This window comes from Stenotrophomonas sp. Br8 (assembly GCF_014763005.1).
GTDB classification, from domain to species: domain Bacteria; phylum Pseudomonadota; class Gammaproteobacteria; order Xanthomonadales; family Xanthomonadaceae; genus Stenotrophomonas; species Stenotrophomonas lactitubi.
The window spans coordinates 1-57,671 of record NZ_JACGTN010000019.1 but is presented as its reverse complement, the minus strand read 5'-3'; the positions used below and the strand labels follow the sequence as shown (position 1 = coordinate 57,671).

The following is a 57,671-nucleotide window of genomic DNA, read 5'->3' as shown; positions in this document are numbered from 1 at the left end:
ATTGTAGCGTGCACTCTGTTTATTGCAATACCGTTTCGGCGCTGCCGACGCGGTTGAATCAGTGGGGTGGCTGAGGGGATTCGAACCCCCGACCACCGGAATCACAATCCGGTACTCTAACCAACTGAGCTACAGCCACCACTGAAACTTTCGCTTCACCGTCGATGCTGCCGACGTTGACGCTTGATACGTTGCCCGAGGACTGTCACCGAAGTTCCGGTCCGCCGAAGCGAGTCCGACATTCTGGTGGAGTCGCCAGGGTTTTGCAAGCACTTCTTCACATCCGCCAGCTACGTTCCGGTGCCGCACCAATGGCGCGCCCGACAGGAATCGAACCTGTAACCGCCGGCTTAGAAGGCCGGTGCTCTATCCAGTTGAGCTACGGGCGCCCGAACCGGAACGGCGTCCAATCCGACGTGATGTGGATTGGTCGGGGTAGAGGGATTCGAACCCCCGACATCCTGCTCCCAAAGCAGGCGCGCTACCAGACTGCGCTATACCCCGGTGTTGCAATCCCCTCGGGCGTGGACCCGGGGAGCTGACCATTGTGGCCAAGCGCCGTGCGAACTGTCAACGCGCAATCCCTGCCCCGCCCCGCCATGACCACAGCTTACGCAGCCATCGGCTATGCTCGCAGCCATCGGCCGGATGGCCGAATCGCCCCCCTTTTCGCACGGAGACCTCGCATGCGCAGCGGCAACCCGGCTCTTTCCGAGTCGACCTTCCTCGATCTGGCCAGTGGCTCGGTGGTGACCAGCCCCGACCAGGCCATGACCATCAACGGCACCGTCAACAAGACCGGCCTCCTGCTGCTGTTGACCGTGCTGACCGCCGCCTTCGCCTGGAACCAGAGCGTGGACGACTATGGCCAGGTGATGGCCGGCGCCAAGCTGTACGCCATGGGCGGCGCGATCGGCGGCCTGGTCCTGGCCCTGATCACCATCTTCAAGAAGGAGTGGTCGCCAGTCACCGCGCCGATGTATGCGCTGATCGAAGGCCTGTTCCTGGGTGCGATTTCCGCGCTGTTCGAACTGCGCTTCCCGGGTATCGTTTTCCAGGCTGTGCTGCTGACCTTCGGCACCCTGTTCGCATTGCTGATTGCCTACCGCAGCGGCGTGATCAAGGCCACCGAGAACTTCAAGCTCGGCGTGGTCGCTGCCACAGGCGGCATCGCCCTGCTGTACCTGGCTTCGTTCGTGTTGTCGTTCTTCAACATCCAGGTGCCGCTGATCCATTCCTCAAGCGGCTGGGGCATCGCCTTCAGCCTGTTCGTGGTGGTGGTTGCTGCGCTGAACCTTGTGCTGGACTTCGATTTCATCGAAACCGGCGCAGCCCAGCGCGCACCGAAGTACATGGAATGGTATGGCGCATTCGGCCTGATGGTGACCCTGGTCTGGCTGTATGTGGAGTTCCTGCGCCTGCTGTCGAAGATCCAGCAACGCTGATCCTGGTCATGCCGTAAACGACAAGGCCGCGATCCGTCGGGATCGCGGCCTTTTTTGTAGCGTCGAGCACGCTCGACTCCCCCGGAAACACACCCATGGCAGACACCCTCCCTCCCCGCTTCCACAGCTATCGCCCGGCCGACGGCCATCGCCTGCCGCACGATCCGTTCAACGCCATCATCGGCCCGCGCCCCATCGGCTGGATCTCCAGTCGTGATGCCGACAGCAATGTGAACCTGGCGCCCTACAGCTTCTTCAACGCCTTCAACTACACGCCGCCGATCATTGGTTTCAGCAGCCAGGGGCGCAAGGATTCGCTGCGCAACATCGAAGCCACCGGCGAGTTTGTCTGGAACCTCGCCACATTCGATCTGGCCCAGGCAATGAACGAAAGCTGCCGCGCAGTCGCGCCCGAAGTGGACGAGTTCGCATTGGCGGGGCTGACACCACTGCCATCGGAGCAGGTTGCACCGCCGCGCGTGGCGCAGAGCCCGGTAAGCATGGAGTGCCGCTGCACGCAGATCGTGCGCCTGCGTGATGCGGCCGGTAACGACACCAATGGCTGGCTGGTACTGGGAGAAGTGGTCGCCGTGCATATCGATACGCGGTTGCTCGTCGACGGCATCTACGACACTGCAGCAAGCGACACCATCCTGCGCGGCGGCGGACCGGCCGACTATTTCCGGATCACTGCCGAGCAACGCTTCCGCATGCTGCGGCCCGCCTGAGGCCTCATCCCGCCGCCCCACGGGACAGCAGCAACGGCAACGACGAGGCCAGCATGGCAACGCCGGAGGCCGTCAACAGCCCCAGCACGATCTGCCGGAAACGCGCTTCACTGATACCGACATACAGCCTCGCCCCCAGCAGCGTTGGCACCAGCATCGCCGGCGCGACGATGGCGAAGTACGGCAGCATCTGCCGGGTGACCATGCCGGTACCGACATAGGTGGCCATGGTCACCGCCAGCATCGCCAGGTTGAAGTTCTGGATGACCGCGCGCTGCTCGTCCTTGCCGAAGCCACGCAGCGTGCTCCACAGCGTCGGCACCGGCCCGGCGAAGCCGCCGATGCCACTGAGCACGCCGCCAGCCATGCCGGCCAATGCGTCGCCAACCCGGCCGCCCACGGTGACCGGCGGCAGGGAACGCGCCATCAGCATTACCGGGCACCACAGCGCGAGGAATCCTCCCAGCAGCGCCTTGAACCAGACCATGTCCAGCTGTGGCAGCACCAGCACGCCCAGCGGAATGCCCGCCAATCCGCCGAGCACAAACGGCAGCAGCAGGCGCAGATTGAAGCCACGGCGCACGGTGAACACCGCCAGCAACTGGCCGACCAGCGCGCCGAACACCGACAGCGTCGCCGCAAGCCGGGGATCCAGCCCCCACGCCCAGAACGACATCGCGACCATGCCGAACGCGAAACCCGACAGGCCCTGTACGAACCCCGCGACGATCGCACCCAGCGCGACCAGCAGATACACCGACTCCATCCCCACTCCTCACCGCTGCCGTGCGACTACCCTGCCGCACCCGACGCTGCAGCGTAATGCGCGGCCAGGTGATCGACCAGCGCGCGCACCTTCGGCGCCAGCGCACGCGCATGGGGATACAGCGCGAAATAGCAGCGCGTGCCACCGTGCCAGCTGGGCAGCACGCGGATCAACCGGCCAGCGCGCAGGTCTTCCTGCACGGTGAGCGCGGTGAACAGACTGATGCCCATGCCGGCCAGCACGGCCGCATACAGTGCCGGCGTAGCGTCCACGCGCAGTCGTTGACCGGCTTCCACGCTGACCATGGCACCGCGCGGCCCGTGCAGCTGCCACGGCGTGATCGCAGCAACCGGGTTGAATGCCAACAACGTGTGGTTCTGCAGATCGGCCACCTGTCGAGGCAGCCCATGCCGGGCCAGATAGGCTGGCGCCGCAACCAGGATGCGTGGGCAGCGCGCGAGTTCACGGGCGACCAGTTGGCTGTCAGGCAAGGACGGCGCGATGCGCAGGGCGAGATCGAAGCCACCGCCGACCACATCGACCAGCTGATCGTCGGCCGACAGTTCCAGCGCCACCTGCGGATAGCGCGCCAGGAAGCCAGGCAGCCAATGCGGCAATTCCTGGCTGGCGACCACCTGCGGCACGCTGACCCGCACGCGCCCGCTGGGCTGGGCCTGGCCGGCCCGCGCGCGGTCATCGGCAGCCTCCAGCCGGTCAAGCAGCGCCACCGCCTCGCGGTAGTAGTCGCGCCCGGCCTCGGTCAGCGACAACCGCCGGCTGTTGCGATCCAGCAGCCGCACCTGCAGGTGCTCTTCAAGTTGACGCAACTGCCGCGACATCGCCGAATGAGTAGTATCCAGCCGCTCGGCGGCGGCAGTGAAACTGCCTGCATCGACGATCGCGCGCAAAGCTCGCAGGGCGGCGAAATGATCCATCGGGAGGTGACTCCAGTCGGCGGGGCCCGCTGGCTGCGGACCCCGCCAGCTTATCAAGCGTCGCCGCCGGCCTTGCGCACCGGCAGGGCCAGGATCGCCGAGGTGCTCATGACATCGCCAAAGGCATCCTCGATCTGCGCCAGCGACGCTTCATGCAATGCGCGATGGCCGATGCTCCCGCCATTGGCCAGATCCAGATCACGGCTGGCAGAGGCATCGGAGGCCACGATCACCCGATAGCCGCGCGGCGCCGCAGCGGCATCACGTGCAGCACCGGCAACGCAGGCATGGGTCTGCAGGCCGGTGACGATCAGGGTGTCGATACCGGCGTCCTTCAGCGCCTTGTCCAGCACCGCTGCCGAGGCACCGGCGAACACGCTGACGTTGTCCTTCTGCACCACGGTCTCGCCCTTGCGCGGCTGCATGTCACGATGGAACGCCGCGTTGACGCTGCCCTCGGCGAACAGCGGCGCGCCAGCCGGCAGCACGTGCTGCACATGGATCACGCGGATGCCGTTGGCATCAGCGAAGTCGACCACGCGGCGCGTCTGCCGCAGGGCTGCCACGCCATCGGGAATGACCATGCGACCACCGGCGAAACCGGCTGCGGCGCTGGCATCGAAATACTCGTTCTGGAAGTCGATCACCAGCACGGCCGTCTTCGCTGCGTCGAGCGAGGTGGCAGCCGGGGCGCCGGCCATATGTCGGATGGTGGGATGGGACGACCCGGCGGCGGCCGCCGGAGTGGTGGCGGCCATGCCGATCAGGCTGGCCAGGCCGAAAGCAGCGAGGTTCATGGTCAAGCTCCTGTGCGAGGGAAAGTCGGCACAGGATGAGGAGCGTTGAACGCACGAACCAGCCGCATCCGAGCACACGATCTGTGCGAAACGTGCACAGATCAGTTTTTGTGGAGGTGGTGAAACGCAACGGGGCGCCCGAAGGCGCCCCGCTGTGGATCCGACCGAGGTCGAGCCGCTGCTTACAGGCGGCTGGCGATCGCCTTGGCGAAGCCCATCGTGTTGCCGGTGCCGCCGAGGTCGCCGGTCAGCGAATCCTTGGCTTCCAGCGTGGCCACGATGGCCTTGCGCAGGCGCTCGGCATTTTCCGGCTGGCCGACATGGTCCAGCATCTGTGCCGCTGCCAGCAGCAGGGCGCACGGATTGGCCTTGCCCTGGCCGGCGATGTCCGGCGCGGTGCCGTGCACGGCTTCGAAGATCGCCGCGTTCTCACCGATGTTGGCACCCGGGGCCAGGCCCAGGCCGCCGACCAGACCGGCACACAGGTCGGAAATGATGTCGCCGAACAGGTTGGTGGTGACGATGATGTCGAACTGTTCCGGACGCATCACCAGCTGCATGCAGCAGTTGTCGACGATCATTTCCTGGAACTCGATGTCCGGGTACTTGGCCGCCACTTCGCGTGCCACGGCCAGGAACAGGCCCGAGGTCGACTTGATGATGTTGGCCTTGTGCACGGCGGTGACCTTCTTGCGGCCGGTGCTGCGGGCCAGCTCGAAGGCGTAACGCACGATGCGCTCGGAGCCCTTGCGGGTGATGCGGGTGCCGGAGAAAGCGGTCTCGCCGTCGGCCGACACTTCCTGGCCTTCGGCCAGGTACGCACCTTCGGTGTTCTCACGAACGGTGATCAGGTCGACGTTGTCGAAACGCGACTTGGTGTTCGGGAAGGTGTGGGCCGGACGCACGTTGGCGTACAGGTCGAAGTGACGGCGCAGGCTGACGTTGATCGAGGTGAAGCCACCACCGACCGGCGTGGTCAGCGGGCTCTTCAGCGCGACCTTGTTGCGCGCGATCGATTCCAGGGTCACCGCCGGCATCAGATCGCCGTGCTTCTCCAGGGCCACCAGGCCGGCGTCGGCGTCTTCGTACTCCAGGCCAGTCTTGAGCTGGTCGAGCACGAACAGGGTGGCGTCCATGATTTCCGGGCCAATGCCGTCGCCGCGGATGACCGTAATTTTCTGCGTCATTGATCGATGTTCCGAACAGGGGGAAAAACGCCGTCCGGACGTGCCCGGAAACGCCGGCGCAAAGGAAGTTTCACCCGCAATTATGCCTGAGCCGGGGCCGAGGTCCCAAATAGACCATGGTCCCAGTCCCGGCTCAGGCAGAATTGCCCGCGCATCCCACCTTATCCCCACGCCTTTGGCGCGCCCCCTTGAACAACAAGGGGGCTCCTGGGCTGTTGGATCGCGGGGAAGGCCCCGATGTACGTCATCGGTAGCGCCGGGCCGTGCCCGGCGGCCTTTCGTACAGGTGCCCGCCGGGCATGGCCCGGCGCTACCTCAGTGCTCGTGCGCTTCCGGGGCGGCGGCGCCGCCTTCCAGCTGGTCGAGGAAGTCCACGGCCCGGCGCAGGTGCGGGATCACGATCGAGCCGCCGACCACGAGGCCGACCGAGAAGGTCTCGAAGAACTCTTCACGGGTCACCCCGGCGTCCTTGCACTGGGCCACGTGGTAGCTGATGCAGTCGTCGCAGCGCAGCACCATCGAGGCCACCAGGCCCAGCAGCTCCTTGGTCTTCACGTCCAGCGCACCGGCCTGGTAGGTCTGCGTGTCCAGCGCGAAGAAGCGGCGCACCACCTGGTTCGGCTCGCCCAGAATGCGTTCATTCATGCGCTTGCGGAAATCGGTGAACTCGGCGATCCGGTCCTTGCTGCCGTCGTCGGCCGCGCTCATGCCTGGCCCTGCCCGGCCAGCAGCGGCTCGAGCTTGCCTTCACGATGCAGGGCCATCATGTCGTCGTAGCCGCCAACGTGGACGTCGCCCACGAAGATCTGCGGGACGCTGGTACGGCGGGTCTTGGCCATCATCTTCTCGCGCTCGACCGGATCCAGGTCGATGCGGACCTCGGTCCATTGCTGGCCCTTGCTCTTGAGGAAGTTCTTGGCGGCCACGCAGTAAGGGCAGACGGCGGTGGAATAGATGGTGATGGCGGGGGTAGCGCCGGCGGACTGGGCTGTCACGGGAAACTCCACGATGGATCGACGGTCCATATATGGTACCGGTGCGCTGGAATTTCCACGCCACGCCCGCAACACTGTGGATTGATTAACGAATGGTTGCCCCTTGCCCTGCCACGCTGGACAGACTCTGCCCGAGGATCGACCGCTTGCGACCCCTGCTGCTCACCGCTGCCCTCACCCTGGCCCTGGCTGCCCCGCTGGCGCAGGCCCAGGAGAAGCTGCCGGACATCGGTTCCTCGGCGGGCGAACTGCTGACCCCGGCCCGCCAGGCCGAGTACGGCGCGATGATGCTGCGCGAGCTGCGCAACTACGGCTACCTGCTGGACGATCCGCTGGTCAACGACTGGCTGCAGACCATGGGCACCCGCCTCGGTTCCAACAGCGACCAGCCGCGCCAGCCCTACACGTTCTTCGTGATGAAGGACCGCCAGATCAATGCCTTCGCCACCCTCGGCGGTTACATCGGCGTCAATGCCGGCCTGGTGCTGACGGCCGAACGCGAGGATGAGGTGGCGGCGGTGCTGTCGCACGAAATCGCCCACGTCACCCAGCAGCACGTGCTGCGCGGGGTGGAGCGTGCCCAGCGCGACCAGATTCCGATCCTGCTGGGCATGCTGGCGGCGGTGGTTGCCGCCCAGGCCAGCAACAGCTCCTCCTCGGGCAACGCCACCATGGCTGCGATCAGCTCGGGCATGGGCCTGATGCAGCAACGGCAGATCGACTACACCCGCTCCAATGAATCCGAGGCCGACCGGCTGGGCATTCGCACGCTGTCGCGCAGCGGCTACGACGTGGATGCGATGGCCGGCTTCTTCGAGCGCATGTCCTCGGCGATGCGCGGCAACGACGGCGGTTACAGCGTTCCTGACTTCCTGCGCACCCACCCGGTCAACACCACCCGCATCAGCGAGGCCAAGGCCCGCGCCGAACAGATGAAGAAGGACACGGTGCTGCTGACCACGCGCACGCCCAGCGGCGAGCGCAGGGAACGGGTGGATCCGGCCGACCCGACCCTGGGCGATCCACTGCTGCGTGGCATCAACCCGCTGCTGCCCAGCAGCGTGCTGCGGGTTCCGATCGGGCAGCTCAGCCGCGGCGCCAGTGGCGATTTCAACTGGGCCCGTGAACGCCTGCGCGTACTCAGCGCCGACAGCCCGGCCGAACTGCAACGCGAGTACGCCGATCTTGCGCGGCGGCAGAAGGATGGCCTGGACGATGCCCAGCGTTACGGCCAGGCACTGGCCACGATGCGCGGTGGCCGCAGCGGTGCCAGCGAGGCCCGACAGACGTTGACCGACCTGCTGAAGACCCACCCGGACAGCCTGTGGGTCGCCCTGGCCCTGGCCGAGGCGGAATCGCGCACCGGCCAATCCACCCAGGCCAATGCACGCTTCGAGCAGCTGCTGCATGAGCACCCCAACAGCCGGCCGGTGGCCTTGACCTATGCCGAAATCCTGAACGAGCAGGGCGGCCAGGCCGCGGGACAGCGCGCGCAGGCGATGCTGCGTCCGCTGCTGTCGCAAAGCGGTAACGATCCGGTCTTCCAGCAGCGCTACGCCCGCGCCAGTGAACTGGCCGGTGACAGTGTCCGCGCCAGCGAGGCCTATGCCGAGGCGGCGTTCCTGGGCGGGCGCCCGGAACAGGCCCTGATGCAGCTGCAGGCACTCAAGCGCAACCCCGCCCTGGATTACGTCGGTCGGGCCCGGGTGGATGCGCGGATCGAGTCGATCACGCCCACCGTGCTCGAGCTGCGCCGGCAGGGTGTACAGGACCCGGACCTGGACCGCCGCTGAGTACGGCATGACCGGCAGATGGCAGGAATGCCAGATGCCGGCCAGGTAGTCACAAACATGTCATCAAACCGTAGTCTACTGGCACCACTCCAGTAACTGAGCCCTACGGTGCCCTCGTGCAGAAACGCATCCTGATCGTCGATGACGAGCCCGCGATCCGCGAAATGGTCGCCTTCGCCCTTCGCAAGGGCGATTACGAACCTGTCCACGCCGGTGACGCCCGCGAGGCCCAGACCGCCATCGCCGACCGCGTCCCCGACCTGATCCTGCTGGACTGGATGCTGCCCGGCACCAGCGGCCTGGACCTGGCACGGCGCTGGCGCAAGGAAACCCTGACCCGCGAAGTGCCGATCATCATGCTGACCGCGCGCGGCGAAGAGAACGACCGTGTCGGCGGCCTCGAAGCCGGTGTGGACGACTACGTGGTCAAGCCGTTCTCGGCGCGCGAACTGCTGGCCCGGATCCGCGCGGTCATGCGCCGCGCCCGCGACGATGACGAGGACGGCAGCGTGGCCGTGGGCTCGATCCGCATCGACGGCGCCGCCCATCGCGTGTTCGCCAACGACCAGCCGGTGCCGATCGGCCCGACCGAATACCGCCTGCTGCACTTCTTCATGACCCATCCTGAGCGCGTGTACACCCGTGCGCAGCTGCTGGACCACGTGTGGGGCGGCAGCGTGTATGTGGAAGAACGCACCATCGACGTGCACATCCGACGACTGCGCAAGACGCTGGAACCGTTCAACGCCGAGAACATGGTGCAGACCGTGCGCGGTGCCGGTTACCGCTTCTCCACCGCAACCTGAGCCTCGTCGTGCCGGCGCCGTGCACCCCACGGTGCCGGCGTCGGCAACTCTGCTATAACCCTCGGTTCACCTGCGTGAACCGCCGCAACCCACGACGAGACCGCAATGCCCCGCCACATCCGCTCTGCCTGGTTGAAGACACTGGCCACCGTGGCCATCGTGTTGCTGTTGGCCGGTGTGGTCGGATGGTTCACTGGCCACCTGTGGCTGTGCATCGCGCTGGCGGCACTGGCGACGCTGGTCTGGCATTACTGGCGGCTGCGCCGCGTGCTGCGCCGGCTGACCGCGCGCCAGCGCTGGGACACCGCCGCCGAAGGCAGCGGCGTCTGGAACGAGCTGGACCGCCTGCTGTACCGCAACCAGGTGGAGATGCGCGTGCGCAAGCGACGCCTGCTGGACATGCTGCGCAGCTATCGCGCTGCAGCGGCCGCGCTGCCCGACGCCGTGGTGGTGCTGGACCGCAACAGCCAGCGCGTACAGTGGTTCAACGAAGCGGCCACGGCGCTGCTCGGCCTGCACCATCCTGGCGATCTGGGTGAAGCCCTGGTCGAACGCCTGCAGCCGATGCCGCTTGCCCACTGGCTGGCCGGTGGCCGCAATGCCGAACCGATCCTGGACGTGCCCTCGCCGGTCGATCCTGCGATCCGCCTGAACCTGCGCCTGATTCCCTATTCGTCCGACTACTGGCTGCTGATCGCCCGCGACGTCAGCAAGCTGCTGCGCCTGGAACAGGTACGCCGCGACTTCGTGGCCAACGTTTCACACGAACTGCGCACCCCGCTCACCGTGGTCCACGGCTACCTGGACATGATGGACCCGGAGGATTTCCCGGGAACCGGACCGATGCTGGAAGAGATGCGCAAGCAGAGCCAGCGCATGGCCCAGCTGGTGGAGGACCTGTTGACCCTGTCGCGGCTGGAATCGCAGGAACACAGCGAAGCCGAGACGGTGGCCATGCAGCCCATGCTGGCCACGCTGCGCCGCGAAGCCGAGGCGCACAGCCAGGGCCGCCACCAGATCAGCATCGACGACCTGGCCGGCGTGGACCTGCAGGGTTCGACCAAGGAACTGCACAGCGCCTTCTCCAACCTGGTCACCAACGCGGTGCGCTACACCCCGGCCGGTGGCCGCATCGCGGTGGAGTTCCGCCGCGAGGGCGACGGCGTGGTGCTGGCGGTGCGTGACACCGGCTACGGCATTCCTGCCACCCACCTGCCGCGCCTGACCGAACGTTTCTACCGTGTCTCCAGCAGCCGCTCACGCGAAAGCGGCGGCACCGGCCTGGGCTTGTCGATCGTCAAGCACATCCTCGGTCTGCACCACGCACGCCTGGAAATCGACAGCGAGGTCGGCAAGGGCTCGGTGTTCGCCTGCCATTTCGATGCCGACCACGTGCGACCGCGTGAGTCCGCCCCCCTGACCTCCTTCGAAGAATGACGCCATGAGCAGCCTCGGATCCCTCCCCCTCCCCGTGAGCACGGACAGCGATCCGTTGCGCGACCCGGCGCTGTACATCAACCGCGAACTGTCGCAGCTGGATTTCAACTTCCGCGTGCTGGCGCAGGCGATGGACCCACAGGTGCCGCTGCTGGAGCGCCTGCGCTTCATGTGCATCTCCTGCACCAACCTGGACGAATTCTTCGAGATCCGTGCCGCTGCGGTCCGTCATGCGCAGGAGTTCGGCCTGCCGCCGGCACCGGACGGCATGAGCCCGCAGGCCATTCTCAATGCCATCCACGAGCGCGCCGCCGAGCTGGTGGACCAGCAGTACCGCTGCTGGAACCAGACGCTGCGTCCGGCGCTGATGGAGGCCGGCATCGGTGTGCTCGGCCGCAATTCCTGGACCCACCGCCAGAAGCGCTGGCTGCGTGCCTACTTCCGCAACGAGATCATGCCGGTGCTGTCGCCGCTCGGCCTGGATCCGGTGCATCCGTTCCCGAAGATCCTCAACAAATCGCTGAACATCGTGGTGGTGCTGAAGGGCACCGACGCGTTCGGCCGCACCGGCCACCTGGCCATCGTGCGCGCACCGCGTTCGCTGCCGCGGATCATCCAGCTGCCGGAAAAACTCGGCGGCCCGCAGAACTTCGTGTTCCTGTCCTCGGTGCTGTCCACCTTCGTGGACGAGTTGTTCCCGGGCCTGGAAGTGCTGGGCGCCTATCAGTTCCGTGTCACCCGCAACTCCGAGCTGGTGGTGGACGAGGAGGAAGTGGAAAACCTGGCGCTGGCGCTGCGCGACGAGCTGGTGGACCGTGGCTATCGTCCTGCGGTGCGCCTGGAAATCGCCCACGACATGCCGCGCGACATCGTCCGCACCCTGCTGCAGAACTTCGGCCTGACCGAGAACGCGGTGTACCGCATCGATGGACCGGTCAACCTCAACCGCATCATCCAGCTGTACGACCTGATCGCGCAGCCGGACCTCAAGTATCCGCCGATGACCCCGCGCACCCTGCGCGACAGCGACGGCATCTTCGAGACCACCGCACGCAAGGACCTGCTGCTGCACCACCCTTTCGACGCGTTCGCTGCAGTGCTCGACCTGATCCGCCAGGCCGCGCTCGATCCAAACGTGCTGGCGATCAAGCAGACCCTGTACCGCACCGGCAAGGACTCGTTGATCGTCGATGCGTTGATCCAGGCCGCACGTGCCGGCAAGGACGTGACCGTGGTGGTCGAGCTGCGCGCGCGGTTCGATGAAGAAGCCAACCTGGGCCTGGCCGATCGGCTGCAGGAAGCCGGCGTGCAGGTGGTGTACGGCGTGGTCGGCTACAAGACCCACGCCAAGATGCTGCTGATCGTGCGCCGCGAAGGCCGCAAGCTGCGCCGCTACGTGCACCTGGGCACGGGCAATTACCACAGTGGTACCGCACGCGCGTACACCGACCTGAGCCTGATCACCGCCGATGCCGACATCGGCAACGACGTGCACCTGCTGTTCCAGCAGTTGTCCGGGCTGGCCTCGAAGATGAAGCTCAAGCGCCTGCTGCAGTCTCCCTTCACCCTGCATACCGGGATCCTGGCGAGGATCGAGCGCGAGACACGCGTCGCTGCCGCCGGGCGACCAGCGCGGATCATCGCCAAGATGAACGCACTCAACGAAGCGCAGGTGATCCGTGCGCTGTACGCCGCCTCGCAGGCGGGGGTGCAGATCGACCTGATCATCCGCGGCGCCTGCACCCTGCGCCCGGGCGTACCCGGCGTGTCGGACAACATCCGCGTGCGCTCGATCGTCGGCCGCTTCCTGGAACACAGCCGGGTCTACTGGTTCGGCAACGACGGCGCACCGGAGCTGTACTGCGCCAGCGCCGACTGGCTGGAACGCAACCTGCTGCGCCGGGTGGAGACCTGCTTCCCGATCCTCGACCCGGCACTGGCCAAGCGGGTCTATCGCGAAGTGCTGCAGAACTATCTGGACGACAACCTCAACGCCTGGGAGCTGGATGCCGAGGGCATCTACCACAAGCGCGCCCCGGCCCACGACGAAGCCCCGCATTCGGCACAGATGGCGTTGATGCAGGGACTCTGACCGGTAGGTGCCGACCTTGGTCGGCACGTTTGGATGCATCCACGCATGGCGTGGATCTACCGTGTCGCCCAAGGTCGACACCTACCAACAGCCGCGGCGATCTGTCGAAGGTCGACACATGCAGGGTCTTTGATCCGGTAGATGCCAACCTTGGTCGGCACGTTTGGATGCATCCACGCGTGGCGTGGATCTACCGTGTCGACCAAGGTCGACACCTACCAAGAGCAGGCAATGCCATTCCGACAGATCGCGGAAAACTGTCGAAGGCGAGGTGGGTCCGGTTGCGGGGGTGTCCGCGGCATGGATGCCGCGGCCAAGCCCCCAAGGATGGGTTCACGGCGTCCCCCGCAACCGGACCCACCCCGCCTTCCCACGGATACCCCGCTTTTGACGTTGACGTTGACTCTGCGGGTGCAGGGCGCAGCCCTGCCGCCGCCCCCCCACCACAAAATGTGAAGGCCGCGCGGTGACGAGTTCACCGCCCCTTCGGCTAACATTCGCCCATGCCGCATACCACCACGACTCCGCCCGCATTGCAGGATGGCGACCTGCTGGCCGCCATCGACCTTGGCTCCAATAGTTTCCACATGGTCATCGCGCGTTACACGCTTGGCCAGCTGCGGGTGATCGACCGCCTGCGCGAGACCGTGCGCATGGCCGACGGCCTGGACGGCAAGGGCGGACTCTCCGCAGCAGCGCGGCAGCGCGCGCTGGAGTGCCTGGCACGGTTCGGCCAGCGCATCCGCAACGTCCCGCCACATCGCGTGCGTGCACTGGCCACCAATACCGTGCGCCAGCTGCGTTCGCCGCAGGCCTTCCTGATGCCGGCCGAAACCGCGCTCGGGCATGCCATCGAAGTGGTCAGTGGCCGCGAAGAGGCGCGACTGATCTACCTGGGCGTGGCCCATGCGCAACCGCCCAAGCCCGACCAGCACCGCCTGGTCATCGACATCGGCGGCGGCTCGACCGAGTTCATCATCGGCAAGGGCATGCAGACCCTGGAACGCGAGAGCCTGCAGGCCGGCTGCATCGCCAGCACCCGTCGCTTTTTCCCGGGCGGCAAACTCAGCAAGAAGCGCTGGAAGGATGCCCTGGCCGAGATCGGCCGGGAGTTCCAGCCCTTCGCCAGCAAATACCGCGCGCTGGGCTGGCAGGAAGCCCTTGGCTCGTCCGGCACCCACAAGGCCATCAGCGAAATCTGCGCGACGATGAAGCTGAGCAAGGGTGCGATCACCGCCGAGGCGTTGCCGCAGCTCCGCGATGAGCTGCTGAAGGCCAAGAAGATCGACGACATCGTGCTGCCCGGCCTGTCCAGCGATCGCCGCCCGATCATCGCCGGCGGCATCCTGGTGCTGGAGGCCGCCTTCCAGGCACTGGGCCTGCAGAAGCTGCTGGTCAGCAAGGCCGCGATGCGCGAGGGCATCCTCTATGACATCCTCGGCCGTGCCGGTGACAACGACCCGCGCGATGAATCGGTGGCCGCCCTCACCCATCGCTATGGCATCGACACGGTGCAGGCCGGCCGCGTACAGGACACCGCACTGTCGTTGCTGGAGCAGGTGCAGGAACGCTGGAAGCTGGATGCCGATGATGCACGCATGCTCGGCTGGGCCGCGCGCCTGCATGAACTGGGCTTGATGATCGCCCACAGCGGTTACCACGTGCATGGCAGCTACGTGCTGGAGAACTCGGACATCGCCGGCTTCTCGCGGCAGGAACAGCAGATGCTGGCGACGCTGGTGCGCAATCACCGCCGCGGCATCAGCAAGACCGCCTTCGATGCCATCCCCGAACGCCTGCTGCTGACGGCACGACGCCTGGTTGCCCTGCTGCGCCTGGCGGTACTGCTCAACCGCGCGCATGAAGACGCACCGCTGCCGGTGCTGGAGCTGACCGCCGACGACAGCCGCCTGTCGCTGATCGTGCCGCAGGCCTTCATCGATGCGCGGCCGCTGCTGCGCGCCGACCTGATCGGCGAGACCGAAGGCATCGCCGGGCTGGGCATCCAGTTCCGTCCGTTCGTGGTCTGAGCAGGACGCCGAGGGCGCCCACGCATCACCCGTCGGCGCCCGATTACATTTCGTTACAGTTCGCGCAATCGACCGCCAATTCCTGCTGCAACGCAGCAGCTGGCGGCGCTTGCGCGTGCCGAGCCTTCACGTAAACCCCTGCTTTTGTTCACGTTTGGTGAAAACAGGTGATGCGTAACGACACAAACCGACATGCGCTCTTTACAGAGCATTAACCAACGAGACTACTATCGGGTCATCGGCTCGGTCTTGGACCTGCCGATTCCTTCGACGCCCGTTTTGGCGTCCTTTGCACGACCCGAGAGAGAGAGCTCGTCATGACTTCACGCACCACCGCACTGGGGCAGGCCATCCGCTACGCCCTGGCAACCACTGCGACGCTGGCTGCGCTGCCGGCGTTCGCCCAGAGCAGCAGCACCGCATCGCCGACCAACCTGGACCGCATCGAGATCACCGGTTCGCGCATCCGCCAGGTGGACGTTGAAACGGCGCAGCCGGTGCTGGCCCTGAGCCGTACCGATATCGAACGCCAGGGCTTCAGCTCCGTTGCCGACATCCTGCAGAACGTGACGGCGATGGGCAGCCCGGCGATCAGCCGCGCAAACGCGCTGAGCTCGGGCGAAAACACCGGCGGCACCTACATCGACATGCGCAACCTGGGCGCGCAGCGCACCCTGGTGCTGGTCAACGGCAAGCGCCTGGGCATCAGCACCTCGGGCCTGCAGGACGTGTCCTCGCTGCCGGTGTCGGCGGTGGAGCGTATCGAAGTGCTGAAGGATGGCGCTTCGGCCATCTACGGTTCCGATGCGATGGCCGGCGTGGTCAACATCATCACCCGTTCCAACGTCAACGGCGTGACCGCCAACGTCTACCACGGCCAGTACAGCGAAGGTGACGGCGCGCGCGACCGCTTCGACGTGGTGGGCGGCTGGAGCAACGACCGCGTGTCGCTGACGCTGGCGCTGGAACACTCCGAAGAAAAGAGCGTGTGGGCACGTGACCGCTGGTTCAGCAAGTACGGTACCAGCGACCACAACCCCAATGACCCCTCCAACTGGACCACGCTGAGCCAGTACGGCCAGATCACCGGCCTGAAGGGCCGCCCGGGCTGTACCGATACCCGCCTGGGCTGCGGCTACTCGCTCAACCGTGGTGCCGACCCGACCAACCCGGCCAATTACCACCTGACCGATGCGACGCCGTTCACCGGTGACGTCAGCAATGCCAACGACCAGATGCACGTCATGTACCCGATCAAGCGTGATTCGGTGTACTTCGATGGCCGCTTCAAGCTGACCGATGACATCAACCTGCGCACGGAGTTCGGCTACAACAAGCGTTCTTCCGAGCGCCAGATCGCCGGCTACCCGACCCAGTCCAGCTCGGTGTCCATTCCCAATGACCCGAACGCCACGGGCCAGATGTCCAGGGACAGCTACTTCAACCCGTTCGGCAGCCAGCACGGTTACGCCAACCCGACCGCAGTGTCCTGGAACCGCCGCACCTGGGAAGTGCCGCGCGTGAGCACCAGCGAACTGAAGACCTATCGTGCGGTGGTGTCGCTGGATGGTGCCTTCGAGATCGGCCAGCGCTACTTCGACTGGGACGTGGGCTACCAGTACAACCGCAACGAGCTGACCGCCACCGCCACCGGCAACCTGCACAAGAAGCGCGTGCGCGATGCCGTGGGCCCTTCGTTCCTCGACGCGGCCACCGGCAAGGTGATGTGCGGCCGCCAGGGCGCGGTCATCGATGGCTGCAAGCCGTGGAACCCGCTGGTGCCGTTTGGCAAGAATGACCCGAACGGCCTGACCGGCAACGAAGAACTGCTGTCCTGGCTGTTCCCGTCCGAAAAAACCACCGGCCGCACCACCACCAAGAATGCGTTCGCCAATCTGTCGGGCAGCATCATGACCCTGCCGGCCGGCGACCTGGGCTTTGCCTTCGGCGTCGAAAGCCGCAAGGAAGATGGCAAGTACACGCCTGACGCGCTGGCCCAGACCGGTGCCACCACCAACCTGGCCGCTGGCCCGACCGGTGGCAGCTACACGGTGAAGGAAGCGTACCTGGAGCTCAACGTGCCGATCCTGGCCGACCTGCCGGGTGCCAAGGAACTGAGCTTCAGCGCCGCAACGCGTTTCTCCGAGTACAACACCTTCGGCAACACCCTCAACAGCAAGTTCGGCTTCAAGTGGAAGCCGATCGACCAGCTGCTGGTCCGCGGCACCTGGGCCGAAGGTTTCCGTGCACCGACCATCAGTGACCTGTACGGTGGCGGTTCGGAAACCTTCGCGCAGTTCAGCGATCCCTGCGACACCGTGTTCGGCGCTTCCAAGAACAGTGCTGAAGTCCGCGGACGTTGCGCACGCGATATCGCCGATGCGGGCAGCTTCCGTCAGCTGCGCCAGGGCAATACGCCGGTGACCACCGCGCAGGACGCAACGCCGACGCCGTTCGTATCCGGTTCCAACCCGCAGCTGACCCCGGAAACCTCGACCAGCAAGACGCTGGGCCTGGTGTGGAGCCCGACCTTCGTAAGCAACCTCAACGTTGCGCTGGACTGGTGGAAGATCCGCATCGACAACACCATTGTCGATGACAGCCCGAACCAGATCCTCACCGACTGCTACGAGCAGGGTATCGAAGCGCGTTGCAGCCGCTTCACCCGTGATGCCGCCACCGGCATCGTCACCGGCCTGAAGTTCGGCAACCGTAACGCAGGCTTCGCAGAGACCGAAGGCTACGACCTGGACGTCAGCTACCGCGTGGATACCAGCTACGGCAAGCTGAGCGCTGGCTGGACCAGCACCTACGTCAGCAAGAACGTGTACCGTTCGACCAACGATGCCGGCGTGGTGCCTACCCCGATCAACGGCGTGGCCAACACCATCGGCACCAGCACCAGCCTGGCATTCCGGGTGCGTTCGAACCTGGTGCTGGGTTGGGATATCGGTGACTTCGGCGTCAGCTGGACCGCGCGTTACTACTCCGGCGTGAAGGAGCGTTGCCTCAACGCCACCCGCTACGCGGATGAGTGCTCCGATCCGGGCTTCATGGCACCGTGGATCAAGGGCACCCGCGATTACAACCAGCGTGGCGCGGTCACCTTCCACGACGTGCAGTTCCGTTACAACCTGCCGTGGGATGCCACCGTGTCGGTTGGCGCCAACAACGTGTTCGGCAAGGAAGGCCCGGTGATGTACAGCAAGCCGAATTCGTCGTTCTCCTACTACGGTGGCTACGACATCGGTCGTTTCATGTACATGAAGTACCAGCAGCGCTTCTGATCCACACGCTGGCGCAACACCACGACCACGGCCCTTCGGGGCCGTGGTTTTTTTGTCCCCCTGAATTACGCAGGCATCGCCTTGCCCGGCCGTCATCGCGCTGTCGCAAAGCGGTCATGTCCGCTACATCGCCAAGCCCGAGCATGCGTAAAACCGGAGGCCCGCCATGCGCTATGCCATCGTCACCGAAACCTACCCGCCGGAGATCAACGGCGTCGCACTGACCGTGCAGGGCCTGGAGCAGGGATTGCGCGCCGCCGGCCACGAGGTCGACCTGATCCGCCCGCGACAGGCCAGTGAAGCGCTGGAGGCGGTACCGGGCACCCTGCTGGTTCCGGGCGCGGCCTTGCCGCGCTATCCCGGCCTGCGCTTCGGCCTGCCCGCACCGATCCGGCTGGGCCGGCACTGGCGGCAGCAGCGCCCGGACGCGATCTACGTGGCGACCGAGGGCCCATTGGGCTGGTCGGCACTGCGCACCGCGCGCCGCCTGGGCATTCCGGTGGCTACCGGGTTCCACACCCGCTTCGACGAATACCTGCCCGACTACGGCGTGGCGTGGCTGCAGTCGGCGGCAATGCGCTGGATGCGCCGCTTCCACAACCAGGCCGATGCGACCCTGGTGCCCACCCGCGAACTGCAGGAATTTCTCACCGAACAGGGTTTCGAGCGTGTGCGCCTGCTCGCGCGCGCGGTCGACAACCAGCAGTTCGACCCCGCACGCCGCGACCCGGCGCTGCGCGAAGAATGGGGCATCGATGGTACGGGGCTGGCAGCGATCTACGTCGGCCGCATCGCCGCCGAAAAGAATCTCGGCCTGGCGGTGAAAGCCTTCCGCAAGCTGCAGCAGGTGCGTCCGAAAGCACGCTTCATCTGGGTCGGCGATGGCCCGGCGCGCGAAAAACTGGCCCATGAGAATCCCGATTTCATCTTCTGCGGCATCCAGCGTGGCGATGCCCTCGCCCGCCATTTCGCCAGTGGCGACCTGTTCCTGTTCCCCAGCCGCAGCGAGACATTCGGCAACGTGACCCTGGAAAGCATGGCAAGCGGCCTGGCTACTGTCGCTTTCGACTACGGCGCGGCCCGCGAGTACCTGCGCAACGGCGAGAATGGTGCGGCAGTGGATGACGACGAGCAGTTCGTGCAGGCAGCAGTTCAACTGGCTGCCGATGACGCCCTGCGCCGCGAGTTGGGCGGCAACGCGGCACGGGCGATGAAGCGGCTGCACCCACAGCAGGTAGTGGCGGAGTTCGAAAACCTGCTGGCGGAACTGGCCAATGCGCGGAGGAGCGGACATGCGCACCACGCCGCTTGAGCTGCTGGCCGGCCGCGAAGCACGGTTGTGTCGGCGCGCCAACCACTACTGCCGACGTCGCCGCGTGCGCCGCGTCTTCTCGATCATCAGCCGGCTCGGCGATGGCGTGTTCTGGTACGTGTTGATGGGCGCGCTGGTGCTCATTGATGGCTTCGATGGCCTGCGTGCATCGGTGCACATGGCCGCCACCGGGCTGGCCGCACTGCTGCTGTACAAGGGGCTGAAACGTTGGACCAGGCGACCACGACCGTACGCGGCCGACCTGCGTATCCGTGCCTGGGTGGCGCCGCTGGATGAGTTCAGCTTCCCGTCCGGGCATACCCTGCACGCGGTGTCGTTCACCATCGTCGCGCTGGCCTACTACCCCTGGCTGGCACCGCTGCTGGTGCCGTTCACCTTCGGCGTGGGCCTGTCGCGCGTAGTACTGGGCCTGCACTACCCGAGCGACGTTCTGGCGGCCACCGGCATCGCTGCACTGCTGGCCTCGGCCAGCCTGGCCTGGCTGCCGTTGCCGGTGTGATGCCCGGCGACTGCGCAGGGCCCTGCGCTACCGGCGAAGCGATGCCCTAGAATATCCGCATGACCACGCTGTTCATCTCCGATCTGCATCTGGACCCCAGCCGTCCGGCCATCACCGACCTGTTCCTGCGCTTCCTGCGCGAGGAGGCGCCCGGCGCCGACGCGCTGTACATCCTCGGCGATCTGTTCGAAGCCTGGATCGGCGATGACACCCCATCGGCCGCAGCCGATGCGGTGGCCGATGCACTGAAGGTACTGTCCGACAGCGGCGTGCCGGTGTTCTTCATCCGCGGCAACCGTGACTTCCTGCTCGGCGAAGACTATGCCCGCCGCGCCGGCCTGCGCATCCTGCCGGACCCGTGCATGATCGAGCTGTACGGCCGCCCGGTGCTGCTGCAGCACGGCGATCTGCTATGCACCGATGACATCCCCTACCAGCAGTTCCGCGCCCAGACCCGCGATCCTGTCTTCCAGGCGCAGTTCCTGTCGCAGCCGCTGGAAGCGCGCATCGCCTTCGCGCAGAAAGCGCGCGATGCGAGCCAGGCGCGCCAGTCGGAAATGAAGCAGGGCGACCGTGCGCAGTTCGAAACCGTCACCGACGTGGCCCCGGCCGAAGTGGAAGCCACTTACGCGCGCCATGGCGTGGACACGATGATCCATGGCCATACCCATCGCCCGGCGATCCACACCCTGCAGGCCGGCGGACGCAGCTGCACCCGCATCGTGCTGGGCGACTGGTACGAACAGGGCTCGGTGCTGCGCGTGGATGCCAACGGCTGGACCCTGGATACGCTCGCGCGCGTCTGATGGGTCGCAGGGTGCCAACCAAGGTTGGCATCTACCAGAGCAGGTGCACGCGCTCTGGTAGACGCCGCCCCTGGTCGGCGCTTGGCCTCAGCGGAAGGCCGCGATGGTGGCCTTGGTATTGACCAGCACGCGCTGGTTGTCGGCACTGCTGGCGATGCCCATCGGCACGCCGTTGTAGCTGATGTTCGGATTGGACCAGTAGTTCAGCCGCGGACAGCCGGCCGAGCAGTCGTAGGCCATGATCGTGCGCCAGCGCGACCCGCTGGCCGGCTCATAACGATAGCCATGGCCATAGGCATACGGTGACGTGCTCGGATCACTGGCGATATCGTGCCGTGCGCTCTGCAGATGGCCGATTTCATGGGCGAACGAGTAGTAGCCGGTGGCGCAATCCCAGTACACCGCGGCAAACGCCGTCGACGCCGTGGAGCCGATGCCCGAGGCCAGCCCGCAGTAACTGGTGTTGTTGATCAGCAGAACGCCGACGTCGGCGGCCGTGTTGTTGCGGCTGGTGTGGATGCTGTCCATGTAGCCGTCGCTGGTGCCACGGAAGCGCGACAGGTCGGTGGTGAAATTGCCGGACTCGGTGTAGCTGGTGGTTTCATAACCGGCCAGCTGCAGGGTCAGGCCCACGTTGCTGTTGGTATACCCCTGGTTGGACTCGGCAACGGCCAGCTGCACCAGCGACTGCATGTTGCCGCCGTAGGCGGTCACTGCAGCGTTGGTCGCCACCACCAGCACGCGGATGGTCGCCGGGCTTCCCGACGAGGCCTGCGCGGTGCCAAGGCGATCATTGGCCGGCATGGCGATCTTCGGCAACTGGTTGTAGTCGGCCGGATGGTCGGCCGGCATCCGCGACTCATCCACCTCGACCAGCACGTGGCGATTGCCCAGCGGACGCAGGCGATACAGCTTGCCGTCCTTGCGGATCGAGCCGGTGAGGGTGTTGCCCGAGCGCACCAGGATCAGCGAGTTGCCCGGATCGTCCTGGCCATTGGACGTGGCCGCCTGCAGGCGATCGGACGGCGCGCGCAGCTGGCCATACCAGACGCTGCCACCATCCGGCAGCGCCTCGACCTTGCTGCGCACAGCCTGCACCTTCTGCCCGAGCAGCTCGAATTCCAGCTGCGGCTGCGCGGTGGCGGCAGCATCGACACGCACTTCCTGTACGGCGGCGGTGGACGGGGTGGCCAGCAATCGCCCCAGTGCCGGCTCGCTGGTGGCCGATGCACGGCTGAGCACGGTGACCGGCTCGAACAACGGCGCCGCACTCGCGGCCGCCGCTACCGACAATCCCAACAACAGACCACCTGTCGCTTTACCTATCGATCTGGACATCATCTTGTCGCTCCTTGGAGTGAAGTGGACAGCGTTGATGCAGCACGACCCGGAGTGCCGGGTTCGGCCATCAGGCCTGCGCAGGGCGTGTGAATTCAATAGATGAGGGGAATGGAAATCGCGATCTGTGATCGACCGCATCTGCGTTCAGTGAGGTCAAAAGCGTCAGTACACTTCGCCAACACACAGCTTTCGCGCTACCGTGACGTGGCCACGACGGGAAATGCACATGGCACCAGGACAGCACAGCAGTGACATGACGGCTGATCCGGGCCTGCTGCGGATCGGCCTGTTCTTCGATGGCACCCGCAACAACGCGCACAACCTGGCGCAGGGTCACCGGCAGGTGCCGCGACCGCGCCCTGCCCTGCTCCGCGCCGATGACGATTCGACCTACCAGAGCCGGCTCACCAGCAGCTACGACAACGGCGCCACCAACATCGCGCGCCTGCACCAGCTGTATCCGGACAGCCGACGCACACCGGGCAGCGCACCTTCGCTGGCGATCTATGTTGAAGGTGTCGGCACCCGCGACGATGCCGAAGACGACCTGATCGGCCTGGCCTTCGGGATTGGCGCCAGTGGCGTGCAGGCGAAGGTGCAGCGTGCATTGCAGGTGTTGCTGCCGGCCGCACTGTCGGCACTTGCCTCGCAGTGGCGCGCGCCGCTGCACAGCGTGCAGCTGGATCTGTTCGGCTATTCGCGGGGCGCGGCCGCCACACGCGATGTGGCCAACCACCTGCGCGGGTGGGATGCCGAGCGCTGGCGGCAGCTCCTGCTGCAGGCAGGGCTTTCGTGCAGCACCGGCTTCGCCCTGCCGCGGCCGACACTGCGCTTCATCGGCCTGTTCGACACGGTGGTCGCCGTCAACGGCGGTCGCGCCGACGAGCACCCCCGCATCGCCCTGCCCGCGGGCATCGCCGAGGCTGTGTTGCAGCTCAGCGCGCGCGATGAGCATCGCCAGCACTATGCGTTGACCACGGTGGCACCGACCCATCCCGAAATCGCACTGCCCGGTGTGCACGCCAACATCGGTGGAGGCTACGACCAGGTGGAGGAAGGGCCCAAGCTGCTCAGCCGGCCCCGACGGCAGCAGCTGCGCCGGCCCGGCGTGGAGGACTACCAGACACCGCCACTGGCACTGCTGCAGGCGACGACCGCCTACGCTGAAGCACAGGCCGACGCCGAGCGCTGGCGGCAGCAGCTGGGGTTGAACCCGAAGGAAGTGTGGGTCGATGTCTGGCACCAGTGGCAGCAGCAACGACGCGCCGGCAGCCGCAGCGTGCTGATGTCGCCGGTGCTGTACGTCACCGCTGCGGTGGTGCTGCACCGGCGCATCGATTGGCGCTATCAGCTGGTGGCGCTGCAGGTGATGCAGAAGCACGCCGTCGATGCCGGCGTGACCTGGACCGCCGACGCCGCCGAGGTGGCGGGTTGGGAGCTGCCTGGTGCACTGCAGCCGATCGCGCGCCGTCTGATCGCCGGCCAGTCGCTGACCCCGACGCAGGAAGCGTTGTTGCGCCGCCGTTACCTGATGCAGTCCGCACACTGGAATTTCGATGCGCTGGGCGATACCGCCCTGACCTACACCGCCGATGCCGGTGTCAGCGAGCTGCCGTACCGCCCCGGGCCGGGGTTGTTCTACATCAACCGGCCGACGGTGGATGGCAGGCGCGTGGTGTTGCCGAACGGGTGAACGAGCGAACGGCATCCACGCATGGCGTGGATCTACTGGGGTGGCGGGTGGACCTCATCCACCGGGGTACCGGCCTTGCAGTAGATCCACGCCATGCGTGGATGATGGATCAACCGACGCCGGTCAACCCGCCTGCTCGATCAGATTGGCGAGCTCATCCGCATCGAACCCCGCCAGCAGGCGCGCTTCCATATTGAACGGCCCGTGCAGGTAGCCACCGGCATACTCGACCAGCAGTTCCTTGAAACGTGCACGCGGTTCGACGCCGGCGCGATCGCAGTACCAGCGGAACCAGCGCGACCCAGCGGCAACGTGTGCAACCTCCTCGCGCAGGATCACTTCCAGCACATCAGCGGTTTCACCGTCGCCGACATTGCGCAGCTTGTCGATCATGCCAGGCGTCACGTCCAGCCCACGCGCTTCCAGCACGCGCGGCACCAGCGCCATGCGCGCGAGGCCGTCGTGCGCGGTCTTCTCGCACATTTCCCACAGGCCGTTGTGCGCAGGGAAATCGGCGTACTCATGGCCGTGTGCCAGCAGGCGCTCGCGCAGCAGCATGAAGTGGCGCGATTCGTCGTCGGCGCAGCTCACCCAGTCGGCGTGGAACGCTGCCGGCAGACCGCGGAAGCGGTATACCGCGTCCCAGGCCAGGTCGATCGCATTGAGCTCGATATGGGCGATGGCATGGATGAACGCCGCGCGCCCCTCCACCCCGCCCAGGCCGCGCCGGGGCACTTCACGCGGATGCACCATCAGCAGCTGCGGCGGTCGGCCCGGCATGCGGATCGGTTCGGCTGGCGGCGCATCGGCCGGTACGTTCAACCGGCTGGCGCGGAACGCCGCCGCGTAGGCCTGGGTCAGTGCGACCTTGTGCAGGGGATCGGCTTCGGCCAGGCACTGCTGCGCAGCGCGCAGCAGATTGCCGCCGACGTCAGGCACGTCGATCACCGCCTGGACCTCAGGCGCGGCGCTTGTGCTTGGCGTCGTCCGAACGCAGCTGCTGGATGCGCTCGAAGTAGCCCGGTTCGATGCCCGTCGGGTAATGCCCGTTGAAGCACGACGAATCGAAGTTGCGCAGCGCCGGATTGCCTTCGCTCACCGCCGCTTCCATGTCTTCGATGTCCTGGTAGATCAGCCAGTCGCAGCCCAGGTGGGCTTCGATTTCCTCGATGCTGCGGTTGTGCGCGACCAGTTCTTCAGCGGCCGGCATGTCGATGCCGTAGATGTTCGGGTAACGCACCGGCGGTGCGGCGCTGGCCAGGTAGACCTTGCGCGCGCCGGCATCTCGCGCCATCTGCACGATCTGCTGGCTGGTGGTGCCGCGCACGATCGAGTCGTCCACCAGCAGCACCACGCGGTTGCGGAACTCCAGGTGGATCGGGTTGAGCTTGCGGCGCACCGACTTCACCCGCTCGCCCTGGCCCGGCATGATGAACGTGCGGCCGATGTAACGGTTCTTGATGAAGCCTTCGCGGTATTTCACCCCGAGCACGTTGGAGATCTCCAGCGCAGCATCGCGCGAGGTGTCCGGGATCGGGATGATGGTGTCGATGTCGTGGTCCGGGCGCAGGCGCAGGATCTTCTCGCCCAGCTTGATGCCCATGCGCATGCGCGCCTTGTGCACCGACACGTTGTCGATCATCGAATCGGGGCGTGCGAAGTACACGTACTCGAAGATGCACGGGGTGTGTTCGGCCGGCTCGGCGCAGATTTCCGAGAACAGTTCACCGCGCGCGGTGATCACCAGCGCTTCGCCCGGCTGCACGTCACGCACGCGCTGGAAGCCCAGCACGTCCAGCGCGGCCGACTCGGAGGCAACGATGTACTCGTCACCCTCGGCGTGGCTGCGCTTGCCCAGCACCAGCGGGCGGATGCCATGCGGATCGCGGAAAGCGACCAGGCCCAGGCCCAGCACCACGCTGACCACCGCATAGCCGCCCTTGCAGCGACGGTGCACGCCGGCCACCGCGCGGATGGCGGCTTCCGGGCTGAGCTGGCGCTGCTGTTCCAGTTCGTAGGCGAACACGTTCAACAGCACTTCGCTGTCCGAATCGGTATTGACGTTGCGGCGGTCCTGCTCGAACACCTGCTGGCGCAGGTCCTCGGTGTTGATCAGGTTGCCGTTGTGGGCCAGCGCGATGCCGTACGGCGAATTGACGTAGAACGGCTGCGCCTCGTCCATGCCTTCGGAACCCGCGGTCGGGTAGCGCACATGGGCGATACCGACGCTGCCTTCCAGGGTGGACATGGTGCGTGCATCGAAGACATCGCGGACCAGGCCGGTGGCCTTCTGCACCCGCAGGCGGCTGCCGTTGACGGTGGCGATGCCCGCCGCGTCCTGGCCGCGATGCTGGAGGACGGTCAAGCCGTCATACAACTGCCCGGCGACGTTCTGGTTGCCGACGATTCCGACGATGCCACACATGATGCGAGGTCTCCGCTGGGCTGTGCCCAGTTACAAGGAAGGTGGCCGTACCTGGCCAGAGTTGTCGCCGCGTCTGCGGTCGACATTGGCCGGGTCGCCCGGCTCGATGCTGCCCGGTAGTGCTGGGGCGTCCGGGCGCACTTCGGCCGGATCATATGCCTCGCCCTGTTCCGCCTTCGCAGGCCGCAGCCATCCGCTGCCCGCCACTATCTGACCGAGTACGCCATTATCGCCTGTCGCCCCCGGCTTGCCCACTCCGGCGCCGGCGCTTTTGCCCAGCTCCATCAACGCAGATGGGGACAGTGCGTCCATCGGCAAGGCCTTGGGCAGCAGGTCGGCCCCCGGCACCTGCCAGTGCGGCAGCTTGCTGTTCATCCAGCCCACGGCCGGGTTCAGCACCGGACGCAGCGCCGAGCCGCGCCAGGAGGGTTCGGCGGTGAGCGGGGTGAAGCCGGCCAGCAGCAGCAGCACGGCCGCGATGAGGCCCCCACGCACGGCGCCAAGGATCCCACCCAGCAGGCGGTCCAGGCTGCCCAGCATGTTGCGGTGGACGATGGCCTTGATGACCATGCCGATCACGGCGACGACGACCATCACGCCGATGCCGACGCTGAGGTAACCGCCGATGAAATGCTCGCCGCCGGGCGCGGCCGGTGCCGCCCACCAGCGTGCGGCGTCATTGCCGAAGGCGAAAGCCGCCCAGGCAGCCACCAGCCACGATACGGTGCCGATGACGATGCCGACGAAGCCGCGCAGCAACCCGAGCAGGGTGGAGGCGGCGATCACGATCAGCAGCACCACGTCGATCATGGCGCCCCGCTCCTTCGGCGGCGCTGGCAACGGGGCTGCGTACAGGTCATGGGTGCGGTCGCACCATACCGGCCACGCCGACCTTGGCGGCGACCTGCGCCTTCAACTGTTCGGCATCGGCGCGGTTGGCGACCGGCCCGACGCGGACCCGGTGCAGGCTGCCCTTTTCGGTGCGCACCTGCTCGACGAAGGCGCTGAAGCCTGCCGCGCGGACCTTGTCGCGCAGGGCGTTGGCATCGTTGGCCTGGCCGAATGCACCGAGCTGCACGGCAAACCCCACGCCGCTCGCAGCCGGTGCGGCCGGCGTACTCGGCGGGGTGGCCGGCTTGCTGGCGGTCGCTTCCGGCTTGGGCTCGGGCTTTGGTTCCGGCTTGGCCACGGGCTTGGCCGGTTCCGGCTTGGTGGCCGGCGCTGTTGCTGCGGTTGGCGTGCTCGGCGGCAGGCTTTCACTGCGCACCGGGTTGCCGGTCGCCGACGGCGCAGTCGCCGCGACAGGGGTGCTGGCGCTCGGCGCGGGCGCCGGCGTGCTGGCCACCGGTGCGCTGGTCGAGGGCTTGGCATCGAGGGTGATGACTTCTGCCTTCACGTCGGCGCGGACCTTCACCGCCTGCAGCCGGCCCGCTTCGGCCTGCGCACGATCGGCATACGGTCCAACGCGCACGCGCCAGGCCGGGCGACCGTTGATCGATGCGGTCTCGATGAAGCCCGGAAGCTGCGAGCGCTTCAGGTAGGCGACCACCGCATCGGCATCGGCCTGGCTGCCGTAGGCGCCGAAGGTCACCGCGTAGTTGCCGGCGGCGACTGCTGGCGAGGTGTCCACGGTCGGCGGCGCAGCCGGCGCGGCGGCCTCCTCGACGGGACGGGCCTGGCCGCTCTGCAACCCGGTGGCGCCACCGGCAGGCGCGACCAGCGGCAGTTCGCGGGTTTCGAACTGGCCATCGGCCGGCGCATCGGGCGCGGCGATCGGCACATTGGCCACGCCGCTGTCCGGGGCCGGGCCCTTGACGAGCATCGGCAGGAAGATGACGGCCAAGGCCACCAGGACGATGGCACCAATCAGACGCTGTTTCAGGGGCGTATCCACGTAGGGCAGGCGGCAGGCTGGACGTTGCGGTCGATTATACGGGTGCGCGACCGGGCGGCGTCGGTAATGGCTGAACGGCGGTCAGGCAGGGGCCTGCAGCCATTGCAGCGCAGCGGCTGCGGTATGGAAGGAGCCGAACACCAGTACCCGGTCGCCGCGTTCGGCACGGGCCAGCACCTGCGCCAGCGCCTGTTCGACCGTATCGGCCAGCGCCGCAGTGGCTGCGGCGGTATCGGCCAGGCGTACCTGCAGTTGCGCCGCGCTCTGCCCACGCGGGCCATCCAGCCCGGCCAGGGTCCAGTCGCTCACCACGTCCTGCAGGGCCTGCACCACGCCCACGGCGTCCTTGTCCTGCAGCGCGGCGTACACCGCCAGGGTGCGCCCGGGGGCAGCCTCGGCCTTCAGCGCGCGCGCCAGCTGGCCGGCCGCCTGCGGGTTGTGGCCGACATCGACGCGGACCTGCACGCCATCGCGCTCGAACGCCTGCAGGCGCCCGGCGATGCGCGCCGCAGCCACGCCTGCGGCCCATGCGGCGCGCGGCACCGGCTTGTCCAGCGCACGCAGCGCAGCGATCGCCGCACCGGCGTTGGCCAGCTGGATCGGCCCGGCCAGCGCCGGGGTCGGCAGCTCCAGGCGGGTGCCCACATCGCGCCAACGCCAACGCTGCGCATCGATCGGTTCGTAGAAGTAGTCGCTGCCACCGCGGATCGCATTGGCACCTACCAGATAGGCGCGCGCCAGTACGCTCGACGGCGGATCGGTCTCGCCCAGGATCACCGGCTTCCAGCCGCGGATGATGCCGGCCTTCTCGGCACCGATGGCCTCGCGGTCCTCGCCCAGCCATTCGGCATGATCGATGTCCACGGTGGTGATCACCGACACGTCTGCGTCGACGATGTTGACCGCATCCAGGCGGCCGCCAAGGCCGACTTCCAGCACGGCCAGATCGAGATCGGCATCGGCGAACAACTGCAGCGCGGCCAGCGTTCCGTACTCGAAATAGGTCAGCGTCACATCACCGCGCGCGGCCTCGACCGTGTTGAACGCAGCGACCAGTGCGGCGTCATCGGCATCCTGGCCATCGATGCGCACGCGCTCGTTGTAGCGCAGCAGGTGCGGTGAGGTGTACGCACCGACCTTCCAGCCCGCAGCGCGCGCGATGGCTTCGATGAAGGCAACGGTGGAGCCCTTGCCGTTGGTACCACCGACCACGATGGTGTGCCTGGCCGGTGTGCCCAGGCCCATCGCGGTGGCCACTGTGCGCACGCGCTCCAGTCCCATGTCGATGGTGGCCGGGTGCTGGCGTTCAATGTAATCCAGCCAATCGGCCAGAGTGGTCGGGGTGTTCTTCACGGCAAGGCTTCCAACAGGTACAGGTGGTTCAGGACAGGAAATTCAGAGTGCGCGGTGCTTGGCTTCACCGAAGAACGGCGTGTGGTGGGCGCAGTCGTTCAGGCGCACCACTTCCAGGCTGTCCAGGTCGGGGCCTTCAAGCAGGTTGAGGGTTGTCGGTGCCTGGCGGAAGGTCCACAGCCGCGACAGCGGCAGGCCCAGCACCTTGCACAGGATCACCCGGTTGACCGCGTCGTGGGCGACCACCAGCAGCGTGTCGTGTTCGCCAAGGCCTTCAACGGCACGGGCGAGGCCGCGCCAGCTGCGCTCCAGCACCAGGCGCAGCGACTCGCCGCCCGGCATCAGCACGGTGTCGGGCTCATTGCGCCAGGCCTGCAGGCGCGACGGATCTTTTTCGTTGATTTCGCTGGCCAGCAGACCTTCCCACTCACCGTGGGCGATCTCCTGCAGTTCCGGCTCGGTCAGCAGCATGTCGGCGCGCTCAGCGCCAAGGGCCAGCTGCGCGGTGCGCTGGGCGCGCGACAGCGGCGAGGCCACCGCACGGGTGATGTCCACCGAAACCAGGCGGGCGCCAAGCGCCTGGGCCTGGGCCTCACCGATGGGCGAAAGCGGGATGTCGATCTGGCCTTGGTAGCGGCCTTCGGCGTTCCACGGCGTTTCGCCGTGACGGGCAAGCAGGATGCGCATGCGAACAAGGGGTCCTTGGGGGAGGAGTTCCGGCGCAGTGTTCACATCCTGTGAAGTACGCGGAACAGGGATGATACCTGTTCGGCGGACCGGGCCGGACGGGGCATGAAAAAACCCCGCGACAGACGTCGCGGGGTTTCAGGGGTTTCCTGGCCATTCCCGCCGAGCATGGCTCGGCGCTACAACCGGCGGTCCCCGCTCACGCGGGGACGGCGGATCTCATTTGGCCAGGTTCAGTTCCTTCAGCAGCTGCGGCGCCGGCGCCACTTCCTGCATGATCCACTGCATGTAGCGGCTGTCGACGGCGATCATGCGGGTCATCACCGGGTCGAACACCCAGTTGGAGCTGACCGATTCCCAGTTGCCGTCGAAGGCCAGGCCCACCAGCTTGCCGTTGGCATCGAGCACCGGCGAGCCGGAGTTGCCACCGGTGATGTCCAGGTTGGACAGGAAGTTCACCGGCACCGAACCAATGCGCTTGTCTTCCAGGCCACCGTAACGCTTGGCCTTGACCGCATCCAGCAGCGCCTTCGGCGAATCGAACGGATCTTCGCCGGTTTCCTTCGCCGCCACGCCTTCCAGGGTGGTGAACGGGGTGTACTTCACGCCGTCCTTGCCATAGCCCATGACGTTGCCGAAGGTGATGCGCAGCGACAGGTTGGCGTCCGGGTAGACGAACTCACCCTGGCTCTTCTTGTAGTCGGCCACGGCCTGCAGGTACAGCGGTCGGGCAGTCAGCGATTCGCCTTCGCGGATCTTCTTCTGCTCTTCCTGCTTCAGCAGCGCCGGCATGACGGCCACCGCGTACTGGATGGCCGGATCGGTGCTGGCTTCAAACGCCGCGCGATCGGCCTTGAACCACTTCAGGCGGTTGTCCAGGCTGCCCAGCTCGGTGCCGCCCAGCTTGGTCACCAGCGACTTCACCGCAGTGGCATCGCTGCCGGCCAGCCACTTGTTCAACACTTCGTTGTCGCGCTGCGCGGCCGGCAGGGCCACGTACTGGTCGAGCCAGTAAGCCTGCAGCTGCTGGTCCATCTTCGCCACGTAGCGGCGATCCATCTGCTTCAGGCCACCTTCGATGGTGGTCAGGTCACGTTCCTGGTAGCCGGCTTCGCGCTCGGCGTCCGGCTTGCTGCGCTCGATCGACAGGCGGTACAGGGTGATCGCCGCGCCAACGGCCGAGGTGTTGTTGAACTGGCCAACGAACAGGTCGCGCTCGCGCGTCGACTTGCTGGTGTCCAGGTGCTGCAGCAGCTGCGCGTGTGCGGCCAGCGCCGGCTTGCCGGCAGCGCCCTGCTTCTTCAGCCAGGCCAGCACGGCGGCTTCTTCGGCCTGCTTCTGGCCAGCGGCGTCGATGCGCTTGAAGCCTTCCAGCTGGCCCAGGTAGTTCTTGGCCACGTTGTTCATGCTGGCGGCGGTGGCGGCGTACTTCACCTTGACGTCGGCGTCGGCCTTGCCGGCGTCAGCGATCATCTTCAGCACCGCGTTGTAGTGGCGGGCGATGGTCGGGTAGGTGAAGCTGGCGGTCTCGTTGAACTCACCGGCCAGCGCGTAACGGTTGGTGCGGCCCGGGTAGCCGGCCACCATCACGAAGTCGTCGGCACCCAGCGGCGTATCGGCGAACTTCAGGAAGTGCTTGGGCTGGTACGGCACGTTGTCGGCCGAGAACGCCGCCGGCTTGCCGTCCTTGCCGACGTAGGCACGGTAGAACGAGAAATCACCGGTGTGGCGCGGCCACATCCAGTTGTCGACGTCGCCGCCGAACTTGCCGACGCTGCCCGGAGGTGCATAGACCAGGCGCACGTCCTTGATTTCCAGGTTGCGGAACAGGCGGTAGGCGTTGCCGCCGGAGAAGCTGTACAGGCGGCAGCGGAAACCGGCATCGGCTTCACAGGCGGCGACCTGGGCCTTGTCGAAGGCATCCAGCGCACGGCTGCGGGCCAGCGGGTCCTTGCCGGCGCCGGCGATGGCGGCCTTGGCCTGGGCGGTGACGTCGGTGATCTGGTCGAGCACGAACACGCGGGCGTTCGGGCCGGCACTCAGTTCGTCGCTGAGCTTGGGCGCGTTGAAGCCGTCCTTGATCAGGTTCTTCTGCGCGGTCGAATTCAGCTGGATCGCACCGTAGGCACAGTGGTGGTTGGTGACCACCAGGCCCTGCGGGGAGACGAAGCTGGCGGTGCAGCCGCCCAGCGCGACCACCGCGCCCATCGGGTCGCCGGTCAGGTTGGCCAGCTGTTCCGGGGACAGCTTGAGGCCGGCCTTCTGCAGCGGGCCGGCGATTTCCGGCAGCTGCTGCGGCACCCACATGCCTTCAGCGGCATGGGCGACCTGGACCAGCCCAAGGCTGGCGACGACGGAGAATGCAAGCAGGTTCGAGCGCATTGAGCGGCCCCTGGTAGTGGAACCTTCGATTGTAGCCCGCCACCCTGCCCCGCCCCGAACCCCGGAAGTCATGGGCCGGGCGCACCGATGCCCCGGTAGCAGCCAACCTCAGTTGGCACCCAAGCATCCGCCGGGCATGGCCCAGCGCTACCGGGGCAGCCGCCATGCGGGGTAGCGCCGGGCCATGCCCGGCGAGCGCAGCGGCAACGTTCGAAACGCCCGCCTGCGTGCATCTTTCGTTCCACCAATGCACCCGCAGCGCAACATGGGAAATCCGCGTGGCGCCCTATAATCCGCGCTTTCCCCCTGATGAGTTCCACCCCGATGGCGCAGCAAACGATGAAGGCCCTGGTCAAGCGCGAAGCGGCCAAGGGCATCTGGATGGAAGAGGTTCCGGTGCCGACCCCGGGCCCCAACCAGGTCCTGATCAAGCTGGAAAAGACCGCGATCTGCGGCACCGACCTGCACATCTACCTGTGGGACGAATGGAGCCAGCGCACGATCAAGCCGGGCCTGACCATCGGCCATGAGTTCGTCGGCCGCATCGCCGAGATCGGCCCGGGCGTGACCGGCTACGAGATCGGCCAGCGCGTGTCGGCCGAAGGCCACATCGTCTGCGGCCACTGCCGCAACTGCCGCGGCGGTCGTCCGCACCTGTGCCCGAACACCGTCGGCATCGGCGTCAACGTCAACGGCGCGTTCGCCGAATACATGGTGATGCCGGCCAGCAACCTGTGGCCGATCCCCGACCAGATCCCGTCCGAACTGGCCGCCTTCTTCGACCCGTACGGCAATGCCGCGCACTGCGCGCTGGAATTCAACGTCATCGGCGAAGACGTGCTGATCACCGGCGCCGGCCCGATCGGCATCATCGCGGCGGGCATCTGCAAGCACATCGGTGCACGCAACGTGGTGGTGACCGACGTCAACGACTTCCGCCTCAAGCTGGCCGCCGACATGGGCGCCACGCGAGTGGTCAACGTCGCCAACACGTCGCTGAAGGACGTGATGAAGGAACTGCACATGGAGGGCTTCGACGTGGGCCTGGAAATGAGCGGCAATCCGCGCGCGTTCAACGACATGCTCGACTGCATGTACCACGGCGGCAAGATCGCCATGCTCGGCATCATGCCCAAGGGCGCCGGCTGCGACTGGGACAAGATCATCTTCAAGGGCCTGACCGTGCAGGGCATCTACGGCCGCAAGATGTACGAGACCTGGTACAAGATGACCCAGCTGGTGCTGTCCGGCTTCCCGCTCGGCAAGGTGATGACCCACCAGCTGCCGATCGACGATTTCCAGAAGGGCTTCGACCTGATGGAAGAAGGCAAGGCAGGCAAGGTTGTTTTGAGCTGGAATTGATCCGGCCCACGGTAGCGCCGGGCCATGCCCGGCGTCGCCGGAGCTGAAAAAGGCGCCCATTGGGCGCCTTTTTCTTTGGTGCTGCCGGCCAGCGGCCGGCACTACCGTAACGCCTGCGGCGTTACTTTCCGACCGCCACGCTCAGCATCACCCGGCTGTGCGCCAGCTTGCCGGAGTTGTCGCGGCCATTGCCGTCGGTGCCGTAGTAGCCCAGGCCGACGTTGAACAGGCCGAACTGGCGGGCGACGCCGACGTTCCAGTCGGTGTAGTCCTTGGCGATCCCGTCCTCGAAGGTGCTGCGGCCGACGTTGGCGTTGAGCGTGAACTCCTTCGGCAAGCCCCAGCTGCCACCCAGGCCGAAGTACCAGCCATCGGTGCTGCTGTTCCACACGTCGTTGCTGTAGGCCACCGTCAGCTTGTAGGTGTCGTCCAGCGTGGTGGTGGTGATCAGCTCGTTGTAGTTCTGGTGGCTGGACTTGAGGTAGGTATAACGGTTCAACAGCACGTCGAAGTTGACGCGCTCGGTCACGTCCACGCCGTAGCCGATCAGGTAGTCGACCTCGGTCTTCGGATCGCCTGCGCCGAAGTCGACGCCCGAGCCCCAGACGCCGGCATACAGGCCGACCGGGCTGGTGTAGGTGAAGCCGGCCTGCAGGGTCGGATCCTCATCGGTCTGCGACACACCACGGAACAGGTAGTCCGAGACGGCGGTGACGTTCCAGCTGTACGGAGATTCGTTGTCCTGGGCGCTGGCGGCGAACGGCGCGAGGGTCAGGGCGGCGGCAATGGCGAGGCAGGCACGGGCGTGCTTCATGGGCGTCTCCGGTGGGGTCGGTGGCGTGGAAGGCGGGATCTGCAGCGGGCGCAGCGACCGGAGCCAGACAGCCCCGGTTCACGAATTTTTAACCCGTTTGCTATTGCGATGCAACATGTGCCGGCCATGGCGGTGCCCCATCCGGCCCGGTCCGCAGCCGTCGATGCCCGGTAGAATCAGTGGTTTCCCGTGCTGAGCCGTGCCCACGCCATGACCGACTCCTCCGCCCTGACCCGCCACTATGCTGAGGAACTGGACGCCATCCGCGCCCAGGGCCTGTTCAAGTCCGAGCGGATCATCACCAGCCCGCAGTCCGCCGAGATCACCCTCGAAGACGGCCGCAAGGTGCTGAACTTCTGCGCCAACAACTACCTTGGCCTGGCCGACCATCCGGACCTGATCCAGGCCGCGAAGGACGCGCTGGACAGCCATGGTTTCGGCATGGCATCGGTGCGCTTCATCTGCGGCACCCAGGACCTGCACAAGCAGCTGGAAGCACAGATCGCCGGCTTCTTCGGCAAGCAGGACACCATCCTGTACGCGGCCTGCTTCGACGCCAACGGCGGCCTGTTCGAGCCGCTGCTGGGCGAGAACGACGCGATCATCTCCGATGCGTTGAACCATGCTTCGATCATCGACGGTGTGCGCCTGTGCAAGGCCAAGCGCTTCCGCTACGCCAACTGCGACATGGCCGACCTGGAGGCGCAGCTGCAGGCCGCCGATGCTGCCGGCTGCAAGACCAAGCTGATCACCACCGACGGCGTGTTCTCGATGGACGGCTTCATCGCGCCGCTGGACGAAATCACCGCACTGGCGAAGAAGTACAACGCACTGGTGCACATCGACGAATGCCATGCCACCGGCTTCCTCGGCGCGACGGGCCGCGGCTCGGCCGAGGTCAAGGGCGTGCTGGAGAAGATCGACATCATCACCGGCACCCTGGGCAAGGCCATGGGCGGCGCACTGGGTGGCTTCACCTGCGCCAGCGCCGAAGTGATCGAGCTGCTGCGCCAGCGTTCGCGCCCGTACCTGTTCTCCAACTCGCTGCCGCCGCACGTGGTTGCCGCCGGCATCAAGGCGTTCGAGATGCTGGCCGCAGCCGATGACCTGCGCAGCACCCTGGCCGAGAACACCACCTACTTCCGCGAGAAGATGACCGCTGCCGGCTTCGACGTGAAGCCCGGCGTGCACCCGATCAGCCCGGTGATGCTGTACGACGCACCGCTGGCGCAGAAGTTCGCCGAGCGCCTGCTCGAAGAAGGCATCTACGCGATCGGCTTCTTCTTCCCGGTGGTACCCAAGGGCCAGGCGCGCATCCGCACCCAGATCAGCGCCGCGCACAGCCGTGAGCATCTGGACCGCGCGATCGATGCGTTCACCCGCATCGGCGTCGAGCTGGGCGTGATCAAGGGCTGATCACCGGCGGAGTCGGATCCCTTTCCTGCGGAAAGGGCTCTGACCCTTCAGGCCAAAGCGTGCCGACCAAGGTCGGCACCTACCGGAGTCTGATGACGTGCCGACCGAGGTCGGCACCCACCCGGCGCTACTTCTTCTTTTTCTTCTTGTCCTTGGGCTCGTCCTTGCTGGCGACCACCACCGGCTTGGCGGCAGCATCCTGCCCATTGCCCTTGGCAACGCGGATGCCATTGGCTTTCATCCAGGCATCGAACTGGTCGGCGGTCATCTTCTGGTCGCCGTTGCTCATCATGAAGCGATAGCTGCCGCGGCCATCCAGTTCCGGGGTCTTCACTTCAACCACCGGGGTCTCGGCCGGGCGATCGGCCTTGGCCGTTTTCTTGTGGCCGCCACACGCGGTCAACAGCACGATCGGCAACAACAGACTGGCGCAGCGCAGGGTTTGCTTGAGGGTCGGGTGATACATGGGCAGGCTCCGTTCTGGACATTCGACAACCAGGCGCCCCCTACGCCTGGAACGGTGGCCGGCAACTGCCGGCCGTGGGCATCACTCAGCCCGGTGCAGCGGCCCCCAGCCGCTGCTGGTCGCTGACCTCCAGCGCCCGCCACTGGCCCTTGCCGAGATCGCCGAGCGTGAGCTCTCCGATCGCAACGCGGACCAGGCGCAGCACCTGCAGGTCGAAGGCCGCCAGCAGGCGACGGATATGGCGGTTGCGGCCCTCGTCGAGGACCACCTCCAACCAGGCGGTCTTGTCGCCGCTGCGCAGCACGCGTACGGCCAGGGCGAGGAGGAATTCACCCTCGTCTTCGACACCGGCGCGCAGCGCCGCCAGGGTGTCGTCATCGGGCAGGCGATCCACCTGCACGTGATAGGTCTTCTGCGGGCCGGTCTCCGGATCGGTCAGGCGCGCGGCCCACTGCGGATCGTTGCTGAACAGCAACAGGCCTTCACTGGCCTTGTCCAGGCGACCGACCGGCGCGATCCACGGCAGGCCGGCGCCATCGAAGCAGCGGTACACCGTGTCGCGGCCACGCTCGTCCTGCACGGTGGTGACCACCCCGCGCGGCTTGTTGAGCATCAGGTACAGGCGTTGTGGTGCGCCCATCGGCTGGCCGTCGACCTCGATCGGCGGCGCCGGGCTGGCAATCGGAAATTCCGGATCACGGACGATGCGCCCGGCGACACGGACACGGCCATCGGCGATCCAGCGCGCGGCTTCGCTGCGCGAGCACACGCCGGCCTTGGACAGCACGCGCGCCAGGCCATGGCGCACGCCAGCGGAAACCGCAGGAGGATTCGCACGCCCACGCGCAGCGTGGGAGCGGGCAGCGGGGGCAGCAGGTGGGCGGCGCGTGCGCAAGCCTCTGCTCCCCGCCGCGCTTACTTCTTGTCGACCGGCTTGGTCTCAGCCGGTACTTCGGCTGCGGCCGGGGTGGCGGCCGGAACCGGACGCGCCTTGACCACGCGCACGCCGCGTGCCTTCATCCAGGCGTCGAACTCTTCGGCGGTCATGCGCTTGCCGTTCTGGCTCATGTCGAAGCGCCACGGCGTGTTGTCGAACTCGGTCTGCGGCTTGTACGCGGCAGGATCATTCGGCTTCACCGCCGGCGCGCTCGGAATCGCCTTGGCGATGTTCTGGCAGCCATCGATGCGCAACCGCTGCAGCACCTGGTCCAGCGACTGGGACGGATCGTAGCTGCTGCCCAGCACGCCGCTGGACATGCCCAGCTGGCTGCTGCGGATATACAGCTCATCAGCCACCGGGGCGATGGCCGTGGCCGGCAACGGCAGCGGCGAAGCGCTGGTGTTGACCGAGCAATCGACCGCAGCGTGAGCAGCAGGAACCAGGGCCAGCGCCAGAACGGCAGCCGATGCAGAGCGCAGCATGAGGGCATCCACGGAAGGAAGTGACGCGGCGAGTTTAGCAATGCCACGTCATCTTTCAAGCGCCACTTTCAATGAATACGGCAACTCATTGGTTTCATAAGCAAATTGCCGACGAACGGTCGCCACTAGAGCGCTGATTCATCATTCCGGACCGCACAAACAACAAGACCCGGCCGAAGCCGGGTCCTGCTGTGTCTTACTGGCAGAGCGTCAGAACTTAGTTCTGGACGTTCAGCTCGGTACGACGGTTCTTGGCGCGACCTTCCGGATTGTCCGAACCATCCGGGTTGGTGTTCGGCGCAATCGGACGGCTCTCGCCGTAGCCGATCGGACCGGCCAGACGGCCAGCGTCGACGCCGTTCTTGGTCAGGTAGTTATACACCGCGGTGGCGCGGCGCTCCGACAGCTTCTGGTTGTAAGCGTCGGTACCCTTCGAGTCGGTGTGACCGGCGACTTCAACGCGCAGATCCGGGTAACGCTTCAGGATCTCGGTGGCTTCGCTCAGGATGGCCACAGCGTCCGGACGCAGGTTCGACTTGTCGAAGTCGAAGTTCACGCCCTTCAGGTCGATCGAGACCGGCACCGGGCAACCGTCCGGACCGATGGTCTGACCCGGCTGCGAGTTCGGGCACTTGTCGTCGCAGTTGTTGACGCCGTCACCGTCGTCATCCAGGTCGGCGCAGCTCGGGGCAACCGGAGCCGGTGCCGGAACAGCAGCCACCGGGGCCGGGCCCAGCGGGATCACGACGCCGACCGAAGCCAGCACGTCGCCGAACCAGCTTTCGTCGCGCGCGGCGATGCTCTGGTCGTCGAAGTCAGCGCGGTAGGCCACTTCGGCGCGGACAGCAACGCGCTTGTCGAAGGTGGTCTGCAGGCCGACGCCGAGCTTGGCAGCCAGGTTGCCGTCCTTGCGGTCAGCCGGGCCGTTCGGGCCAGCTGCGTACTCTTCTTCAGACTTCTGGTAGCCCAGGCCGCCCACGATGTAGGGGTTCCAGCCGCGGCCTTCCTTGATGAAGTGGCGACGCAGATCGAACGACACGCCGTACTGCGACCAGTTCTGATCCTGGTTGGCGTCGAAGTTCGGGTTCTGGTAGTTCAGCTCACCATCCAGCGACCAGTTCGGGCTGATGAACTTGCCCAGACCCAGGGTCACGAACGGAGCGTCGTTGGTCAGACGGTCGTTATCCTGGAAGTTGAAGCCGGCCGAACCGGTCAGGTACCAGCGGTCATCGAACTCCTGCGCCGACGCAGCCTGGGCGAAAGCCAGACCGCCCAGCAGCGCGGCAGTAAGGATCTTCTTGTTCATTGAGTACAGCTCCTATTTCGGGGGTATGAAACCGGTAGAGGCATGGGCCAGCACTACTGCGTCGATGTTCAGACAGCCGATTCAGCACGCCACCGCCGCGAACATTATGCTCAGGCGGGTGAAGGTCATGTTAACAGTCCCGTAACATGTGAAGCGCTGCGCACGACCGGCCACCGGTCCGACGTTGAAACCCTATACAGGATGATGAAAATCCGCAAGACCCAGACACCACAAGGGTTTGGATGGGTTTAAGAGCCAGATGCGACAGTTTTGCCTCTGGTTTATCGCAAAGCGGTTCAGCGCGCGCCCATCGAGGTGAGGAACCTTATGATGCAGACAGGAACCGAGCTGGAGCTGCAATGAAAGCCGTCGCCCTGTGCCGTGAATCCGCCCCTGCCCTGCGCGATCTGGTGCTGCCACCACCGCAGCCGCCGCGGGGCCGTGACCTGCTGATCCGTGTCGAAGCACTTTCCGTCAATCCCGTGGATGGGAAGCTGCGTGCAGGCACGTCGGCCGCATCGCTGGATACTCCGCGCATTCTCGGCTGGGACGCGGCAGGCGTGGTCGAAGCCATGGGCGAGGAGGCCAGCCTGTTCGCCTCCGGTGACGAGGTCTACTACGCCGGTGATGTCACCCGCCCTGGCTGCAATGCGCAGTATCAGCTGGTGGATGAGCGACTGGTGGCGCGCAAACCGACCACCCTCGACTTCGCCGAAGCGGCCGCGCTGCCGCTGACCACCCTGACTGCGTGGGAACTGCTGTTCCAGCGCATGCCCCTGCTGCTTGATGACCGCCGCCACGCCGGCCAGCGCCTGCTGGTGATCGGTGGTGCCGGCGGCGTCGGCTCGATGGCGATCCAGCTGGCCCACCACGCCGGCTTCGAGGTCATTGCCACCGCCTCGCGTGAAGCCTCGATCGACTGGTGCCGGCGGATGGGCGCCCAGCATGTGATCGATCATCGCCAGCCGCTGCTGCCGCAGCTGCAGGCGCTTGGCATCGACGACGTGCAGGTGGCACTCAATCTGGCCGATACCGACCACTACTGGGACGAACTGGGCCATCTGCTGGCGCCGCAGGGACATGTCGGCCTGATCGTCGAACCGCGCGGCCCGCTGCGCATCGGCGATCCCTACAAGGCCAAGTGCATCGGCATCCATTGGGAATTCATGTTTGCCCGCGCGCGCTTTGCCACCGCCGACCGCATCGAGCAGCACCGCATCCTCAACCGCGCCGCCAGCATGATCGATGCGGGGCAGTTGCGCGGCACGCTGAGCGAAGTGCTGGGGCCGATCAATGCAGCCAACCTGGAAACCGCCCACCAGCGCCTGGCCAGCGGCCGCACCATCGGCAAGCTGGCGCTGGCCGGCTGGGACGACTGATTCACGATCCCCAGCCTGTCGCGGTGGATTGGCCGACATCTGTATCTATTGAACAGCCCGTTTCGGGGATAGGGTGGAAACAGATTCCCCTGCCCTGAGCCTGTCATGCCCACCGCCCTGCCCCTGCGCCTGCTGCAACTGATCATCGGCCTGTTCCTCTATGGCTTCGGCGCCTCGTTGATGATCCGCGCCGCGATCGGTGTCGCGCCGTGGGATGTGCTGTCGCAGGGCATTGCGGCACAGACCCCGTTGTCGTTCGGCCTGGCCACCAACGTGATCGGCGCGCTGGTACTGCTGCTGTGGTGGCCGCTGCGACAGAAGCCCGGCGTCGGCACCGTGCTCAACGTGATGCTGATCGGCCCCTCGGCCCAGTTCGGGCTGTGGCTGCTGCCCCCGGCCGTCGGCCTCGGCTGGCAGGTGGCGATGTTCTGCGCCGGCATGCTGCTGGTGGCGCTGGCCACCGGCCTGTACATCGGCGCGAAGCTGGGCCCTGGGCCGCGCGATGGCCTGATGACCGGCCTGCACGCGCGCACCGGCTGGCCGATCTGGAAGGTGCGGAGCCTGATTGAAGGCAGCGTGCTGCTGCTGGGCTGGTGGCTGGGCGGCAACGTCGGCGTCGGCACGCTCGCCTTCGCACTGCTGATCGGGCCGCTGTGCGGGATCACCCTCGGCTGGTTCGGGATCGGCCGGCCGGCGGTCGGTAGCGCCGGGCCACGCCCGGCGAGCGCGCAGCGCGGCCACGGGTAGTCGCGTCGCCGGGCATGGACCGGCGCTCCCCATCTGCCAGCCCTTGCCCCCGGCGCAGTTTCGCGGCACCCTTCGCGCTTCCGTACGCAAGCGTATCGACATGTCGCCAGCCAACGAAAGCGCCTATCCCCACCTGTTCGCCCCGCTGGACCTGGGCTTCACCCAGTTGCGCAACCGGGTGCTGATGGGCTCGATGCACACCGGCCTGGAAGACCGCGCACGCGACTTCCCGCGCTTGGCCGCTTATTTCGCAGAGCGCGCCGAAGGTGGCGTCGGCCTGATCGTCACCGGCGGTTTCGCGCCGAACGTGGTGGGCTGGCTCAAGCCGTTCGGCGGCAAGCTGTCCTGGCCATGGGAAGTGCGTCCGCATCGGCAGCTCACCGCCGCCGCGCACCAGCACGGCGCGAAGATCTGCCTGCAGCTGCTGCATGCCGGGCGCTATGCCTATCACCCGCTGTCGGTAGCGCCGTCGAAGCTGAAGGCGCCGATCAATCCGTTCACCCCGCGCGCCCTGTCGGCCAGCGGCGTCGAGCGGCACATCGCCGACTACGCACGCAGCGCGAAGCTGGCCCGCGAGGCCGGCTACGACGGCGTGGAAGTGATGGGCTCGGAGGGCTACCTCATCAACGAGTTCGTCGCCCCGCGCACCAACAAGCGCAACGACCGCTGGGGCGGTGATGCCGCGCAGCGCATGCGCTTCGCGGTGGAGATCGTGCGTCGCATCCGCGAGGCCTGCGGTCCGGATTTCATCATCATCTACCGCCTGTCGCTGGTCGACCTGGTCGAAGACGGCAGCAACTGGGAAGAGATCGTGCAGCAGGCCCAGGCCATCGAAGCCGCTGGCGCCACGATCATCAACTCAGGCATCGGCTGGCATGAAGCGCGCATTCCGACCATTGCCACGTCGGTACCGCGTGGCGCGTTCGCCGCGGTCACCGCCAAGCTCAAGCCGCACGTGACGTTGCCGCTGGTGGCGACCAACCGCATCAACATGCCCGATGTCGCCGAGCGCATCCTCGCCGATGGCGGGGCCGACATGGTGTCGCTGGCACGCCCGCTGCTGGCCGATCCGCAGTGGCCGAACAAGGCGCGCGCCGGCCGTGCCGAGGCCATCAACACCTGCATCGCCTGCAACCAGGCCTGCCTGGACCACGTGTTCGAGAACAAGCTGGCCAGTTGCCTGGTCAATCCGCGCGCTGCCCACGAGACCGAGCTGGTCTATACCCCGACCACCGCACCGAAGCGGGTGGCCGTGGTCGGCGCAGGGCCGGCCGGCCTGGCCTGCGCCACGGTCGCTGCCGAACGCGGCCACCAGGTCACCCTGTTCGACGCCAGCGAGGAGATCGGTGGCCAGTTCAACGTCGCCAAGCGCATTCCCGGCAAGGAAGAGTTCCACGAGACCCTGCGCTACTTCCGCCACAAGCTGGCCGAGACCGGCGTGCAGCTGCGCCTGGGCACCCGTGCCGACGCGGCCAGCCTGGCCGGTTTCGATGAGGTCGTGCTGGCCACCGGCATCGTGCCGCGCAAGGTCGACTTCCCCGGTGCCGACCACGCCAAGGTGGTGAACTACCTGGACGTGCTGCTGGGCCGGGTCGAGGTCGGTGCCAACGCCGCCATCATCGGCGCCGGCGGCATCGGCTTCGATGTCGGCGAGTTCCTTGCCCATGACGGCCCTTCTCCATCGCTGGACCCGCAGCGCTGGATGGCCGAATGGGGCGTGGATGCCTCCTTCGAGGCCCGCGGCGCACTGGCCCGGCCGGCCGTGGAAGCCTCGCCGCGCAGGCTGTGGCTGCTGCAGCGCAGCGCCGGCAAGCCCGGTGCGCGCCTGGGCAAGACCACCGGCTGGATCCACCGCGCCACGCTGAAGGCCAAGGGCGTGCGCATGCTGGGCGGTGTCGAGTACCTGGGCGTGGACGATGCGGGCCTGCGCATCCGCGTCGATGGCAGCGAACAGCTGCTGCCGGTCGACCACGTGGTGATCTGTGCCGGGCAGGAACCGCAGCGCGCGCTGCAGGCCGAACTGCAGGCAGCCGGCATCGCCGCACAGCTGATCGGCGGTGCCGATGTGGCCGCCGAACTCGATGCAAAACGTGCCATCGATCAGGGCAGCAGGGTCGCCGCCGCGCTCTGATCAAAATCTGAATGGGGGCCGGAATGTGATTTCCGTCACCGGCCCCCAAGCTGAATGTCAAGCGGGACGATTCAGGATGCGTTCGGCAATGCCCCCCTACCTTGCGCCATCTTTCCGCTCACCAGCCAGTTTCCGGTGAGCCGGTGCGGACCCCGCCGATCGATCCACGATCGTGTTCTTGGGGCCGCCCACGGGGCAGCCCCGATGGCCGCCTCCCCATGACGCCAAGTCGTACCCCGCCTCCAGCAGCCTGCGCTGCCGGAACCGCCAGGTGCGTCCCACACGGAGCAAGGAGTTATATGAAACTGGCCTGGATTCTCTGGCTGTCGCAGTTGTTGCCGCAGCCGGCCGCTGATTCATTGTGTTTGAGCACCACCGTCTACCTGGAAGCCCGCGACCAGACCCTGCGTGGCCAGCAGGCCGTGGCCGAGGTCGCTCTGCGTCGCCTCGACAGCGGCCTCTGGGGCGACTCGATGTGCCAGGTGGTGACCGCGCGCAAGCAGTTCGCCCCCACCATCGTCTCCCCCGGCACCCAGCTGGGCAACGATGCGGCCTGGAGTGAAGCGATGGACGTAGCCTTCGACGCCGAGCGCAACTGGGCGCTGCCGGCCGGCGAGCGCCGCGAGATCGTGCCCGGTGCCAGCCACTTCGCTGCGCTGGCGATTGCCAGCCCGAACTGGCGCAACGCCTACCAGGTGGCCACCATCGGCGATCACACCTTCTACAAAGTGCAGAACCTCAAGCCCCGGCAGTCGTAACGATCCGTTGCCGGCGGCAGCGTTGCCGCGCGCCGGTGGGCTCTGGGATAGTGGGGGTTTCCCGCCACACCCCGCCTGGAGTTCCCATGAAGCTGTACAGCAAGCCCGGTGCCTGTTCCACCGCCGACCACATCGCCCTGCAGTGGACCGGCCAGCCGTTCGAGGTCGAACTGCTGAACAAGGACACCCTGAAGGGTCCGGAATTCCTCAAGATCAATCCGGCCGGCGCCGTACCGGCGGTCGTCGATGGCGACTTCGTGCTGCTGCAGAACGCAGCGATCATGGGCTACATCGCCGACACCTACCCGCAGGCCGGTCTTGGCGGCGATGGCAGCCCGCGCCAGCGCGCTGAAGCCACCCGCTGGCTGGCCTTCGTCAACTCCGACGTGCACCCGGCGTTCTCGCCGCTGTTCTCGCCGGGCAAGTTCATCGCCGATGAAGGGCAGTACGACGCGATCCGCGCCGCTGCCCACAAGCGCCTGCGCGCGCTGTTCGAGACCGCCGACAAGCAGCTGGCCGACAAGCCGTGGCTGGCCGGCTTCCGCAGCTTCGCCGATCCCTACTTCTACATCACCCTGCGCTGGGCCGCTGGCACCAAGGTCGACCTGTCGGGCTTGGACAACCTGGCCGCCTACAAGGCGCGCATGGACGCCGATGCGGGCGTGCAGGCGGCGCTGAAGGCCGAAGGCCTGGCCTGATGGAACCGGGGTCGGATCCGTTCGCATCGCGAACGGCTCTAACCCCATCGGTCCGGGAGGCGGGGTCGGATCCGTCTGCGCAGCAGGCGGCTCTGACCCCATCGGTACCATCGACGCGGTCAGCCGATTTCGCGGATCACTTCGCCCTTCGCATCGCGCAGGAACGTCGGCACCACTTCAACCTGCAACGTGCTCGACACCGTGTAGGTTCCGCGTTCTGGCCGCACTTCATGCCAGGCCTGCAACGCCGCGTCGTCCAGTAGCCAGCGCACGTTGTCGCCCTCGACCGTGGCGGCGCCATCGGTGGCAGGCACGAACTCCCATTGCCGTTCGCGGCTGACCAGCGTCAGTGACTTGCCGTGGCGCACGCGCAGTGGCAGCAGTTCACCCACGCTGCCGACCTGCCCTGCCCCCAGCACCAGCGTGGTGATGCCCGCCGTCTGCCGCCAGTCCAGCGTTTCGATGAACAACATGCCCGTACTGGATCCCTCACGCTCGCTGCCGGCCTGCACCTGCGCGGCCAGCGCCGGATCGTCCAGCAGGTTGCCGCGATGCAGATCGGTGATCCACAACGGCATCGCCGGCTCGAGCACCTGCAGCACACCGCGCGTGGACCAGCGCTTGATCGCGTCCATTTCCTCATCGGTCAGCCCCACCACCTGCAGGAACTGCAGCTGCCCATTGGCGGTATCGCGCGCGGGCAACTGCGGATCGGCCACAAACGCCAGGTGGCAGAGATGGGTATCGGTCTCCAGCGCGATCGGGCCGTTGGCGTTGAGGTGGTGTCCATCCTCGAACACATTGCCGCTGCTGAACACATAGCGCGCCAGATTCTGCAGCAGGTTCATCGGCCACGCAGGCGGCGTGCTGTCGGCATGTTCACCCTTGTCCGCAGCCAGGCGGAACGTCAGCTCGAAGCCGTAGCCACTGGTGGCCGCATCGCTGCTCTCTTTTGCATACAGTTCGGACAGACCGTAGGTGACGTAGTGCCAATGCGGAACCGGTGCTTCCACCCAGTACACGCTGATGCCGTCGAGCGGATCCTGGCCACCCAGCGTGTACGGCAATGCGGTACCGAAGTGACGCGGCTCCTGGCCGGCGTACAGCGGCGCCAGTGCGGCATTGATCGCATCCCAACCGGGTGTATCGGTGTCGTCCTGCATGCGGGGCTCCTGGGCGGAAAAAGAGCGGACCACTTTACCCCGCGTGTCAGCCGGGCACGACCTCGGCGGTGACCGGTGCCAGCAACACCTGGACCTCCTGCCACCAGCGCTGTGCCAGCGCCGGGCTGCGCGCCTTGCCGATCGCGGTGATCATTTCCGGGCACAGCCGTTCCAGGGTGACCGCGTCGGTACAGCGCTCGATCTTCAACTGCATGAAGTAGCCTTTCAGGCCGAGATGGCGGCGCACGGCATCGCTCATCGCATCGTACAACTGCTGGTACAGCGCCGGATCCTGCTCGCGGCCGCTGCAGAGTCCGCGCTGCGGGGCAGGTTCGGCCCTGCCGCCGACCACTTCGATCAGGCCGAGTGCGGCCAACTGCTCCAGCGCATCCTGCGGTGCGCGCAGTCCTTCGAACAAGCCGCGCAGTTCGCTTTCATCGCGCTGACCGTCAACCATCAACAGGATCGAACGCAGCGCCGCCGGCAGGCGCCGGGCGCGGTCTTCGATCTCCTGGCGGCCAGCGGCCGTCTTGGCATGCAGCAGTGCCATAGCTCCCCCTTCCCTCGATGCGATACGCATGCGTGCCCTTGCGGGCACGCTCCCCAGGGCGAGCTTAGCGCACCGGTGGCGGCGAGGAAGCTGCGCTGCAGCACCGCTGGATCTCTGTAGAGCCGAGCCCATGCTCGGCTGCGTGTACCTGACCCGGGCAGCCGAGCATGGGCTCGGCTCTACAGGACCGGGTCAACGGCCCAGCGCGCGGCGGATCTCTTCCAGCGCGCCCGGGTCGTCCAGCGTCGACAGATCGCCGGGATCGCGCTGCTCGGCCAATGCCTGCAGCGAACGCCGCAGCAGCTTGCCCGAACGGGTCTTGGGCAGCGCGTTGACCACGTGCACATGCGCTGGCCGCGCCACCGCCCCCAGCGACGCGGTCACCGTGGCCATCATCTCGGCCACCACCGCCGCCGGGTCTTCGCCATCAAGACCCTGCTTGAGCGTCACGAACACCAGCGGCACCTGCCCCTTCAACTCGTCCTTCACCCCGATCACTGCGGCCTCGGCCACGCGCGGATGACTGGAGATCGCCTCTTCGATCTCACGCGTGCCCAGGCGGTGGCCGGCCACGTTGATCACATCGTCGGTGCGGCCCAGGATGAAGGTATAGCCATCGTCATCGCGGATGGCCCAGTCCAGCGAGCTGTACAGCAGTTCCTTGAAGTGGCTGAAGTAACTCTGCAGGAAGCGGCTGTCGTCATTCCAGACCGTGCTCATGCAGCCCGGCGGCAACGGCGGCGTCATCACCAGCACGCCCTTCTGCCCGGCAGCCACTTCTTCACCGGTGTTCTCGTCGATCACCTTCATCCGGTAGCCGAGATTGGGGAAACCCGGTGAGCCAAAACGCACCGGTTTCATGTCCAGGCCTGGCAGCAGGGTCAATGCCGGCCAGCCGGTTTCGGTCTGCCAGTAGTTGTCGATGATCGGCTTGCCCAGCGCGTCGCTGATCCAGTGTGCGGTCGGTTCGTCCAGCGGCTCGCCGGCCAGGAACAGATACTTCAGCGCATCCAGGTCGTGCCGGCGGATGAAATCGGCGTCGTGCTTCTTCAGCACGCGGATGGCGGTCGGCGAAGAGAACATCGTGCGTACGTTGTACTGCTCGCACAGCGCCCACCAGATACCCGGATCCGGGTTGGTCGGCAGCCCTTCGTACAGCAGCGAGGTGCAGCCGCCGATCAACGGGCCATACACGTTGTAGGAATGGCCCACGGCCCAGCCGACGTCGGAGGTGGAGAACATCACCTGCCCCGGCTTGCAGTCGAACACGGTCTGCATCGACTGCGCCATCGCCACCGCATAGCCACCGACATCGCGCTGCACGCCCTTCGGCTTGCCGGTGGTACCGGAGGTGTACAGCAGGTAGCTGGGCTCGCTCGATTCCAGCCATTGCACCGGCACATCGGTCTGCCCGATCTGCGCACGCAGGCTGGCGTACTCGACATCACGCCCTTCGATGCGGGGCTCGGCCGGGTCCAGCCCGCGCGACACGATCAGCACGTGCGGCGGCGGATTGCTGGCTTCGGCGCAGGCGGCATCGACCATCGCCTTGTACGGAATGAGCTTGCCGCCACGCATGCCGGCATCTGCAGCGATCAGCAGCTTCGGCTTGGCATCGTCGATGCGCAGCGCGAGGTTGTGTGCGGCGAAACCACCGAACACCACCGAGTGCACCGCACCGATACGTGCACAGGCAAGCATGGCGAACACGGCTTCGGCCATGTTCGGCATGTAGATCACCACGCGATCACCGTGGCCGACACCAAGATGTTTCAGCACGGCGGCGAAGTCGTTCACTTCGCGATACAGCTGGCGATAGGTGACTTCGCGGGTGCTGTTGGTTTCGGTGGAGATGGCGACCAGCGCGAGCTGGTCCGGGCGGTCGGCCAGATGCCGGTCGACGGCGTTGTAGCAGAGATTGGTTTCGCCACCGACGAACCAGCGCCGGAACGGCGGGTTGCTGTAGTCGAGCACCTGTTGCGGCGGCTTGTGCCAATGGATGCGCTTGGCCTCCTCGCCCCAGAATGCCTCCGGCTCGTCGATCGAACGGCGGTAGGTTTCCTCGTAGTTCATGACGCAGCCCTCCCAGACAAAGTCATGGTTCGAGCATAGTCCGGCGCTGGCGCGCGGGCCGCCCTACCTTGGTAGGGGGTGGGGTTTGTTCTGCAGGGCTTGCAGCCCTGCACCTGCAGAATCAACGTCAACGTCAACGTCAACGTCAAAAGCTGGGCTACTGAGGGATGGCGGGGCGGGTCCGGTTGCGGGGGACCCCGTGAATACGTCCCTGTAGGCTCGGTCGCGCCATCCATGGCGCTCACGCCCCCGCAACCGGACCCACCCCGCCTCCGACAATTTCCCGCTGCTGTTGGGCTGCTGTTGGTAGCTGTCGACCTCGGTCGACACATAGACCCACGCCATGCGTAGATGCTTTTCGATCACTTATCGAAATATTCGATTCCGATGGAGATTCATCCACGCATGGCGTGGGCCCATCGGCCATCGGAAATCTGTCGAAGGCGGGGCGGTGTCGGATTGCGGGGTGTCAGCCGCATGGATGCGGCTGCCAAGCCTACAGGGACGTACTTGCGGCGTCCCCGCAATCCGACACCGCCCCGCCAACCCAAGGAATGCCGCTGTTGCTGTTGCTGTTGCTTCGGCAGGTGCAGGGCGCAGCCCTGCCGATACACCTACTCTCTAGAACGGAGTCGCAGACTCGAACGCGAGCGCCTCGCCTGTCACCGGATGGGTGAACCGCAGCTCCCGTGCATGCAGGTGCACGCGCTGCGCCGCGTCCGCGCCGTACAGCACGTCGCCGACGATGGGATGACCGAGGCTGGCCATGTGCAGGCGCAACTGGTGGCTGCGGCCGGTGACCGGCTCCAGTTCAACACGCGTGCGTTGCGCCGCGACGTCACGCGCCAGCACGCGCCACCGGGTCAGTGCCGGCTTGCCGCGTTCGTGGTCGACCATCTGCCGCGGCCGGTTCGGCCAATCGACGATCAGCGGCAGATCCACTTCACCCGCATCTCCTTCAAGCAGCCCCTGCACGATGGCTTCGTAGCGCTTGCACACCTCGCGCTTCTCGAACTGCATCGACAGCGCCACCTGCACGTCCTTGCCACGCGCGTGCAGCAGCAGGCCGGAGGTGACCTGGTCCAGGCGATGCACGGTCAGCGCATCGGGATACACCGCCTGCAACCGCGCGACCACGCAGTCCTGGTTCTCCGCCGAGCGGCCGGGCACGGACAGCAGGCCGGCAGGCTTCTCGGCCACCAGCAGCGCGTTGTCGATGTAATGCAGATGGATCATCGGTTTCCTTGCCCCTCAAACGAAAACGGGGAAGCCGAAGCTTCCCCGTTTTCTGCGTACCGACCAACGGTCGGTACCTACCTCACTGGAAAAGCACCAACAACGGTTGGTACCTACCGTGATGGAAGACGTGCCGGCAAGCTGCCGGCACAGACCGCATCAGCCCAGCAGGTGGGCGACGCCGGCGCGCTCTTCTTCCAGCTCGGCCAGGGTCTTGTCGATGTACTTCTGGCTGAAGTCGTCGACCGGCAGATCCTTGACCAGGGTGTACTCGCCGTTCTCGGTGGTGACCGCGAAGCCGAAGATCACGCCTTCCGGAATCCCGTAGGAACCGTCGGACGGCACGCCCATGGTGACCCACTTGCCGTTGCTGCCCAGCACCCAGTCACGCACGTGGTCGATCGCGGCGTTGGCGGCCGAAGCAGCCGAGGACGAGCCACGGGCTTCGATGATCGCCGCGCCGCGCTTGCCGACGGTCGGGATGAAGGTGTTGGCGTTCCACTCCTGGTCATTGATCGCATCGGCGATCGACGCACCATCGGCGGTGGCGAAACGGTAGTCCGGGTACATGGTCGGGCTGTGGTTGCCCCACACCACCAGCTTCTCCATGCCGGCGACCGGCTTGCCGAGCTTGGTCGACAGCTGGCTCAGCGCGCGGTTGTGGTCCAGGCGCAGCATGGCGGTGAAGTTGCGCGGGTTCAGGTCCGGCGCCGACTTCATCGCGATGTAGGCGTTGGTGTTGGCCGGGTTGCCGACCACCAGCACCTTCACGTCACGCTTGGCGACCTTGTTCAGTGCGGCGCCCTGGGCGGTGAAGATCTTCGCGTTTTCCAGCAGCAGATCCTTGCGCTCCATGCCCGGGCCGCGCGGACGCGCGCCGACCAGCAGGGCGATGTCGGCGTCCTTGAAGGCGACTTCAGCGTCGTCGGTGCCGACCATGCCGGCCAGCAGCGGGAACGCGCAGTCTTCCAGTTCCATCATCACGCCCTTCAGGGCGGCCTGGGCCTTGTCGACCGGCAGTTCCAGCAGCTGCAGGATGACCGGCTGGTCCTTGCCCAGCATTTCACCGGAGGCGATACGGAACAGCAGGGCGTAGCCGATCTGGCCGGCGGCGCCGGTCACGGCAACACGAACAGGTGCTTTCATGGGGATTTCCTCTGCTAAGAAGCTAAATAGCGTTGTAGAAGATGGCCGCACGGGCGGGGATGGGCCTGGCGAGGCGGCCGCAACATGGAAACGGCCCCCTTCGCAGGGGGCCGTCCGGGTATTGGATCAGGCGGGAATGAGCTTGTTCCACTCACCCACGCGCTCAGCCTGGGCGGCGAGCAGAGCGTCGGTGTCGCCTTCCAGGGTGATCGAATGGATCACGTCGCCCTGCTTGACCGAATCGACGATCGCCTGGCCTTCCAGCACCTGGCCGAACACGGTGTGCTTGCCGTCCAGCCAATCGGTCTTGATGTGGGTGATGAAGAACTGGCTGCCATTGGTGTTCGGGCCGGCGTTGGCCATCGACAGCGAGCCGATCTGGTGCTTCACACCATTCTTCTCGTCTTCGAACTTGTAGCCCGGGCCGCCGGTGCCACGACCCTGCGGGCAACCGCCCTGGATCATGAAATCGGGGATCACGCGGTGGAAGATCAGGCCATCATAGAAGCCGCGCTTGACCAGGTTCACGAAGTTGGCGACCGTCAGCGGCGCCTTGTCGGCGAACAGCTCGACCTTGATCGGGCCCTGGGTGGTGTCGAAAGTGGCGATGAGGGACATGCAGATCCTTGGGATGCGGGGTGTGTAATCAGCCCCATAAGGATACACCTCCCCCGTGACATGGGCTGCCTCGACCATCGGCGCAGGCAGGGTCTTCAGCCCGCGGACGGACAGCGCCGGGGGCCAGGCTGAATGGGGACCTCAGCCGTCCTGAAATCCAGGTTTTCGCCAATCGTCAAGTTCGACGTATAATGTTGGACTTCTTTTTCCAAATCCGGCGCCGACTGGCCCCCTTTCGTATGTCCATCGAAAATCTTCGCAACATCGCCATCGTCGCCCACGTCGACCATGGCAAGACCACCCTGGTCGACCAGCTGCTGAAGCAGTCCGGCACCCTGTCCGAGCGTACCGTCCTCGCCGAGCGCGTGATGGACAGCAACGACCAGGAAAAGGAACGCGGCATCACCATCCTGGCCAAGAACACCGCCATCACCTGGGAAGACAAGAAGACCGGTATCAAGAACCGGATCAACATCGTCGACACCCCCGGACATGCCGACTTCGGCGGCGAGGTCGAGCGCGTGCTGTCGATGGTCGACACCGTGCTGATCCTGGTCGACGCGATGGACGGCCCGATGCCGCAGACCCGCTTCGTCACCCAGAAGGCCTTCGCGATGGGCTTCAAGCCGATCGTCGTGGTCAACAAGGTCGACCGTCCGGGCTCGCGTCCGGAGTGGGTGATCGACCAGGTCTTCGACCTGTTCGACAAGCTCGGCGCCACCAATGAGCAGCTCGACTTCCCGATCGTCTACGCCTCGGCCCTGAACGGCTACGCCGGCCTGGAAGACACCGTGCGCGACGGCGACATGACCCCGCTGTACGAAGCGATCATGCAGCACGCACCGAAGCCGGAAGTGGACCCGGAAGGTCCGTTCCAGATGCGCATCAGCCAGCTGGACTACAACAACTTCGTGGGCGTGATCGGCATCGGCCGCATCCAGCGCGGCACCCTGAAGAAGAACATGCAGGTCGCGGTGATCGACCGTGAAGGCAAGAAGCGCAACGGCAAGGTCGCGCAGGTGCTGGGCTTCCTGGGCCTGGAGCGCATCGAGCAGGACACCGCCGAAGCCGGCGACATCGTCGCCATCTCCGGTATTCCGGAACTGACCATCTCCGACACGCTGTGCCATCCGGAAACCCCGGAAGCGCTGCCGGCACTGACCGTCGACGAGCCGACCATCTCGATGACCTTCCAGGTCAACAACTCGCCGTTCGCCGGCAACAAGGACCTGTCCGGTGGCAAGTTCCTGACCAGCCGCCAGATCAAGGACCGTCTGGATCGCGAGCAGGTCCACAACGTGGCCCTGAAGGTCGAACAGCTGGAAGACGCCGACAAGTTCCTGGTCTCCGGCCGTGGCGAACTGCACCTGTCGGTGCTGATCGAGAACATGCGTCGTGAAGGCTACGAACTGGCAGTGTCGCGCCCGGAAGTGATCATCAAGCAGATCGACGGCCAGGCCATGGAGCCGATCGAGCAGCTGGTGGTGGATATCGAAGAAGTCCACCAGGGCGGCGTGATGGAAAAGCTGGGCACCCGCAAGGGCCAGCTGAAGAACATGGAATCGGACGGCAAGGGCCGTGTGCGCCTGGAATACCAGATCCCGGCCCGTGGCCTGATCGGCTTCCAGAACGAGTTCAAGACCCTCACCCAGGGTTCGGGCCTGCTGTTCCACGTGTTCGACCATTACGGCCCGAAGGAACAGGGCGCCATCGCCAAGCGCATCAACGGTGTGATGATCGCCAATGCCCCGGGTACCACCCCGGCGTACTCGCTCGGCCCGCTGCAGGAACGCGGCAAGCTGTTCGCTGCTGAAGGCGACAACGTGTATGAAGGTCAGCTGGTCGGCATCCACTCCAAGGACAACGACCTGACCGTCAACGCGATCAAGACCAAGCCGCTGACCAACATGCGCGCTTCGGGCAAGGACGATGCGATCCAGCTGACCCCGGCGATCAAGTACTCGCTGGAACAGGCCCTGGACTTCATCGAAGACGACGAGCTGGTCGAGATCACCCCGAAGGAGATCCGTCTGCGCAAGAAGTTCCTGACCGAAAGCGACCGCAAGAAGAACTCGCGCGGCGGCTGATCCAGCGAACCGTGAGCCAGAACGGCTACAACCCGGATCCGCATCGGCATCCGGGCCTCCACGTCATCGCCTTGCTCGAAGCGAGCAAGGCGATGCTGGCGTTGTTGGCGGCTACCGGGCTGGAAATCCTCGGTCCGCAGCCGCTTCGCGACGGCGTCAATGCCCTGATCCGGCGTTTCAGCCTGGACCCGGATCACGGCACCCTGCCCTCGCTGTTGAATGCAATCAGTCCCGACGCGGTGCACCTGGCCGCAGCGGCGATGATCGGCTACGGCCTGCTGCACCTGGTCGAAGCCTGGGGTCTGTGGAAAGCCAAGGCATGGGCCTCCTGGCTGGGCTGCCTGACCGCCTCCATCTACCTGCCCTTCGATATCTACGCGATCGTCCGCCATCCCGGCTGGGCCTCGTGGACCGTGCTGGCGATCAACCTGATCGTCGTCTACGTGCTGGCGCGCGACCTGCGCAAGCGCCGCCGCTGAGCAGCCGCTACACTGGGGATCGGAGCCGTCGAAGCTGCCCCATGCGCCTGTCCTTGCCGCCCCTCCTTTCCTGTCTGATCGCCGCACTGCCTGCGGTGTTTGCTGCTGGCTGCAGCCCGGCCACGTCCAGCGCCCACGCTGCCGAACCGGGTAGCAGCAACGTGCCCTTCCCCTACGCCGAGACCGAAGTCTCCGACCTGCAGGCACGCATGGTCGCCGGCGAACTGGACAGCACCACCCTCACTCACGCTTACCTCAAGCGCATCGCCACACTGGACCGCGCCGGCCCGCGCCTGCGCGCGGTGATCGAGCTCAATCCGGATGCCCTGAAGGAAGCTGCAGAGCGTGATCGCGAGCGCCGTAACGGCCGCCTGCGCGGACCGCTGCATGGCATCCCGATCCTGCTGAAGGACAACATCAACGCCGCGCCAATGGCCACCAGTGCCGGCTCCCTCGCCCTGCAGAGCTTCCGCCCCGACGATGCCTACCTGGTGCGACGCCTGCGCGAAGCGGGCGCGGTGGTACTGGGCAAGACCAACCTCAGCGAGTGGGCCAACTTCCGTGGCAACGACTCGATCTCTGGCTGGAGCGCGCGCGGGGGGCAGACCCGCAATCCCTACCGCCTCAGTCATTCGCCCTGTGGCTCCAGCAGCGGCAGCGCGGTGGCCGTGGCCGCCAACCTGGCCAGCGTGGCCATCGGCACCGAAACCGATGGCAGCATCGTCTGCCCCGCGGCGGTCAACGGCGTGGTCGGCCTGAAACCGACCGTCGGCCTGGTCAGCCGCGAAGGCATCATCCCGATCTCCTTCAGCCAGGACACTGCGGGCCCGATGACCCGCAGCGTCGCGGACGCCGCCGCCGTGCTGACCGCCATCGCCGGCCGCGATGATGCCGATCCCGCCACCGCGACCATGCCCGGCCGCGCCGTCTACGACTACACCGCACGACTGGATCCGCAGGGACTGCGTGGCAAGCGCATCGGCCTGCTGCAGACACCACTGCTGAAGTATCGCGGGATGCCGCCGCTGGTTGAGCAGGCGGTCGCCGAGCTGCGCCGCGCCGGCGCCGTGGTGGTGCCGGTGGAACTGCCCAACCAGGGCGCCTGGGCCGATGCCGAGCGCATCGTCCTGCTGTACGAATTCAAGGCCGGACTGGAGCGCTACCTCAACACCTACCAGGCACCACTGCGCAGCCTGGCCGGGCTGATCGCCTTCAACGAGGCACACAAGGGCCAGGAACTGGGCCTGTTCGGCCAGGAGCTGCTGCAGGAGGCCGAGGCGACCCCTGGCCTGGGCGATCCCGTGTACATCCGCGCGCGCAGCGATGCGCGGCGACTGGCGGGCCCGGAAGGCATCGACGCCGTATTGGCATCGCAGAAGCTGGATGCGCTGGTCGCACCGACAACCGGCGTGGCCTGGCCCCTGCGCAGCACGGGGGATGACTTCCCCGGCGAGAGCTACAGTGTCGCCGCCGTCGCCGGCTACCCCAGCCTGAGCGTGCCGATGGGCCAGATCGATGGCCTGCCCGCGGGGCTGTTGTTCATGGGCACGGCGTGGAGCGAACCGAAGTTGATCGAGATGGCCTACGCGTATGAGCAGCGCACGCGCGCCAGGCGTCCGCCGCACTTCGATACCGATGCATTGATCGAATCCGGCGATCCCTGATCGTGTTTCTGTAGAGCCGAGCCCACGCTCGGCTTCACCGGAAAATCGAAAGCAGCCGAGCATGGCTCGGCTCTACAGAGGCTGGCCCGGCTCCACCGGCGCGATCGCCGCCTCACCATCCTCCGCACCCGGCGAGCGCACATCGGCGCTGCCTGCACCCCGCATCCGCGGCATATCCAGCTCATCGTCCCGCTGCAGGCGCGCGCGCACCTGCGGCAGCGATTGCGGATGCTCGCGCGCGAGGAAATCCAGCATGCGCTCGCGCACCAGGCAGCGCAGATCGAACGCATCACCGGAACTGCGCGCACTGACCAGCAGCCGTACCTGGATCGCGCGCTCGCTGGTTTCGGTCACTTGGGTCACGCACACCCGTCCATCCCACAGCGGCTGGCCCTGGCAGATGCGTTCCAGCTCGGCACGTATCGCCGCGATCGGCGCACGGTAGTCCAGCCACAGGAAAGCCGTTCCCAGCAGGTCGGCACTGCGTCGCGTCCAGTTCTGGAATGGATGCTCGATGAACCATGTCAGCGGCACCACCATCCGCCGCTCATCCCAGATGCGCACCACCACATAGCTGCTGCCGATTTCCTCGACGCGCCCCCATTCGCCTTCGACGATCACCACGTCATCGAGCCGGATCGGCTGTGTCACCGCGATCTGCAGGCCGGCGATCAGATTGCCGAACACCGGTTTGGCAGCGATACCCGCCACCAGGCCGATCAGGCCCGCCGACGCCAGCAGTGCGGTGCCGATCTTCTGCACCATCGGGAAGGTCAGCAGCACCAGCGACGCGCCGAGCACGATGATGCCGCCCATCAGCACGCGGCTGAGCACCCGCGTCTGGGTCTGGATGCGGCGCGCTTCGAGGTTGTCCGAGACATCAATCGGATGGCTGCGCAGGATCGCGCGCTCGCCCGCAGCAACGCCGCGCACCAGCAGCCAGATGAAGCAGGCGGTCAGAGCAATGTGCAGCACGCGCAGCAGTTGATCGAGCGTGTGTTCCGGCAATGGCGTGGACTGCAGCGCGGGAATCAGCAGCAGCAACGGCCATGCGGTGGCCATCGGCAGCCCGAGCACACGACCGATGCGCGCGCGGCGACGATCACGTCCTTTCAGCCGATGGTAGATCCACAGGATCAACCACGCGCCGATGCCACCCACCAACACTGCCAATCCCAACGGCCATGCATAGGCCTGTGCGCTTTCCCAGTGCACCGTTGCCACCTCCACTCGAACACCAAGCGGACAGCCTCGCGCATAGCGCATGAGCGTCACGTCAGTCGTTCGTAAGGAGGGTGTTGGTCGGCAGGGCTTGCAGCCCTGCACCTGCTGCAAGCTGGAGCAACAACAGCCGAAGCAGAAGCGGATTTCCTGCGGGATGGCGGGGTGGGTCCGGTTGCGGGAGACGCCGTAAACCCATCCCTGGGGGCTTGGCCGCGGCATCC

48 protein-coding genes and 3 tRNA genes are annotated in these 57,671 nt (G+C 66.3%); 22 read left to right on the top strand and 29 right to left on the bottom strand.

Annotated features, from left to right (window positions below; all coding sequences use genetic code 11):
• Positions 1–62 precede the first annotated feature (62 nt).
• The 3 genes from H3005_RS16860 to H3005_RS16850 form a co-directional block, all read right to left on the bottom strand.
• Positions 63–139, bottom strand: a tRNA-His gene (locus tag H3005_RS16860).
• Positions 140–312: 173 nt separating this feature from the next.
• A tRNA-Arg gene (locus H3005_RS16855) sits at positions 313–389 on the bottom strand.
• Positions 390–427: 38 nt separating this feature from the next.
• Positions 428–504 (bottom strand) — tRNA-Pro (locus H3005_RS16850).
• Between the two features lie 182 nt (positions 505–686).
• Between H3005_RS16850 and H3005_RS16845 the strand changes: the two genes are divergently transcribed.
• Complete coding sequence (locus tag H3005_RS16845) at positions 687–1,445, top strand: Bax inhibitor-1/YccA family protein (protein WP_100551675.1); 759 nt, start codon at positions 687–689, stop codon at positions 1,443–1,445.
• Positions 1,446–1,540: 95 nt separating this feature from the next.
• Positions 1,541–2,173 carry a flavin reductase family protein gene (locus H3005_RS16840; protein WP_100551674.1) on the top strand — a complete coding sequence of 211 codons (633 nt, stop codon included), beginning with the start codon at positions 1,541–1,543 and terminating at the stop codon, positions 2,171–2,173.
• Between the two features lie 4 nt (positions 2,174–2,177).
• Here H3005_RS16840 and H3005_RS16835 read toward each other — a convergent pair whose 3' ends face one another.
• From H3005_RS16835 to grxC, 6 genes are all read right to left on the bottom strand, one after another.
• The gene (locus tag H3005_RS16835) at positions 2,178–2,939 is read right to left on the bottom strand and encodes a sulfite exporter TauE/SafE family protein (RefSeq protein ID WP_100551673.1); all 762 of its coding nucleotides are present in this window, start codon (positions 2,937–2,939) and stop codon (positions 2,178–2,180) included.
• Between the two features lie 26 nt (positions 2,940–2,965).
• On the bottom strand, positions 2,966–3,874 hold the full coding sequence (locus H3005_RS16830; protein WP_191078626.1) for a LysR family transcriptional regulator: 909 nt from the start codon (positions 3,872–3,874) through the stop codon (positions 2,966–2,968).
• Positions 3,875–3,927: 53 nt separating this feature from the next.
• Positions 3,928–4,671: a cysteine hydrolase gene (locus tag H3005_RS16825; RefSeq protein ID WP_191078625.1), complete on the bottom strand. Its 744-nt coding sequence runs from the start codon at positions 4,669–4,671 to the stop codon at positions 3,928–3,930.
• Between the two features lie 182 nt (positions 4,672–4,853).
• Positions 4,854–5,858 (bottom strand): isocitrate dehydrogenase, encoded by a 1,005-nt coding sequence (locus tag H3005_RS16820; protein ID WP_089239080.1) that lies wholly within the window; start codon positions 5,856–5,858, stop codon positions 4,854–4,856.
• A 315-nt stretch (positions 5,859–6,173) separates the two neighbouring features.
• Entirely contained in the window at positions 6,174–6,566 is a 393-nt protein-coding gene (locus tag H3005_RS16815; RefSeq protein ID WP_046986956.1) for a carboxymuconolactone decarboxylase family protein, read from the bottom strand.
• Positions 6,563–6,853, bottom strand: a complete 291-nt coding sequence (gene grxC, locus H3005_RS16810; RefSeq protein ID WP_025878124.1) for a glutaredoxin 3 — start codon at positions 6,851–6,853, stop codon at positions 6,563–6,565. Before grxC ends, H3005_RS16815 begins: the two co-directional genes overlap by 4 nt.
• A 92-nt stretch (positions 6,854–6,945) precedes the next feature.
• Here grxC and H3005_RS21145 point away from each other — a divergent pair, with 92 nt between their 5' ends.
• The 9 genes from H3005_RS21145 to lpxH all read left to right on the top strand — a co-directional run bounded on the left by H3005_RS21145 (position 6,946) and on the right by lpxH (position 20,936).
• Positions 6,946–8,646: a M48 family metalloprotease gene (locus H3005_RS21145; RefSeq protein WP_191078624.1), complete on the top strand. Its 1,701-nt coding sequence runs from the start codon at positions 6,946–6,948 to the stop codon at positions 8,644–8,646.
• A 116-nt stretch (positions 8,647–8,762) separates the two neighbouring features.
• Positions 8,763–9,452 carry a phosphate regulon transcriptional regulator PhoB gene (gene phoB / locus H3005_RS16800; RefSeq protein ID WP_089239076.1) on the top strand — a complete coding sequence of 230 codons (690 nt, stop codon included), beginning with the start codon at positions 8,763–8,765 and terminating at the stop codon, positions 9,450–9,452.
• A 105-nt stretch (positions 9,453–9,557) separates the two neighbouring features.
• A complete protein-coding gene (phoR, locus tag H3005_RS16795) occupies positions 9,558–10,889 on the top strand; it encodes a phosphate regulon sensor histidine kinase PhoR (protein ID WP_191078623.1) in 1,332 nt (443 codons plus the stop codon).
• A gap of 4 nt (positions 10,890–10,893) precedes the next feature.
• Complete coding sequence (gene ppk1 / locus H3005_RS16790) at positions 10,894–12,981, top strand: polyphosphate kinase 1 (protein WP_089239073.1); 2,088 nt, start codon at positions 10,894–10,896, stop codon at positions 12,979–12,981.
• A gap of 503 nt (positions 12,982–13,484) precedes the next feature.
• Positions 13,485–15,011 carry an exopolyphosphatase gene (gene ppx / locus H3005_RS16785; RefSeq protein WP_100551669.1) on the top strand — a complete coding sequence of 509 codons (1,527 nt, stop codon included), beginning with the start codon at positions 13,485–13,487 and terminating at the stop codon, positions 15,009–15,011.
• Positions 15,012–15,328: 317 nt separating this feature from the next.
• Positions 15,329–18,298: a TonB-dependent receptor gene (locus tag H3005_RS16780; RefSeq protein WP_191078622.1), complete on the top strand. Its 2,970-nt coding sequence runs from the start codon at positions 15,329–15,331 to the stop codon at positions 18,296–18,298.
• A 166-nt stretch (positions 18,299–18,464) separates the two neighbouring features.
• Positions 18,465–19,610 carry a glycosyltransferase family 1 protein gene (locus H3005_RS16775; protein ID WP_100551667.1) on the top strand — a complete coding sequence of 382 codons (1,146 nt, stop codon included), beginning with the start codon at positions 18,465–18,467 and terminating at the stop codon, positions 19,608–19,610.
• Positions 19,591–20,130: a phosphatase PAP2 family protein gene (locus H3005_RS16770; protein WP_025878111.1), complete on the top strand. Its 540-nt coding sequence runs from the start codon at positions 19,591–19,593 to the stop codon at positions 20,128–20,130. The genes H3005_RS16775 and H3005_RS16770 overlap by 20 nt, the downstream gene beginning before the upstream one ends.
• 59 nt (positions 20,131–20,189) lie before the next feature.
• On the top strand, positions 20,190–20,936 hold the full coding sequence (gene lpxH / locus H3005_RS16765; protein WP_191078621.1) for a UDP-2,3-diacylglucosamine diphosphatase: 747 nt from the start codon (positions 20,190–20,192) through the stop codon (positions 20,934–20,936).
• 87 nt (positions 20,937–21,023) lie between these two features.
• Here lpxH and H3005_RS16760 read toward each other — a convergent pair whose 3' ends face one another.
• Positions 21,024–22,277 carry a zinc-dependent metalloprotease gene (locus H3005_RS16760; protein ID WP_099819161.1) on the bottom strand — a complete coding sequence of 418 codons (1,254 nt, stop codon included), beginning with the start codon at positions 22,275–22,277 and terminating at the stop codon, positions 21,024–21,026.
• 220 nt (positions 22,278–22,497) lie between these two features.
• Between H3005_RS16760 and H3005_RS16755 the strand changes: the two genes are divergently transcribed.
• Positions 22,498–23,970 (top strand): DUF2235 domain-containing protein, encoded by a 1,473-nt coding sequence (locus H3005_RS16755; RefSeq protein ID WP_100551665.1) that lies wholly within the window; start codon positions 22,498–22,500, stop codon positions 23,968–23,970.
• A gap of 123 nt (positions 23,971–24,093) precedes the next feature.
• On the opposite strand, the gene H3005_RS16750 is transcribed toward H3005_RS16755, so the two are convergent.
• The 7 genes from H3005_RS16750 to H3005_RS16720 form a co-directional block, all read right to left on the bottom strand.
• Positions 24,094–24,918 (bottom strand): ferritin-like domain-containing protein, encoded by an 825-nt coding sequence (locus H3005_RS16750; RefSeq protein WP_191078620.1) that lies wholly within the window; start codon positions 24,916–24,918, stop codon positions 24,094–24,096.
• A gap of 10 nt (positions 24,919–24,928) precedes the next feature.
• Positions 24,929–26,395: an amidophosphoribosyltransferase gene (purF, locus tag H3005_RS16745; protein WP_025878104.1), complete on the bottom strand. Its 1,467-nt coding sequence runs from the start codon at positions 26,393–26,395 to the stop codon at positions 24,929–24,931.
• Between the two features lie 30 nt (positions 26,396–26,425).
• Entirely contained in the window at positions 26,426–27,205 is a 780-nt protein-coding gene (locus H3005_RS16740; protein ID WP_100551663.1) for a CvpA family protein, read from the bottom strand.
• Positions 27,206–27,251: 46 nt separating this feature from the next.
• A complete protein-coding gene (locus H3005_RS16735) occupies positions 27,252–28,289 on the bottom strand; it encodes an SPOR domain-containing protein (RefSeq protein WP_100551662.1) in 1,038 nt (345 codons plus the stop codon).
• Positions 28,290–28,370: 81 nt separating this feature from the next.
• On the bottom strand, positions 28,371–29,642 hold the full coding sequence (gene folC, locus H3005_RS16730) for a bifunctional tetrahydrofolate synthase/dihydrofolate synthase (RefSeq protein ID WP_191078619.1): 1,272 nt from the start codon (positions 29,640–29,642) through the stop codon (positions 28,371–28,373).
• Between the two features lie 42 nt (positions 29,643–29,684).
• Positions 29,685–30,329, bottom strand: a complete 645-nt coding sequence (locus H3005_RS16725) for a histidine phosphatase family protein (protein ID WP_180163711.1) — start codon at positions 30,327–30,329, stop codon at positions 29,685–29,687.
• A gap of 219 nt (positions 30,330–30,548) precedes the next feature.
• The gene (locus H3005_RS16720) at positions 30,549–32,711 is read right to left on the bottom strand and encodes a S46 family peptidase (RefSeq protein WP_191078618.1); all 2,163 of its coding nucleotides are present in this window, start codon (positions 32,709–32,711) and stop codon (positions 30,549–30,551) included.
• A 339-nt stretch (positions 32,712–33,050) separates the two neighbouring features.
• Here H3005_RS16720 and tdh point away from each other — a divergent pair, with 339 nt between their 5' ends.
• Complete coding sequence (gene tdh / locus H3005_RS16715) at positions 33,051–34,073, top strand: L-threonine 3-dehydrogenase (RefSeq protein ID WP_032952044.1); 1,023 nt, start codon at positions 33,051–33,053, stop codon at positions 34,071–34,073.
• Positions 34,074–34,194: 121 nt separating this feature from the next.
• Here the strand turns inward: tdh and H3005_RS16710 are convergent, their stop codons facing one another.
• Positions 34,195–34,887, bottom strand: coding sequence for a TorF family putative porin (locus tag H3005_RS16710; protein WP_089239045.1), 693 nt, complete (start codon positions 34,885–34,887; stop codon positions 34,195–34,197).
• A gap of 210 nt (positions 34,888–35,097) precedes the next feature.
• On the opposite strand from H3005_RS16710, the gene kbl reads away from it, so the two are divergent.
• A complete protein-coding gene (gene kbl, locus H3005_RS16705; RefSeq protein WP_100551658.1) occupies positions 35,098–36,303 on the top strand; it encodes a glycine C-acetyltransferase in 1,206 nt (401 codons plus the stop codon).
• Positions 36,304–36,430: 127 nt separating this feature from the next.
• Here kbl and H3005_RS16700 read toward each other — a convergent pair whose 3' ends face one another.
• From H3005_RS16700 to H3005_RS16685, 4 genes are all read right to left on the bottom strand, one after another.
• On the bottom strand, positions 36,431–36,769 hold the full coding sequence (locus H3005_RS16700) for a hypothetical protein (RefSeq protein ID WP_025878095.1): 339 nt from the start codon (positions 36,767–36,769) through the stop codon (positions 36,431–36,433).
• A gap of 85 nt (positions 36,770–36,854) precedes the next feature.
• The gene (locus tag H3005_RS16695) at positions 36,855–37,664 is read right to left on the bottom strand and encodes a pseudouridine synthase (RefSeq protein WP_180163707.1); all 810 of its coding nucleotides are present in this window, start codon (positions 37,662–37,664) and stop codon (positions 36,855–36,857) included.
• A gap of 20 nt (positions 37,665–37,684) precedes the next feature.
• On the bottom strand, positions 37,685–38,191 hold the full coding sequence (locus H3005_RS16690) for a hypothetical protein (protein WP_100551657.1): 507 nt from the start codon (positions 38,189–38,191) through the stop codon (positions 37,685–37,687).
• Between the two features lie 217 nt (positions 38,192–38,408).
• Entirely contained in the window at positions 38,409–39,497 is a 1,089-nt protein-coding gene (locus H3005_RS16685; RefSeq protein WP_100551656.1) for an OmpA family protein, read from the bottom strand.
• 359 nt (positions 39,498–39,856) lie between these two features.
• Between H3005_RS16685 and H3005_RS16680 the strand changes: the two genes are divergently transcribed.
• From H3005_RS16680 to H3005_RS16660, 5 genes are all read left to right on the top strand, one after another.
• Positions 39,857–40,876, top strand: a complete 1,020-nt coding sequence (locus tag H3005_RS16680; protein ID WP_100551655.1) for a zinc-binding alcohol dehydrogenase family protein — start codon at positions 39,857–39,859, stop codon at positions 40,874–40,876.
• Positions 40,877–40,981: 105 nt separating this feature from the next.
• On the top strand, positions 40,982–41,623 hold the full coding sequence (locus H3005_RS16675) for a hypothetical protein (RefSeq protein WP_089239033.1): 642 nt from the start codon (positions 40,982–40,984) through the stop codon (positions 41,621–41,623).
• Between the two features lie 100 nt (positions 41,624–41,723).
• Entirely contained in the window at positions 41,724–43,754 is a 2,031-nt protein-coding gene (locus tag H3005_RS16670; RefSeq protein WP_100551653.1) for an NADPH-dependent 2,4-dienoyl-CoA reductase, read from the top strand.
• Between the two features lie 299 nt (positions 43,755–44,053).
• Positions 44,054–44,512, top strand: coding sequence for a cell wall hydrolase (locus H3005_RS16665; protein ID WP_025878087.1), 459 nt, complete (start codon positions 44,054–44,056; stop codon positions 44,510–44,512).
• Positions 44,513–44,598: 86 nt separating this feature from the next.
• Complete coding sequence (locus H3005_RS16660) at positions 44,599–45,210, top strand: glutathione S-transferase N-terminal domain-containing protein (protein WP_100551652.1); 612 nt, start codon at positions 44,599–44,601, stop codon at positions 45,208–45,210.
• Between the two features lie 119 nt (positions 45,211–45,329).
• On the opposite strand, the gene H3005_RS16655 is transcribed toward H3005_RS16660, so the two are convergent.
• The 6 genes from H3005_RS16655 to H3005_RS16630 form a co-directional block, all read right to left on the bottom strand.
• Positions 45,330–46,373 (bottom strand): suppressor of fused domain protein, encoded by a 1,044-nt coding sequence (locus H3005_RS16655; RefSeq protein WP_100551651.1) that lies wholly within the window; start codon positions 46,371–46,373, stop codon positions 45,330–45,332.
• 46 nt (positions 46,374–46,419) lie between these two features.
• The gene (locus H3005_RS16650) at positions 46,420–46,923 is read right to left on the bottom strand and encodes a hypothetical protein (protein WP_100551650.1); all 504 of its coding nucleotides are present in this window, start codon (positions 46,921–46,923) and stop codon (positions 46,420–46,422) included.
• 192 nt (positions 46,924–47,115) lie between these two features.
• Complete coding sequence (gene prpE / locus H3005_RS16645; protein ID WP_191078617.1) at positions 47,116–48,996, bottom strand: propionate--CoA ligase; 1,881 nt, start codon at positions 48,994–48,996, stop codon at positions 47,116–47,118.
• A 621-nt stretch (positions 48,997–49,617) separates the two neighbouring features.
• Entirely contained in the window at positions 49,618–50,232 is a 615-nt protein-coding gene (locus tag H3005_RS16640) for an RluA family pseudouridine synthase (RefSeq protein ID WP_100551648.1), read from the bottom strand.
• A gap of 159 nt (positions 50,233–50,391) precedes the next feature.
• Positions 50,392–51,378, bottom strand: coding sequence for a malate dehydrogenase (locus H3005_RS16635; protein WP_025879435.1), 987 nt, complete (start codon positions 51,376–51,378; stop codon positions 50,392–50,394).
• Positions 51,379–51,504: 126 nt separating this feature from the next.
• Positions 51,505–51,996: a peptidylprolyl isomerase gene (locus tag H3005_RS16630; RefSeq protein WP_089239021.1), complete on the bottom strand. Its 492-nt coding sequence runs from the start codon at positions 51,994–51,996 to the stop codon at positions 51,505–51,507.
• A 239-nt stretch (positions 51,997–52,235) separates the two neighbouring features.
• On the opposite strand from H3005_RS16630, the gene typA reads away from it, so the two are divergent.
• Genes typA through H3005_RS16615 form a run of 3 tightly spaced genes read left to right on the top strand, consistent with a single transcriptional unit; the run spans position 52,236 to position 56,226 of the window.
• Complete coding sequence (gene typA, locus H3005_RS16625; protein ID WP_025879437.1) at positions 52,236–54,083, top strand: translational GTPase TypA; 1,848 nt, start codon at positions 52,236–52,238, stop codon at positions 54,081–54,083.
• An 11-nt stretch (positions 54,084–54,094) separates the two neighbouring features.
• Positions 54,095–54,562: a DUF2127 domain-containing protein gene (locus H3005_RS16620; RefSeq protein ID WP_025879438.1), complete on the top strand. Its 468-nt coding sequence runs from the start codon at positions 54,095–54,097 to the stop codon at positions 54,560–54,562.
• 41 nt (positions 54,563–54,603) lie between these two features.
• Positions 54,604–56,226 carry an amidase gene (locus tag H3005_RS16615; protein ID WP_191078616.1) on the top strand — a complete coding sequence of 541 codons (1,623 nt, stop codon included), beginning with the start codon at positions 54,604–54,606 and terminating at the stop codon, positions 56,224–56,226.
• 72 nt (positions 56,227–56,298) lie between these two features.
• Here H3005_RS16615 and H3005_RS16610 read toward each other — a convergent pair whose 3' ends face one another.
• Positions 56,299–57,441: a mechanosensitive ion channel family protein gene (locus tag H3005_RS16610; protein ID WP_191078615.1), complete on the bottom strand. Its 1,143-nt coding sequence runs from the start codon at positions 57,439–57,441 to the stop codon at positions 56,299–56,301.
• Positions 57,442–57,671: the final 230 nt, after the last annotated feature.

Coding starts and splice junctions, on each gene's coding strand:
- H3005_RS16845 (WP_100551675.1), top strand. CDS start 687: ATGCGCAGCGGCAACCCGGCTCTTTCCGAGTCGACCTTCCTCGATCTG.
- H3005_RS16840 (WP_100551674.1), top strand. CDS start 1,541: ATGGCAGACACCCTCCCTCCCCGCTTCCACAGCTATCGCCCGGCCGAC.
- H3005_RS16835 (WP_100551673.1), bottom strand. CDS start 2,939: ATGGAGTCGGTGTATCTGCTGGTCGCGCTGGGTGCGATCGTCGCGGGG.
- H3005_RS16830 (WP_191078626.1), bottom strand. CDS start 3,874: ATGGATCATTTCGCCGCCCTGCGAGCTTTGCGCGCGATCGTCGATGCA.
- H3005_RS16825 (WP_191078625.1), bottom strand. CDS start 4,671: ATGAACCTCGCTGCTTTCGGCCTGGCCAGCCTGATCGGCATGGCCGCC.
- H3005_RS16820 (WP_089239080.1), bottom strand. CDS start 5,858: ATGACGCAGAAAATTACGGTCATCCGCGGCGACGGCATTGGCCCGGAA.
- H3005_RS16815 (WP_046986956.1), bottom strand. CDS start 6,566: ATGAGCGCGGCCGACGACGGCAGCAAGGACCGGATCGCCGAGTTCACC.
- H3005_RS21145 (WP_191078624.1), top strand. CDS start 6,946: ATGGTTGCCCCTTGCCCTGCCACGCTGGACAGACTCTGCCCGAGGATC.
- phoR (WP_191078623.1), top strand. CDS start 9,558: ATGCCCCGCCACATCCGCTCTGCCTGGTTGAAGACACTGGCCACCGTG.
- ppk1 (WP_089239073.1), top strand. CDS start 10,894: ATGAGCAGCCTCGGATCCCTCCCCCTCCCCGTGAGCACGGACAGCGAT.
- ppx (WP_100551669.1), top strand. CDS start 13,485: ATGCCGCATACCACCACGACTCCGCCCGCATTGCAGGATGGCGACCTG.
- H3005_RS16780 (WP_191078622.1), top strand. CDS start 15,329: ATGACTTCACGCACCACCGCACTGGGGCAGGCCATCCGCTACGCCCTG.
- H3005_RS16775 (WP_100551667.1), top strand. CDS start 18,465: ATGCGCTATGCCATCGTCACCGAAACCTACCCGCCGGAGATCAACGGC.
- H3005_RS16770 (WP_025878111.1), top strand. CDS start 19,591: ATGCGCACCACGCCGCTTGAGCTGCTGGCCGGCCGCGAAGCACGGTTG.
- lpxH (WP_191078621.1), top strand. CDS start 20,190: ATGACCACGCTGTTCATCTCCGATCTGCATCTGGACCCCAGCCGTCCG.
- H3005_RS16760 (WP_099819161.1), bottom strand. CDS start 22,277: ATGATGTCCAGATCGATAGGTAAAGCGACAGGTGGTCTGTTGTTGGGA.
- H3005_RS16755 (WP_100551665.1), top strand. CDS start 22,498: ATGCACATGGCACCAGGACAGCACAGCAGTGACATGACGGCTGATCCG.
- purF (WP_025878104.1), bottom strand. CDS start 26,395: ATGTGTGGCATCGTCGGAATCGTCGGCAACCAGAACGTCGCCGGGCAG.
- H3005_RS16740 (WP_100551663.1), bottom strand. CDS start 27,205: ATGATCGACGTGGTGCTGCTGATCGTGATCGCCGCCTCCACCCTGCTC.
- H3005_RS16725 (WP_180163711.1), bottom strand. CDS start 30,329: ATGCGCATCCTGCTTGCCCGTCACGGCGAAACGCCGTGGAACGCCGAA.
- H3005_RS16720 (WP_191078618.1), bottom strand. CDS start 32,711: ATGCGCTCGAACCTGCTTGCATTCTCCGTCGTCGCCAGCCTTGGGCTG.
- tdh (WP_032952044.1), top strand. CDS start 33,051: ATGAAGGCCCTGGTCAAGCGCGAAGCGGCCAAGGGCATCTGGATGGAA.
- H3005_RS16710 (WP_089239045.1), bottom strand. CDS start 34,887: ATGAAGCACGCCCGTGCCTGCCTCGCCATTGCCGCCGCCCTGACCCTC.
- kbl (WP_100551658.1), top strand. CDS start 35,098: ATGACCGACTCCTCCGCCCTGACCCGCCACTATGCTGAGGAACTGGAC.
- H3005_RS16700 (WP_025878095.1), bottom strand. CDS start 36,769: ATGTATCACCCGACCCTCAAGCAAACCCTGCGCTGCGCCAGTCTGTTG.
- H3005_RS16690 (WP_100551657.1), bottom strand. CDS start 38,191: ATGCTGCGCTCTGCATCGGCTGCCGTTCTGGCGCTGGCCCTGGTTCCT.
- H3005_RS16685 (WP_100551656.1), bottom strand. CDS start 39,497: ATGAACAAGAAGATCCTTACTGCCGCGCTGCTGGGCGGTCTGGCTTTC.
- H3005_RS16680 (WP_100551655.1), top strand. CDS start 39,857: ATGAAAGCCGTCGCCCTGTGCCGTGAATCCGCCCCTGCCCTGCGCGAT.
- H3005_RS16675 (WP_089239033.1), top strand. CDS start 40,982: ATGCCCACCGCCCTGCCCCTGCGCCTGCTGCAACTGATCATCGGCCTG.
- H3005_RS16670 (WP_100551653.1), top strand. CDS start 41,724: ATGTCGCCAGCCAACGAAAGCGCCTATCCCCACCTGTTCGCCCCGCTG.
- H3005_RS16665 (WP_025878087.1), top strand. CDS start 44,054: ATGAAACTGGCCTGGATTCTCTGGCTGTCGCAGTTGTTGCCGCAGCCG.
- H3005_RS16660 (WP_100551652.1), top strand. CDS start 44,599: ATGAAGCTGTACAGCAAGCCCGGTGCCTGTTCCACCGCCGACCACATC.
- H3005_RS16655 (WP_100551651.1), bottom strand. CDS start 46,373: ATGCAGGACGACACCGATACACCCGGTTGGGATGCGATCAATGCCGCA.
- H3005_RS16650 (WP_100551650.1), bottom strand. CDS start 46,923: ATGGCACTGCTGCATGCCAAGACGGCCGCTGGCCGCCAGGAGATCGAA.
- prpE (WP_191078617.1), bottom strand. CDS start 48,996: ATGAACTACGAGGAAACCTACCGCCGTTCGATCGACGAGCCGGAGGCA.
- H3005_RS16640 (WP_100551648.1), bottom strand. CDS start 50,232: ATGATCCATCTGCATTACATCGACAACGCGCTGCTGGTGGCCGAGAAG.
- H3005_RS16635 (WP_025879435.1), bottom strand. CDS start 51,378: ATGAAAGCACCTGTTCGTGTTGCCGTGACCGGCGCCGCCGGCCAGATC.
- H3005_RS16630 (WP_089239021.1), bottom strand. CDS start 51,996: ATGTCCCTCATCGCCACTTTCGACACCACCCAGGGCCCGATCAAGGTC.
- typA (WP_025879437.1), top strand. CDS start 52,236: ATGTCCATCGAAAATCTTCGCAACATCGCCATCGTCGCCCACGTCGAC.
- H3005_RS16615 (WP_191078616.1), top strand. CDS start 54,604: ATGCGCCTGTCCTTGCCGCCCCTCCTTTCCTGTCTGATCGCCGCACTG.